This window comes from Rathayibacter sp. VKM Ac-2926, assembly GCF_022815565.1.
In the GTDB taxonomy this organism is placed as follows: Bacteria; Actinomycetota; Actinomycetes; order Actinomycetales; family Microbacteriaceae; genus Rathayibacter; species Rathayibacter festucae.
On record NZ_JALGRS010000016.1, the window covers coordinates 1 to 56043 of the forward strand.

The window sequence follows — 56043 nt, forward strand, 5'->3', positions numbered from 1 at the left end:
CTCCTCAAACGAGCTCTCTGCCGCGAACTCTTCCCCCTCCTCTGCCGACCTTGACAAATAGAAGCTTCGAGATCCACGCGACCGGCAGGGACGGGTCTCGATACGCCGCCTGCGGCGGCTACTCGACCAGCATGAATGCCGCCACCTTCTTCTGATCGTCCCCGCATGCTGATCGAGTAGCCCGCGGAGCGGGCGTATCGAGATCCACCGGCGTCAGAAGGACGAGTCTGCAGACCCGCCCTGCTGAGGACGGCGGGTCTCGATACGCCCCTGCGAGGCCACTCGACCAGCATGGAGGGCCGCCGCCGCGTCCTCTGCCTCATCATCGAGACGCGAAGCGGTTCAACCGCTTCAACGACCGCCGCGGCGGCGCCGACACGACCGCACGCGGGAGGCATCGACGTAGAGAGCCAGTTCCGCTGCATCGACGTGACCGAAACCCGCGTCGTTCGCGACCAATCCGTTCGCGCCGACGTAGGCGGCAGTGGCGGCATGAGCGGCGTCGTACGACGCCAAGCCGTAGGCGGTCATGGTCGTCAGGACGAGGTCGGCGACCTCGTCGAGCTCGACCCGGAGATGGGGCACCGTCGTCAGCAGGTCACCCCAGGCGTCGAAGAGCTCCTTGCAGAGCCGACCGGCACGACGGCGGACTCGGCCGTCGGCGCGAAGTCGAGGCCACGCCTTCGCTCCGTGCTGCTCCTTGACGGCGATCTTGAACGCGATCTCGGCCAGCTCCAGCTCCAGCAGCCGGTTGTAGAAGACCGTGGAGTTGTTCTCCACCAGATCCAGCATGAAGCCGAGACTCGCGGCATGAAGGGGCTCGGTGGTCACCAGGACGTTCACCACGAAGGACGTGTCCAGCGCGACCTCAGCGGGAAGAACGAGCGCGGGATCCTCGTACGAGTACACGTTGCGAGGGAGCGCCGGTCGACCTGCAGGCACCTACTCGGCCCTGCGGCCGCGAGCCGCGTCCGTCGCCGCGTTCCTGCCCTCGGAAACAGCGAGTCGCCCCGACGCCGCCGCTCGCGCGACGATGCGCCCGCTCGCAGCGGATGCGGCGGCGCGACGCTGGGACGACGTCCCAGACGGTCTCACGATGCGCGACGCCTTGGCGCTCTCGCTCAACCGGTGGAGGGACATGGCGAAATCGTACGCCAAAGGCCTCGTCCGGCACCGAAGTGTTCGAGGATGCAGGGAGCGGTGTCGTGCGACGACGTGAGCCCGGGCCCGGCGGCCCGGCGCGCCCCCTACAGCTCCGCGCGGGTCGGGGGGTTCGCGCCGGAGCGGGAGGTGGTGATGCCGGCGACGCGGGCGGCCCAGTGGCCGATCGCGCGCAGTGACGGCTCGTCGAGGAGCAGGCCGTTCGGGGCGCCGAGGCCCTGGCGGAAGGCCTCGTCGAGGATCGCGCCCATGGCGGAGTCGCCCGCGCCGATGGTGTCGGCGACGACGATGCGGGCGGCGGGGACCGTGGCCCGGGCGACGGAGGAGGCGAGGAGCAGGCCCTCGCCGCCGCGGGTCACGACGGCGAGCTGCGCGCCCAGCTCGAGCAGGCGGGTCAGCACCTCGTCGAGCTGCATCGTCGGGTAGAGCCACTCCGCGTCCTCGTCGCTGAGCTTGACGATCTCGCAGGCCGCGGCGACCCGCTCGAAGCGGGCCAGCGCGTCGCTGTGCTCGCCGACGAGCGCGGGGCGGATGTTCGCGTCCACGCTCGCGGTGACACCGGCCGGCAGTGCCTCGAGCAGTTCGACGATCGCGGAGCCTCCCGGCTCGAGGTAGACCGCGATCGAGCCGGTGTGCACGTGGGTCGCGCTCGAGGGATCGGCGGCCGGCGGGTTCCAGGAGAGGTCGAAGTCGTACTCGGCGGAGCCGTCCTCCTGCAGGCGGGCCCGGGCGGTCGAGGTGCGCTCGGCGTCGCCGTGCAGCACGGTCACGCCGGAGGCGCCCAGGTGCTCGGCGATGCGCCGGCCGCGCTCGTCGTCGGCGATGTCGGTGACGAGGGTCGCCTCGCGGCCGAGGCGAGCGAGGGTGAGCGCGACGTTCGCGGGCGAGCCGCCCACGTGCTCGGTGCTCTCGCCGTCGCGCTCGACGATGTCGATCAGGGCTTCGCCGATGACCAGGATGCGGGGCGCCGCGCTGTCGCGGACGTCGGTGGAGGACATCCCGCCATCATGCCGGTCCGCATGCCGTCGTCGCGAGACCTGCCGCGCGCCCTCAGGCTCCGGCACGGACGTCGGCCAGCACCTCGTCGACGGTGGTGAGGGTGATCAGCGGGGCGTAGAGCGCCATCGCCTCGAGCGCGCGGGCGTGATCGGCCTCGGAGGCGCCCGCGCAGGCATCCGTCACCACGCGCACCGCGACGCCCGCGTCGGCCGCGGCGAGCGCCGTCGACAGCACGCAGCAGTCGGTCGAGACGCCGGTCAGCACCATCGAGCGGGAGTCGTCGAGGAGCGCCTCGAGCTCGGCGCCCCACTTGCCGAAGGTCGGCGCCGTGATCGTGCGGTGCCCCTCGAAGCCGGGGACCAGCGCGTAGAGCGGATCCTCGTCCGGGACGAGCGCGAACGGCCAGTCCCGGTAGTAGGGGATCCAGGCGCCGCGGGGCTCGGCCGGGGCGACGAAGCGGGTGGTGACCACCCGCTCGCCGAAGTACGGGAGCAGCCGGGTCGTCCCCTCCGCCGCACGGTCGAACTCCTTCGACGCCCACGGCGAGGCCGCGTCGGCGAAGACGTGCTGCAGGTCGATCGCGACGAGCAGGCTCACGCGTCGGCCTCCTGGCGCCGCACCGCGGACCGCGAGAAGACCAGCGTGCCGGCGAAGCCGATCACGAGGGCGACCAGCACGCCGAGGTTCGCCCCGGCCCACTCGCCGTCGCGCCCGCCGATCGGGCCGAGCAGGTAGCCCTCCCACTCGAAGCCGGGGGAGTAGTTGACCACGAGGCCCCAGCCGATCACGGCGCCGATCACCACGAGCAGCACCGGCGCGATCGAGACGCTGCCGTAGCGGCCCCGCGAGGTGTAGAGCGCGTCCTGGTCGTAGTCGCGGCGGCGGAGGAGCAGGTCGGCCAGGAAGACACCCAGCCAGCCCGCGATCGGCACGCCGAGGGTGATGAGGAAGCCCTGGAACGGGCCGAGGAAGTCGCCCGCGACGAAGACGACGTAGATCGCGCCGAGCACCATCAGCACGCCGTCGATGCCGGCGGCCACCGGCCGGGACACCTTGAGGCCGGTGCTGAGCAGCGCGAGGCCCGAGGAGTAGATGTCCATCACCGCACCGCCGATCAGCCCCAGCAGGGCCACGACGATGAAGGGGAGCAGGAACCAGGTCGGCAGGATGCTCGCGAGCGCGCCGATCGGGTCGAGGCCGATCGCGTCGGAGAGCTCCTGCGAGGAGGCGGCGAGCAGCAGGCCGACCACCACGAGCACGACGGGCGCGACGGCGCCGCCGATCGTGGTCCAGCCGATGACCCCGGCGGTGCCGGCGGTGCGCGGGAGGTAGCGCGAGTAGTCGGCCGCCGCGTTCACCCAGCCCAACCCGAAGCCGGTCATCATGAAGACGAGTCCGCCGATCACGGCCCCCGCCGATCCCGCGGGCAGGCTGCCGACGGCGGCGAGGTCGATGCGGTCGAGCACGAGCACGACGTAGACCACGGTCAGCACGGCGGTCGCGATCGTGATCGCGAGCTGGAGCCGCATGATCAGCCGGAAGCCGGCGATCCCGGCGATGACGATCAGCGCCGCGACGACGATCAGCGCGACGACCTTGGTCAGCACGCCGCCGTCCCAGCCGAACTCCTCGAAGACGGTCGCCGTCGCGAGCACGGCGAGCGAGGCGAGCACCGTCTCCCAGCCCACCGTGAGCAGCCAGGAGATCACCGCGATCAGCCGGTTGCCGTCGACGCCGAAGGAGGCGCGGCTGAGCACCATCGTCGGAGCCGAGCCGCGCTTGCCGGCGACCGCGACGAAGCCGCAGAAGAGGAAGGAGACGACGATCCCGATCACGGCGACCGCGGTCGCCTGCCAGAAGGACAGGCCGAAGCCGAGCAGGAACGAGCCGTAGCTCAGCCCCAGCACCGAGACGTTGGCCGCGAACCACGGCCAGAACAGGTCGCGGGGGCGGCCGTGCCGCTCCGACTCCTGGATGGTGTCGAGACCGTTGAGCTCGATGCCGCCGGCGGGGCGGGTGGTCGGTTCGGGAGAGGTCATGACATCCCTCGTTGTCGCGCGGAAGGCCCGGGCGAACGCCGGATCCTGTCGAATGTAGTGCAGGATCGGCGCCCGATCGCGGCGGGCCGGAAGACCGGTGGACGACTCCGCGAGGTCCGCTCCTGGGGAGGAGACCCGCGGCCGCGCCCGCTCAGTCCTCCGCGCGCTCCAGCAGCCCCCGCAGCGTCTCGAGGTCCGCCGCGACCCGGTCGCAGTCCTCGTCCCACTGCTCGAGCGTCATCCCGTCGTACCGGCGGACGGTGAAGGCAACCTCCGCGCCGTCGCCGTTGGCGAGGATCCGGAGCGGGTTGTCGAAGACCCGGCCGCCCTCGGTGATCACCCGGTGATCCGCCACGCCGTAGGGGTTCCGCGGCGCGAAGACGATCTCGACCCGGCCCATCGGCGAGTCGGCGAACCAGTGGCCGTCCACCTCCTCGACGGAGGCCTGCGCCAGCCCCGCCGCCCAGAGCGACAGGTTCGAGGGATCGACCACGAAGGAGTACACCTCGTCCGCCGGCGCATCGATCACGACGCCGACCGGGCGCGACTCGTACAGGACCATCTCAGTCTCCCTCCGCGGCGAAGCTCGCCACCAGCAGCGCCGCGAGCGCGGTCCGCTCGAGCATCCCCTCGATGCTCACCGATTCTCCCCGGGCGTGCGCGCCCTTGCCAGGGGCGCCGAGTCCGTCGAGCACGGGGATCCCGAGCGCGGCGATCAGATTGCCGTCGCTGGCGCCGCCCACCGCCGTCTCGGTCAGCGGCAGGTCCATCGTCTTCGCCACCCGCTCGGCCCGGCGGTAAAGCGCGCCGACGGCGGCCGTCCGCTCGAAGACGGGCCGCTGCCACGAGCCGCGGACCTCGATCCGGATCCGCGGGTCCGACGCCTCGAGCGCGTTCATCTCGGCCTCCACGCGTGCCGCCTCGGCCGCGCCGCGGATCCGCACCTCGAGCTCGAGCCGCACCTTCGCGGTCGTGACGTTCACCCGGCTGCCGCCCTTGACCACGCCGATGTTGACGGTCGTCCCCGCCTCGGGCCGGGCGATGCCGAGCACGCGCGGGATCAGCGCGCCGAGCTCGTGGATCGCGCTGGCCCCCTTCTCCGGCTCGACGCCCGCGTGCGCCTCGACTCCGACGATGTCCACCACGAAGTTGCCGATGCCCTTGCGCGCCGTCTTCACCGCGGTGCCGATCGCCCCCTCGAAGACGAGCGCCGCCTCCGCCCCGCGGCTCTGGTGCTCGAGGAAGCTCCGCGAGGTGAGGCTGCCGACCTCCTCGTCGCCGTTCATCACCAGCCGCACGGCCGGGTGCGCGAGTCGGGCGTGCCGCAGCGCCAGCACCAGCCAGACCATCTGCACGAGGCCGACCTTCATGTCGTAGCTGCCCGGGCCGCTGAGGCGGTCGCCGTCGATCGCGAACGGCCAGCCGCGGGTGGTGCCCAGCGGCCAGACGGTGTCGTAGTGCCCCACCAGCGCCACGAACGGGCGGGACCCGCGCGGTCCGCGCCCCGGGGCGCTGCCCGGGAAGGTCCAGCTCGACGCGCTCGGGCAGTCCTGCTCGCGGAGGTGCTCGAGCTCGCCCGCGTGCCCGAGCCGCTCGCCGACCCAGTGCACGAGGAACGCGTGCAGCTCGTCGAGCGCATCGAGGGAGTCGCTCGGGCTCTCCATCATCACGAGGTGGCGGACGTCGTCGAGGATGCGCGCGCGCTGGTCGCGGAGGAAGGTGCGGACGCGGGCGGCGTCGGCGGCATCGGGGAAGGTCACCGCTCCGGAGTACCAGAGTGCGGCGCCCGGCGCGAACCGGGGCCGCGGGTGAACCGGACGCCGCCCCTCTACGTTGAAGGAGGAGAGGTGGAGATGTCCGAGGATCAGGCCGAGATGCTGCGTGCCCTGCACGACGAGCACTCGGCGGCGCTGTGGCGCTTCGTCCTCCGGCTCACGGGCGACCGCCAGCTGGCGGAGGACGTGGTGCAGGAGGCACTGCTGCGCGCCTGGAAGCACCCGGAGATCCTGGCCCAGGGCGAGGCCGCGGCCCGCTCCTGGCTCTACACCGTCGCCCGCAACATCGTCATCGACGACCGCCGCAGCGCGCGGCACAACCGCGAGTTCGGCACCGACGAGGTGCCGGAGCGCGCGCACGGCGACCGCACCGACCAGGTGCTCGACGCCTGGCTGCTCTCGGAGGCGCTGAGCACCCTCAGCCACGACCACCGCGCGGTGATCGTGCACGCCTACTACGGCGGGCGCACGGTCGGCGAGATCGCCGAGCTGCTGGGCATCGCGCCCGGAACGGTGAAGTCGCGGATGCACTACGGGATGCGGGCGCTGAAGCTCGCCCTCCAGGAGAAAGGCGTGACCGAACCGTGAGCACCGAGCAGCAGAGCGACGACGCCTCCCGCGACGACGCCTTCCGCGACTGGGACGCGGCGTACCTCCTCGGCGCGCTCTCGCCCGCCGACCGCCGCGCCTACGAGCAGCACCTGCGGGTCTGCCCCGGCTGCCGCGAGGCGCTGGGCGAGTTCGTCGCGATCCCCGGCCTGCTCGCGCATCTGCCGCAGGAGGACGCGCTCGCGCTGCTCGAGACGGAGCAGCGCGTCGAGGAGACCGCCCCGCCCGCCCTGCTCGCGCACCTCGCCCGGGCGACCGATGCGCTCCGCCGCCGCACCCGCTTCCGCATCGCCGGCCTCGTGCTCGCCGCCGCCGGGGTCTCCGCGGCCGCCGCGATCGCCCTCCCGCTCGTGGTCGGCACCCCGCCCACGGTGGTCGAGAACACGGTGGCTCTCGCCGCGGCGCCCGGCGTCCCGGTCGAGGCGTCGGTCCGCTTCGTTCCGGAGGCGTGGGGCACGCGGATCGACATGGACTGCAGCTGGGAGGAGAGCGGCGCGGCGACCGGGGGTGCGGCGTCCGTCGGCTACGTGATGTACGTGACCGACACGGCCGGCTCCACGGAGCCGATCGGCTCGTGGACGAGCACGCCCGGCTCGACGGTGGAGCCGAGCCTCTCGACCGGTCTGCCGCTGGCCGAGATCGCCTCGGTCGAGGTGCGCCTGCAGGGCTCCGAGCAGGTCGTCCTCACCGGCAGCCCCTGACGCGGGTCTCGCCCCGGCACGGGCAGCCCCTGACACGGGGTCCGGCGCCGACCCCGATCTCCCAGGTGCGGAGCCCCGGGACTGAGTAGCTTCTCAGTCATGACGATCGCGACCCTCGCCCTCGCCCCTGCCTCCGTGACGGCGGCCTCCTCCACCGACAGCATCGACGAGCTCTCCGGTCTCGTCGGCGTCGCCGCCCGCGTGATCGCGGCACTGGGCGAGGCCGGGGTCGGTCTGCTGACGCTGATCGAGACGGTCTTCCCGCCGATCCCGAGCGAGCTGGTGCTGCCGCTGGCGGGCTTCCTGGCCCAGCAGGGGCGGATGAACCTGGTGCTCGTCGTGATCACCGCGACCCTCGGCGCCTACCTCGGCGGCCTGATCCTCTACTGGCTCGGCTACCGCATCGGCACCGAGCGCTCGATCCGCCTGCTGTCCAAGCTGCCCCTGGTCGACCGCGAGGACTTCGAGAAGGCCGTCGGCTGGTTCCGCCGCCACGGCACCTGGGCGGTCCTCTTCGGCCGGCTCATCCCCGGAGTCCGGAGTCTGATCTCGCTGCCCGCGGGTGCCGAGCGGATGAACCTGCTGCTGTTCTCGGGGCTGACGATCCTCGGCTCCGGCGTCTGGAACGGCCTGCTGATCGGCCTCGGCGCGGCGCTCGGCACCCAGTACGAGCTGGTCGACCAGTACGCGGGCGTGCTCGACGCGATCATCTACGGCGCGATCGGCGTGGTCGTGCTGCTGCTGGTGGTCCGCAGCATCCGCCGGCACCGCGCCGCCCGCCGCACCGGGGCCGGCCGCCGGCACTGACCCGGGCCGCCGGCACCGCAGGGTAGCGGGCGCACGGGCTGAGCGCGACCGCCCCCGTGTCCCGCTCGCCGCGGGGCGGAAGTGCCCTAGCGTTCGAGGGGTCAGCCCCCGACGAGAGGACCCTCATGCCCGAGAACACGGCCGAGAACGCCGCCGCCGCGACTCCCTCTCCCGCCCTCTCCCGCACCGCCGTCGAGCGCAGCTGGATCATCGGCGTCTCGCTGATCGCCATCGCCCTCGGCGTGATCGCGGTGCTGATCCCCGGCCCGACCCTGCTCACCGTCGCGATCGTCTTCGGCATCCACCTGATCGCCGCCGGCGTCTTCCGGCTCCTGCTGGCCTTCACCGCCACGCGCCTGCAGAACCGGGTGCGCTGGCTCGCGGGCCTCCTCGGCGCGCTGATCCTGGTCGCCGGCATCCTCTGCCTGTCCAACCCGTTCGAGTCGCTCAGCATCCTCGGCCTCGTGATCGGCCTCGGCTGGATCCTCGACGGCGTCTCGAGCATCACCAGCGGCCGCACCGTCGCCGGCCCGGTCTGGCTGCCGATCGCCGCGGGCATCGCCTCGGTGATCGCGGGCCTGCTCACGGTCATCATGCCGGTGCTCGCGCTGTCCGCCTTCGTCACCGTCGCGGCGATCCTGCTGATCGTCGTCGGCGTCTCCGGGCTGCTTCTGCTGCCGGGCCGCACGAGGACCGCGCCGGAGACCGCCGAGGCGCGCTAGGCGCTCCAGAGCCCGAGCGCCTGCACCGGGATCGCGTAGGCGAACCAGGAGAGCGGCGCGAGGATCCAGTTCGCGAGGATCCGCCGCCGCCCGTCCGCGTGCGCGAGCACCACGGCGACCTCCGAGCGGGCGATCCGCGGGGAGTAGAGCAGGGGCGCGTTCGCGACGATCGACAGCAGCGCGCCGATGATGACCGGCCCGCCGGCGAGGACGAGGAGACCCGGCTCGGTCTGCAGCGCGAACGCCGTGGCGACGATCAGCCAGATCGCGAGCAGGGTCGCAGCGGTGGCCCGGGTCGCCCGCTGGGCGAGGCTGCGGCCGGAGGCGATCACCGCGTCGAGCGGCTCGGCCCGGTCCGCCCGCACGGCTCGCACCGCGCGGAGGCGGAGCACTAAGGCGACGATCAGCGCGAGCACGGCGTAGGGCAGTCCCGCCCGCGTCAGCGCCATCGGCAGCCACGGAGTGCTCAGGGCGAGGGCGCTCCCGAAGAGGCCGCCGAGCACCAGCATCCCGACCGGGACGACGACCACCAGGCTGAGCGGGAAGCGCGGGGGCCCGTCGTATACCGGAGCGGTCGCGGCTCCGGACCTGTCGCCGTCCGCACTGTCCGGGATTCTCGACTCGCCGTCCTCGAGGTTCCCGTCGTCCCTGATCCCCGTGCTCCCGGCGCCCATGCCGTCGACCCTAGCCCGGCCCTCGATCCGCTGCGGGTCCATGGCAGCATGGCGCCGTGACCGCCGCCGACCCCGCCGCCGAGCCCGGCGCCGCCTCCGAGCCAGACCTGGTCCCCGAGCTCCTCGTCGAGGACCTCGAGCGCAGCCTCGCCTTCTGGTGCGGCCCCTGCGGCTTCGCGGTCCGCTACGCGCGGCCGGAGGAGGGCTTCGCGTACCTCGTCCGCGGCAGCGCCCACGTCATGCTCGACCGGATCGGCAGCACCCGCGACTGGATCACCGCGCCGCTGGAGCGCCCGCTCGGTCGCGGCGCGAACCTCCAGATCCGCGTCGACGACGCCGACGCCGTCGCGGCGGCCCTCGACGTGGCGGGGGTGCCCCTGTTCGCCCCTGCCGAGGCTCGCTGGTACCGGGTGGGGGAGGAGGAGGCGGGCGTCCGCCAGGTCCTCGTCACCGATCCCGACGGCTACCTCCTGCGCTTCCAGTCCTCGCTCGGGCGGCGCCGCGCGACGTGAGCCGAACGGCGCGCGCCATCATGCCAGCGGAGGACGCAGGAGACGGCCGCCGACTGGTTCCATCGGTTCCATGTCCACTCCGTCCACCAGCACCCTCGCGCTGCCGACCACCGACCCGGCCGCCGACAAATCGGCCATCGCCGCGCCGCCCGCGCCTCCCGCTCTCGCAGCACTCTCCGAGGACGACGAGGTCCTCCGCCCGGCCGATCTCGTCACCGCGCTGACCGGCGTCGCCCTCGGCTTCTTCGCCCTGTTCGTCCACGGCCTCACGCAGTGGTCGTACGTCGGGCCCACCGTCGAGCGGGCGGGCGTGCTCGGCTGGCTCGCCCCCGCGCTGGTCGGGCTGATCTGCGTCCTCACGGCCGTGACGTCGGTGGCGGTCCGCGCCGCCCGCCGGGCGAGCCGCCGCGGGCCGTCCGCGCCGACCGGGGCCGCCTCGTGACCGCCGCGCCCGCCGTCCCGTCCACCGCGACCCCCGCCGTCGCCCTCGCGCAGGAGCTGCTCCTGCGCACCGGCTGCGCCCGCCCGGGACTGCCGTGGGTCCGTGAGAGCGCAGCGGGATCGGCGGTCGACCTGGCGGTCCTCGAGCGCGGCGCGCACCTGCTCGACCTCTCCGAGGAGGCGGTCGCCCGGATCGCGCTGTCGCTCGCCACCGGCCGCCCGGTCGACCTGCGCGCGGCGTTCGGGCACCTGACCCGCGACCACGCCGAGGCCGTCATGATCGCCGTGGCCGTCGCCGGCGGGCACGACCGCGTCGAGAGCCGCGTCGTCGTCGCGGACGGCGAGCGCCGGGTCGAGAGCGTGCCCCCGCTCGGCGTGTGGCCCGATCGCGGAGGGCGATCCGGCGAGGAGGGACTCGCCCGCGCCGCGGCCTGACCGACCCGCACGACCCCCAGACGCGGGTGACGCCTCGGTCGTCCGGCCGATCCGAGTCGCTACGGCCTTTCGCAGATCCCCGGCTTAGGGTGTCCGTGTGCAACGTGTCGACGATTTCCCAGGAGCCGGACCGGTGGCGACCTCCCCCGAGTCCGGTGACCCGCGCGAGGCGTCCGCCCTCCAGCTCCCCTCCAACGCCACCACGCCCGTCCAGGTGACGAGCGGCGAGGCCGGCTACCAGGGCGGCAACGCGGCCGACCCGGTCTGGCAGTCCTGGCGGGAGGAGCTCGCCAAGGTCGGCGGCCCCTCGCCGCTCCTGCACTTCGTCGACTCCCCGCGCACCCGCATCGAGCTGTCCACCACGCACCCGGGCGGGCTGCCGCCGTTCATCTCGGGCAAGACGACCCTGCTCTCCTCCCTCATCCGCGACGAGCTGGCGCTGCGCACCGCGAAGAACGCCGCCGCCGCCATCACCGACAAGGGGATCGAGCTGCGCTCGGTCCGCGGCATCGAGGGCGTGCACCTCGCGATCGGCCTCGCCCAGTGGCGCGCCGGCGAGACGGAGTTCACCGCCCCCGTCCTGCTGCGCCCGCTCGCGATCCGCCGCTACGGCCGCGACTTCGAGCTCAAGCTCAAGGGCCAGCCCTACTTCAACCCGCAGCTCGCCCGCGCGCTCAAGCAGCAGTTCGGCATCACGATCGACCCCGAGCAGTTCGTCGAGCTCGCGGTGCAGAGCGGTGTCTTCAAGCCGCAGCCGGTCATCGACCAGCTCCGCGGTCTCACCTCGCACCTGCCCTGGTTCGCCGTGCACCCGCGCCTGGTGGTGTCGAGCTTCGCCGACGTCGCCGGCGACATGCTCCGCGACGCCCGGATGCTCGAGCACCCCGTCCTGGACGCGGTCGCCGGCAACCCGGCCGCCAAGCGCGCGCTGCAGCAGTCGCAGAAGGTGGCGTCGATCATCCCGCAGGACGAGCGTCCGCCGGCGACCGACAACCTCCTCCTGGACGCCGACGCCGAGCAGGAGCAGGTCATCGCGAACATCGCGGCCGGCAACTCGCTCGTCGTGAAGACCCTCCCCGGCACCGGCGGCACGCAGACGATCGTCAATGCGATCGGCGCGCTCGCCGCGCAGCACAAGCGCGTCCTCGTGGTCGGCGCCCGCCGCTCGAGCCTCGACAGCATCCACCAGCGGCTGCTCTCCGCCGGCCTCGGCGGCATCGCCGTCAGCCCGCGCACGCTCCGCCGCGACCTGATCCAGTCGATCGGCCGCAACGAGAAGGCGGCGCGCCCCTCCGTCAGCGAGATCGACGACGCGCTGCTGCGCCTGCGCAAGGTGCTGCTCGACTACCGCGGCGCGCTCTCGCGTCGCGACCCCAGCTTCGGCGTGTCCGCGCTGCAGGCCCTCGAGGAGCTGGCGCGCCTCTCGCAGCTGCGCACGCCCCCCTCGACCGCCGCCCGCCTCGACCGCCGCGCCGTCACCGCCCTCGCGCACAGCCGCCCCGAGGCGACCCGGATGCTGATCGAGTCGGCTCGTCTCGGCGAGTTCCGCTACGGACCGGGCGACTCGCCCTGGTACGGCGCGCAGTTCGACTCGACCGCCGACGCGGAGGCCGCGCACGAGCTGGCGAAGCGCCTGCACCTGCGCGACCTGCCGCGCCTGCTCGACCGCGCCCAGGACGTCATCGCGCAGACGCGCATGCGCCCGTTCGAGTCGGTCGCCGAGCTCGGCATCTACCTGCGCCTGCTGCAGGACGTCCGCGAGACGCTCGACAAGTTCCAGCCGGCCGTCTTCGACCGCTCGATCCTGGACCTCATCGTCGCCACCTCGCCCCGCCGCGAGGCCGCCGAGATGTCCTCGACCAACCGCCGCCGCCTGAAGAAGCTCGCCCGCGAGTACATGCGGCCCGGCGCGCACGTCACCGACCTCAACGCGTCGCTGCGCCGCGTGCAGCAGCAGCGCACGCTCTGGCAGCGCTACGCCGTCGCGGGCACCGTCCCCGAGGTGCCGGTCGGCGTCGCCGATGTGCAGGTCGCCTTCCAGCAGGTGTCCGACCAGCTCGGCCGGCTCGACGAGCCGCTCGGCCGTCGCGGCGGCAGCACGCCGCTCGCCTCCCTGCCGCTCGCCGAGCTCGTCTCGATGGTCTCCGGGCTCGCCGAGGACAGCGAGGTGCTCGCCAACCTGCAGGAGCGCACGACGCTGCTCTCGACGCTGCGCGAGTGGGGCCTGGACCCGCTGCTGACCGACCTCTCGCGCCGCCACGTGCCGGCCGAGCTGGTCGCGATCGAGCTCGACCTCGCCTGGTGGCGCTCGGCGCTCGAGATCATGCTGACCGACGAGCGCGCCCTGCTCGGCGGCAACACCAGCGTGCTCGACCGGCTCGAGGCGGACTTCAAGCTCGTCGACGAGGCGCACGCCGCCTCCAGCGCCGAGCTGCTGGCCTGGAAGCTCTCGGAGACCTGGAAGATCGGGCTCGTCGACTGGCAGCTCGAGCGCGACGCCCTGCGCGCGCTGCTGCGCTCGGAGGCCTCGACCACGCCGCAGGAGCTGCAGAAGGCGGCGCCGCACCTATCGCGGGTGCTCGCTCCGGCCTGGCTCGCCTCGCCCTACGAGGTGCACCGCATCGGCACCGAGACCACCTTCGACGCGGTCTTCCTCGTCGACGCCGGCGCCACGACCCTCGCCGAGAACGTCGGAGCGATCCGCCGCGCCAAGCAGGTCGTCGCGTTCGGCGACCCGGTGACGCAGACGCCGACGCCGTTCTCGCTCCGGGTCGACGAGACCGTCGAGTTCGGCAGCGCCGCCTCGCGCACCGACGTCGAGGCCCTGCACGCGCAGTCCGCGCTGGCCCGCCTCGGCGAGCTGCTCAACGCCGTCACGCTCACCCGCAGCTACCGCGCGGGCGGCGAGGACCTCGCCGAGCTGGTGAACCGCCGCTTCTACGGCGGCCGGATCGACTCGCTGCCGTGGGCCGGCTCGTTCCTCGGGCACGACTCGCTCCGCTTCCACTACATCGCGAGCGGACACGGCATGCCGGAGAACGACTCCGGAGCGGTCGAGTCCGTCGACGCCGAGGTCGCGAAGGTGGTCGAGCTGGTGCTCGAGCACGCGGTCATCCGGCCGCGCGAGTCGCTGATGGTGATCACCGCGAGCCCGCGGCACGCCGTCCGGGTGCAGCAGGCCGTGCTCACCGCGTTCGCGAAGCGCGCGGACCTCAACGACTTCATCCTCGGCGACCGGCCCGAGCCGTTCGCGGTGGTGACGCTCGAGCAGTCGGTGGCGCAGAGCCGCGACCGGGTGATCTTCTCGATCGGCTACGGCCGGACCCCGCACGGCCGCCTGCTCTCCAACTTCGGTGCGCTGGCCGAGCCGGGCGGAGAGCGCCTGCTCGCCGTCGGCATGACCCGGGCCCGCCGGTCGATGGACATCGTCTCCTGCTTCCGCCCCGGCGACATCGACGAGTCGCGGATGCGCTACGGCATGGTCGCGCTCGCCCAGGTGCTCCAGGAGGCGGAGGACCGCGTCCAGCCGAGCGACCGCGACGACTACTCCGAGCCGATGCTGGTCGACCTTGCCGCGCGCCTCGAGCGCCGCGGACTGCGCGTGAACATCGGGCACAAGGGCAAGCTCGCGCTGGTCGCGGCGCACGGCACCCGCGCCGTCGTCGTCGAGACCGACCGCGACGTCAGCACGCAGAGCCTCCGGGTCTCGCTGCGGCTGCGGCCGGAGTTGCTGCGCCGCCTCGGCTGGCACTACCTCCGCGTGCACAACTTCGAGCTGTTCGCCGACCCCGAGGCCGTGGCCGCGCGGGTCGCCGGGCTGATCGGCGCCCCGCAGGACGAGACGTCGACCGGTCCGATCGAGGTGCCGGTGGGCGCCGGCGCGCCGATCGTCGAGGACGCCGCCCCGGCGTCGAACGAGACGCAGCCGATCACGCCCCTGCCCGCCGACTGAGCGTGCCCGAGGACTCCCGGGCCGCCGCGCCCGCCGGCGCTGACCGACCGCTCCGGCGCTCGCGCGGCGGCCGGCGGGCGACCCTGCCCGCGAAGCCGGGCACCGACCCGTCCCCGCACGACGCCGTCGTCCCCGACCCCGAGGCGCCCGCTGTGCGCCCCGACACGGGCCCGAACGACGCCCGCCTCCGCCAGGACGTCCCCCCGCACTACTGACCCCTCCCGCGAGATGCCACTTGTGCACGCTTTCCACGGCGTGTCGCGTGCACAAGTGGCATCTCGCGGGCCGCGGACGACGACGGCCCACTGTGCCGGAGCACGATGGGCCGTCGTCGTCGCGGGAGCGGGTCAGCCGCAGGTGCGGGCCGCGTAGGGGGCCTTGACCGTCGAGGTGACGGACTTGCCACCGACCGTGGCGGTCGCCGTCACCGTCGCCTCGCCGGCCGCGAGCTGGGCGGCCCGGACGGTGAAGGCGGCGGAGGCGTTCGAGCCCGCCTTGACGCCGGCGAAGGACTTCGTGCCCGCCGTCGAGGTGACGGTGACGTCCATCGGGACGGTGTCGCCGTTGGTCGCGACGACCGTCAGCACCACCTTGCCGGCGACGCAGCGGGTGCTCGCCGCGGCCGTCAGCTTCAGCGACGACTGCACGGTGACCGTGGCGGTCACCGGCATCCGCGAGTCGTCCTGCGCCACTCCCCGCACCGTGAAGGTGCCGGCGGCGGCGTAGGAGGCGGGGGCGACGGCGTCCCAGGTCACGGCGACGGTGCGCTTGGCGCCGTCGGCCGTCGTGAGCTCCGCGCTCGGCAGCACCGGGGCGACGCCGGCCGCGGTCGAGACCGCGATCGGAGCGACCGAGGTGACGGCGATGGCTGGGGCGTACGCCTCGAGCATCCGCTGGTACTCGGCGCGGGTCACCGGGATGACCGTGCCGTGGCGGGGCTTGCCGCCGTCGGAGTTCTGCGGCAGGTTCTCCCGCAGCTTCGCTCCGAGCGGCTGCCAGGTGTCGGCGGCCAGGTCGTCGGTGCCGAACGGGATGTAGTGGTTCGGTCCCGCGTGGTAGTCCGGCTGGTCGATGAAGAGGAACCAGTCGAGGCCGTTCACGTCGCCCTCGTTCGCGGGGAAGACGTTCGGGCCCTCACCGCTGGTGAAGGTGCCGTTCGGCTCGCCGTTGGGCAGGCCGGAGGCGACGCGCTCCTTGACCAGGGTCCACTCGTCCGCGGGTCCGGAGGTGCCGGGCAGTGAGCCGCTGACCGTGGCGAGCAGGTCGGTGCTCTTCTCCTCGCGGAGCGTCATCGACGCCTCGTCCTTCGTGAAGCGGTAGTAGGTGTCGCCGTCCTTCGCGATGGTCGAGTCGATCGTGCCGCGGCCGGTGCCGCGCTGAACGTCGATCCACGGCTTCGCCTCCGAGAAGGTGACGAAGTCGTCGGTGGTCGCGTACATCATCTGGTTGTAGGTGACGGCGGTGCGGTCGGCCGCGTTCGTCGTCGGGTACATGTTCGAGGCCCAGAACACGACGTAGGTGTCGAGGTCGTCGTCCCAGTACGCCTCGGGCGCCCAGGTGTTGCCGGCGAAGTCGGTCGAGACCTTCACGTGGCGCTGCGCCGACCAGTTCACCAGGTCGGTCGACTCCCAGACCTCGATGTACTTCGAGCCCGACTTCTGCGCGGTGTCGAAGCCGCCGGCCAGGCCGTCGATCTTGAGGTCCGTCGCGAGCATGAAGAACGTGTCGCCCTCGTGCGAGCGGAGGATGAACGGGTCGCGCAGGCCCTTGGTGCCCTGGTCGGAGGTGAAGACGGGCTGTCCGCCGTTCAGGGTGTTCCAGTCGAGGGCGTCGTTCCCCTTGGAGGCGGCGAGGCTGACGCGCTCGGCGCCGGCGCCCTCACCGGTGAAGAAGGCCCAGACGTAGGCCTCGGTGTCGTCCGTGCCCGTGGGCAGCGGCTGGAGGCGGAGGGTGAAGTCGCGGGTGCGCGTCACCGATCCGCTGGTCGCGGTCGCGCGGACCGTCACGTCGACGGCCGGGCTGCCCGCGGCGGGGCGCTCGACGACGATGGTGCGGCTGTCGGCGGTGCTGCCGTCGCGGATCGTCGCGGCGCTCGAGCCGATGACGCTCCAGGCGATGCTCGAGCCGAGGGCGCCCCGCGCCGGGACCGAGATGTTGGTGCGGACGTCGCCGGCCCGGGCGACGGTCACGGCGTCGAGGTCGCGCTGGACCTTGTCGGCGTCGGCGAGCTGCGCGGTGACGAGCACCGGGTAGTCGACGGTGCGCGTGTCGCTGCCGGAGGTGAAGGTGGCGGTGAGCGTCACGGCGGCGTCGGGGGAGCCGGCGGCCGGTCGCGTGACGACGGCGCTGCCTCCGGAGACCGCGATGGCGGCGCTGCTCGAGCGCCAGGTCACGGCGACGCCGGCGCTGCTGGTGGGCAGCGCGAAGTCGGCGGTCGCGGTCGTCGGGATGCTGACGGAGGCGACGGCGCGGTCGATCGCCTGCGACGAGTACAGCGCGGTGACGGCGTCGGCGGTGAGCGCGCTGTCGTAGACCGCGAAGTCGTCGACGAGGCCGCTCCAGCCGGCGTCGTTGTAGGTCGAGCGGCCGAGGTAGCCGACCAGCGAGGCACCGAAGGACGAGACGTTGCGGGTGATCGCGTTCTGGCCGATCCGGGTGCCGTTGACGTAGACGGAGAGCGTCCCGTTCGTGCCGTCGATGACGGTCGTGTAGAGCGAGTAGCCGGCGGGGGTGCGCAGGCCGGTGCTGGCGGCGTTCGTCGAGCCGGGGCCGACTTCGGTGCCCCACGGGGCGCCGGCGTTGGTCGCGTTCGTGACGACCGACTTGACGAAGCCGGCCGGGTTCGTCGGGTTGAGCAGGTAGTAGCCGGAGGAGTAGGACGCGCCGGCCGCGACCGGGGCGCCGAGGAACGCGGCCGCGGTGTTCGCGGGTCCGGTCCGGTTCGACAGCCAGGTGGAGACCGTGAGGTCCTTCTTGCCGACGAGGCCCGCCGTCGGGATGTCGACGTAGGGGGCCGCGGCGGCCGAGCCGCCCGGCAGGCTCAGCGCGCCCGCGGCGACGGTGGCGCCGCTGCCGCGCAGGGTGCCGTTGTAGCCGTTGCCGCTGGTGTCGGCGACGGTCGTGCCGGTCGGCGCGGTGTCGAAGCTGTAGTGGAGCAGCGGCTGGGCCGTCGCTCCGGAGGCGGAGACCGGGAGGGCGGCTCCGAGCAGCGCGGTGGCTGCGATCGTCGTGGTCGCCAGAGCGGTCCGCAACGTCGATCGTGATCGTCTCATGCAGGATTCCTCGTCGTCGAGAGGGCGACGAGGCCGCGGGCCCTCGAGGGTGAGGGTGCCGGTGCTCCGTCGCACGGGTGGTGAGGAACCACACACTAAAGGCTCGCGAGGGCGACACGCGAGAACTTTGTTACCGTTAACAAGAACTGACACGACGGACGCCGCGGGAGTGCGCTCCGCGGACACCGCCGGACGCGGCGAGAGGGGCGGCGACCTCGCTATCGCCGCCCCTCTCCGCCCGTCAGCGGGCGTCAGTCGACGTGCTTGCCGGAGTTCGCGGTGGTCGCGGTGCCGCCGTTGGCGAGCAGGTCGCGGATGTCGGCGAGGAGCTCGAGCTCGGTGGGCGCCTTGTCCTCGGTGGCCGGGGCGTCGTCCATCTTCTTCTTGAACGCGGCGTTCTTGAGGTGGTTGATCGGCAGCACGAACGCGAAGTAGAGCACGAACGCGACGATCACGAACTGGATCAGGGCGGAAAGGACGCTGCCCCAGGCGATGACCGACGCCTCCTGGCCGTTGCCCTCGGGGCGGATCGTCCAGACGAGCGTCTCGAGGGAGGAGGCGTCGAAGATGACGCCGATGATCGGATTGAAGATGCCCGTCACGATCGCGTTGACGATCGTGGTGAACGCGGCGCCGATGACCACGGCGACCGCCAGGTCGATGACGTTGCCGCGGAGGATGAACTCTTTGAAGCCGTTGATCATGATCTGTTCCGTTTCTGCCGGCGGGCGGAGTGAGGTGCGCGGAGGCGGGCTCGCTCCCGGGGGAGCGGCGGCCCTAGGAGGAGGAGGAGGAGGACCCCGACCCGGAGGACGAGGGCTTGGAGGAAGAGGAGGAGCCCGAGGAGCCGGAGCCGGAGCCGGAGCCCGATCCCGAGGACGAGGAGCCGGAGCCGGAGGATCCCGACCCGGAGGAGCCCGACGAGGCGCCGGAGCCGCCCGAGGACGACCCGCCGGAACCCGAGCCGGTCGACGCGGGAGCGGACGACCCTCCGCCCGACTCGCCCTTCGACTCCTTCGAGCCGGAACCGGACCCCGAGGCGCGCGAGTCGGTCCGGTAGAAGCCCGAGCCGTTGAAGGTCACGCCGACCGCGCTGAAGACCTTGCGCAGCGCGCCCTGGCAGCTCGGGCACTCGGTGAGCGAGTCGTCGGTGAACTTCTGCTGGATGTCGAAGGCGTTGCCGCACTGGGTGCAGCGGTAGGAGTAGGTGGGCACTGGTGCTCCTGAAGCGGTGGCGGCGGCGGGGGAGAGAGGAGGAAGAGGGGGAGTGGATCAGCGGCGGATGTCGACGATGCCCGAGGGAGTGACGACGCCGTCGACCGCCTGGTCGTGCACCTCGCTGGGCACGTGCTCGACGAACTCGCTGTCGAAGACCACGGCGTAGACGGGCGGGCACTTCTCCATCGAGCCGAGCGTCTTGTCGAAGTAGCCGCGGCCCCAGCCCATCCGCATGCCCGAGCGGTCGACGGTGGCGGCGGGGACGATGATCAGGTCGACGTCGTTGATCGCGATCGGGCCGAGCAGCTGACCGACCGGCTCCGGCATCCCGAACAGGCCCTGGGTCTCGGTGTGGCCGTCGCCGACCGCCCAGTCGAGCAGGCCGTCCTGGCGGGAGATGGGGAAGAGGACCCGGATCCCGCGACTCTCGGCCCAGCCGAGGAACGGGCGGGTGCTCGGCTCGTCCGGCGCCGAGAGGTAGCAGGCGATCGACCGTGCGCCGACCCGGGTCGCCAGCTCCTCGAGGTGCTCGGTGAGGTGCAGGGTGGCCTGCTCGCGGGCGGTCGCGGTCTGCGTGCGTCGGCGCTCACGGAGCTCGGCGCGCAGCGCCCGCTTCTCGTGGGTGATGTCGGCTGGCATGCGGCCCAGTCTAGATCCGGGGTGTCGGACGGCTTTCGCGGCCGGAACGGCGATCCTGAAGAGGGACGGATGACGATCGCGAGGAGTGCAGCATCGCGATCGTGAGGAGTCCTGCGGTGGCTCTGTCCACGAGCGGGGTACACGGCGGTCAAGCCCCTCTCCGGGCCGAAACGTGCCCGACCACGGCCGCCGCTAGTATGGCGCCCCATGGGCACTCGAATCCGCAAAGCCGTCATCCCCGCCGCCGGTCTCGGCACCCGCTTCCTGCCGGCGACCAAGGCCATCCCCAAGGAGATGCTGCCCGTCGTCGACAAGCCGGCGATCCAGTACGTGGTCGAGGAGGCCGCGGACGCCGGACTCCAGGACGTCCTCGTCATCATCGGGCGCAACAAGAACGCGCTCGCCAACCACTTCGACTCGGTCCCCGAGCTCGAGCAGAACCTCGCCAAGAAGCTGGACGACGCCAAGCTGGCGCACGTGCAGTACGCGAGCGACCTCGCCGACGTGCACTTCGTCCGCCAGGGTGAGCCGAAGGGCCTCGGCCACGCCGTCTCGCGCGCGCAGCGCCACGTCGGCGACGAGCCGTTCGCCGTCCTCCTCGGCGACGACCTGATCGACGCGCGCGACCCGCTCCTCACCCGCATGATCGACGTGGCGGAGCAGCGCGACACCACGGTCGTCGCCCTCCTCGAGGTCGACCCCGACCAGATCCACCTCTACGGCTGCGCCGCGGTCGAGGCCACCGACGAGGACGACGTGGTGCGCATCACCGGTCTGGTCGAGAAGCCCTCCAAGGAGGACGCGCCCTCGAACCTGGCGATCATCGGCCGCTACGTCCTCAAGCCCGACGTCTTCGGCGTGCTCGAGCACACCGCGCCCGGCAAGGGCGGCGAGATCCAGCTGACCGACGCCCTCGAGCGCATGGCGCAGGACCCGGCCGAGTTCGGCGGCGTCTACGGCGTCGTCTTCCGCGGCCGTCGCTACGACACCGGCGACAAGCTCGACTACATCAAGGCGATCGTGCAGCTCGCCTCCGACCGCGAGGACCTCGGCGTCGACCTCAAGCCCTGGCTGAAGGACTTCGTCGCGGGCCTCTGACCGAGGATCCCGCGGGGCGGGGCCCGCCCTTGAGCGGGGCCCGCTGCGCGGGCGCTGCTCTTCGCACGGCCCGCTGCGCGGCCCGCGCATGCTGATCGTGCAGCCCGCACAGCATGCGTCCGTTCCATGCTGATCGAGTAGGCCGCGCAGCGGGCGTATCGAGATCCGCCGTCGCCTGCAGTCGGGTCTGCAGACTCGCCCTTCTGGTGGCCGTGGGTCTCGATACGCCCCTCCGGGGCTACTCGACCAGCATGAAGTCCGACGGGTTCGCCTCTTCATGAGCGGGCGGGCCTCTGCATGCTGATCGAGTAGCCCGCGCAGCGGGCGTATCGAGATCCACCGTCGTCTGCAGCTGAGCCTGCAGACCCGCCCTTCTGGCGGACGTGGGTCTCGATACGCCCCTCCGGGGCTACTCGACCATCATGGAGTGGCGGCCCCCCGCTGCTCCGGCCCCTGCCGCGTTCCGGCGCTCCGGTCCACCCCCTTCGACCGCCGCGACCGCGCAGTAGGGTCAGCACATGCCGCTGCCGATACCGACGCTCACCGAGGGTCGTGTCACCATCCGCCCGATCCGGGTCCGGGACGCCCGCCCCCTCGAGCGCGAGCTGATCGCGAACCGCGCCTGGCTGCGGCAGTGGGAGGCGTCCGACCCGCGTGGCGGCGCGGCCTTCGACGTCCGGGCCAGCATCCGCTCGCTGCAGCAGAACGCGCGCGCCGGCGGCGGCGTGCCGTTCCTGATCGACTGGGACGGCGAGCTGGCCGGCCAGCTCAACATCTCCAACATCGGCTACGGCTCCCTCTCCTCCGGCTCGATCGGCTACTGGGTCTCCGAGCGCTACGCCGGCCGCGGCATCACCCCCGTCTCGGTGGCGCTGGCCACCGATCACGCCTTCTTCGACCTCGGCCTGCACCGGATCGAGATCTGCATCCGCCCCGAGAACCGGCCGAGCCTGCGCGTGGTCGAGAAGCTCGGCTTCCGCTACGAGGGCCTGCGCCGCCGGTTCATCCACATCAACGGCGACTGGCGCGACCACTTCTGCTTCGCGCTGGTGGCGGAGGAGGTGCCGCGCGGTGTCCTGCGCCGCTACCTCGAGGGCCAGGTGCCGTCCGATGTCGGCGTGCCGACCGACGCCGACCAGCGCGCCTCCCGCCGATCGGGCCTCTCCGGGCCGCCCGACGGCGCCGGTGTCCCCCCGACGGGGAGCCGATTGATCCGCGATCCGCACGGACACACCTACCCGTAATGACGGACGGGAGCGCCCCGTGCTCCTAGCGTTGGTCGCATGAGTAGCGACTGGCTGGGCGGGGGCGTCGTCTGGGCGCTCGCCGCCGTTCTGTGGGTCGCCTACCTCATCCCCGCGTGGATGCGCCGGCGGTCGTTCTACGCGACCGAGCGCAACGCGGTGAGGCTCCAGCAGACCCTGCGGATCCTCGCCGAGACCGCGGAGGTGCCCGAGCACGTGCGTGCGGAGGCGACGGCCCGCGAGGTCGCGCTGCAGCAGCGCACCCTCCGGGCGACCGAGACCAAACAACGAGCCGAAGAGAAGGCACAGGCGATGGAGCTGGCACAGGCGGAGAAGGCGGCGCGCGAAGCGCTGCGGCGGGCGGCCGTGAGCACGCGGCAGAGCACGCGGACGGCTCCCGGCGCGATGCGCTGGCGTCAGGGCGCGGCGCTGACCGTGCTGATCGGCCTCGTCGTCGCCCTCGTCGGGCTGGTCATGCTGCCCTTCGGCGGCGCGGGAGTGGTGCCGCTGGTCGGCGTGCTGGTGCTCGCCGCCGGGCTGGGCACCCTGATCCTGCTCGCTCCGGGACGGCAGCGCAGCGCCGCGCCCGCCGCGGTCTCGACCAGCACCGCCGAGGTGGCCCGCCGCCGCGCCGAGGTCTTCGAGGCCGAGCTCGCCGAGGAGGCGGCCGCCCCCGAGGAGGAGGCCGCCGCCGCCGAGGAGACGCGCTGGACGCCGCAGCCGCTGCCCAAGCCCCTCTACCTCTCCCGCGGCACCGTCGCGGCCAGCGCGATGGCCTCGATCGACGCGGTGGAGCGGCTCCGCGCCGCCGCCGCGGACGCCGAGATCGCCCAGCGCGCCGCCGCGTCGGCCCCCGAGGTCGCGCCGATCCGCTCGCCGCGCGCGACCGGCCCGGTCCCCGTCCCCGAGGCGCCGCGCCCGTCCTCGCGCTTCGCCTCGATGGGCGTCGTCGAGGGCGTCGACGCGATCGACCTCGACCAGGCCCTGCAGCGCCGCCGCGGAGCCTGAGCGGTCCTCCGCCCCTCGGCCACGTGCTAATGTAGACGAGTTGTTCGGGCCGGTGACGGCTCGGAAGGCACGGGTCCGTGGCGCAGTTGGTAGCGCGCTTCGTTCGCAATGAAGAGGTCAGGGGTTCGAATCCCCTCGGATCCACCACCACACGGAAGGCCCGCTCGAGAGAGCGGGCCTTTTGTCGTTTCGGGGGCGGGTTCGCTCGAGCGAGCGGCCCTCCCCGACTCTCGGGTGAGGCCGGCCGAGGATGCGGTGATCGACATGTCCGGGGAGTCGTGCGGGGGTGCGCGGCCGGGCTGCGTCTCGCGCCAGCGGCTCCACCAAGGGCAATACTCGTATTGACTCAGGGGAGTCGTTCGCGGGAGCGACGTGAACACTCCGGAGGTTGCGGGCATGGGTGGAGACGAGCCGACGGCGCAGGTGCGCTGGTGTGACGGTGACGGATCCGAGGCGACGACGCGTTGGCCTCGCTCGTCCCCGACTCCTTCCGTGGAGGTGCGTCATCGGGGCCCAGGCGACCGAGCGGATCGGACGACCGGGCCGTGACCGTCGTCGCTCTCGTCGGAGGTCTCCTCGCGGGCCTGCTGATCGGAGGAGGGCGCGCACCGCGACGGCGGCAGGGCGTGCTCGCTGCAGGTGTCCTCGTCCTGGCCGTTCTCCTCGCGATGCTCGGTGCGAACTCCGTCGCCCTCGGGAACGCGCTGCTCGCGGGCACCGCCACCACCCTCGCCGCGACGGCGTACGCCGCCTCCGTCTGGAAGCGGCGGATCCCGGATCCGGAGGTCTCATGGGCCGGCTGGGCCTGGCGCGAGCTCGTCCACCCTCGGTGGGTCCGGGAGCGGTTCGAGCGGGTCGGTGGACGGTGACGCGTCGGACAGCGAGTCCCGCCCACCCCGTGCAGAGCCGGCCCGGCGGGCCGATCGGGAGGACGCTCGTCGCGCTGAGTGCCGCGCTTGTCCTCGGTCTGACCGCGTGCACGAGTGCCGCGGGTCCGGACGGGCAGTCCGAACCGGCTCTCGGCACGCCTGCTTTCAGTGGTCCTTGGGCATCGGAGTTCGCCACCGCCTACGACCGGGCGACGGACGACTTCACCCGGTCCGTCATCGAGGACGGCGTGGTCTCGGAGCAGGAGCGCGCGGAGATGATCGACCGCTTCACCAGGTGCGTCGCGGATCTCGGCTACGGCATCGACGAGTACGCGCTCGACGGGTCGTTCCACCTGACGTTCGCTCCGGATACCGACGCCGACGCCGCCTACGAAGAGGTGAAGGGCTGCTCGCGCAGCTCGGGCGAGACCGAGATCGGCGCCCTCTCCAGCTGGACGCACCGCAACCCCGAGCGCGCCGACGAGACCACGCTGGTCGTGGAGTGCCTCGCCCGCTCCGGCGTCGTGCCGACGTCGTACTCGACGTCCGACTACGCGAATGACGTCCCGCGTGACGACTACCCCTTCGCCGAGGAGGACGCGGGTCGGGAGGCGCTGCAGCGGTGCCGCGTCGATCCCCTCGGTGTGGGCTCGTGACGCTGGTGCGGAGGGTCGCGGAGCCTTCTCCAGCGAAACGATAGGTCCTCGACCACTGCTGAGAGGAGCTTCGTAGCCCTCTCGGTGGTCGTGCTCACCACAGCCGCCGTCGCGATCGGTCGCTCCGTCGCCGGGATCGTGCTGTTGCTCAGTGGGCCGCCGCGTCCGGGTCGCGCCAGTTCTCGACGGTCTGCAGGATCCAGAAGGCGGTGAAGAGGGCGAGGGCGATCGCCTCGACGATCAGCAGCCACTGCTCGCCGAGGAGCTCTGAGGCCCGGCCGGTCAGCAGGAGGACGATCGCGGCGGCGTCGACCGCGGCCAGGAGGACGGCGAGCGCGGAGTAGGCGAGCGCGTAGGCGCGGAGCGAGCCCGGTCCGCAGACGCCCTGCGAGCGAACGGCATGGGCGTGGATCCCGGCGACGGCCGCGATGAGCAGGAAGAAGAGTGCGGCGGCGGCGTAGTGGCCGAAGTCGGCGAAGGCCGGGGTGGTGGAGAACACGGCGAGGGCGGTGAGCAGCACGGCGGCACCGCCGGCGCGCAGCCAGGCGCCGCGGTCGAGCGCGCGGTCGACGGCGAGGAAGGCGAGCGAGGCGACCAGGGCCGCCGCGACGACGGCGAGGTAGGCGAGCATCCCGACGGCGATCGCGTCCTCCGAGCCGGGGGCGACGCAGCGCGCGACGCCCGCGGGGCAGCCGGTGCCCGTCAGCAGCTCCAGCTCGTCGGAGGGGATCGGCGCGGGCACCAGGGCGATGACGGGGGCGGTGAAGCCGGCGATCACGAGCAGCGTGCGGCGGACGCTGCGCCCGGCGAGGACCACCAGTCCGACGGCGACGGCGAAGAGGGAGCCGACGAAGACCGAGCGGACCGGCGTGTAGTACGCGGCGCTGATGGAGCGCAGGGGGCCGAGCGTGACCAGGTGCCACGTCACTCCGACGCCGAGGAACAGCACCGCGGCGACGAGCGACACCCGGACGTAGCGGTAGGTCCGCAGCGACGAGACGGTGCCGTCGGCCCTCAGCGCGTCGGGGGAGTGCACGGGGTTACTCCGCGCGCAGGCCCGAGGAGGCGAGGGCGAAGTCGACGTCGATGCGGATCGCGACGCGGAGCGGGTTCTCGCGGGGCGTCCGGTAGCGCTGCGAGTACAGCTCGACGGCGTGCGCGACGGCATCCGGGTCCTCCTCGATCGAGGCGGGGCCGCCGAGGCTGAGCCAGCGGATCCCGTCGACCTGGCTGACGGTCGCGGTGCCGCCGCGGCGGACGTTCAGCACCTTCTGGCTCTCGCGCGAGGTGATGACGCGGACGACGCCGTCCTCGTAGGTGAAGCCGACGGCGACGACGTGCAGGCGTCCCTGCTGCCACGGGGTCGACAGGGTGGCCAGGTGCCGCTGGGTCACGAACTCGAGGCCGTCCGCGCTGAGGATGCTCATCCCGCGAGCGTAGCCGGGCGGGCTGACCCTCCCCGCGAGATGCCACTTGTGCGCGCGACACGCCGCGAAAGGCGTGCACAAGTGGCATCTCGCGAGAGCCCGCCTGGCGTCGGGATCGACCAGGAGCGCAAACTGGGTATTGCCAGGCCTTGTGATGCAAGGCATTATGGCGGGCATGGCGACCGACACCGAGAAGATCCTCGCGAACCTCCGGAAGGGGGTTCTCGAGTTCTGCGTCCTGGCGGCCATCGCCGGGGGGCCGAAGTACGGGCGCGAGCTCGCGCTCACTCTCAGCCGCGCCGGCCTGATCGCCGGCGAGGGCACGCTCTACCCGCTCCTCTCCCGCCTGCGCGACAACGGACTGGTGTCGACCGAGCTCACCGACCCGAGGGAGGGACGCCAGCGGCGCTACTACTCGCTCGCCCCGGCGGGTCGGGCACGGCTCGACGATTTCCGCTCGGAATGGGCGCCGTTCCGCAGCACCGTTGACGACCTCCTGGAGACGAACCGATGACGACGACGCACACCACCGAGACCGGTCGGCGCGCTTACGACGCGCAGCTGCGACGCGAGCTCGCCGTCCTGCCGCGACGGTCGCAGCGGGGGCTCCTGCAGGACGCCGCCGAGCACGCGGCGGGGGCGGGAGACGAGGAGGGGTTCGTCGAGTCCTTCGGCGATCCCGCCGTCATCGCCCGCACCGCGATCGAAGAGCACGACCTCGATGCCCGCCGTCCGCTCCGTCCGAGCCTGCTTCTGCAGTCGAAACTCCTGCAGCTGGTCGCCGCCGTCGTGGCAAGCCCGTTCGTCGCGATCGCGCTGATCGCGGTCCTCGTCGACGGTTCCGTGTTCGGCCTGCCGAGCGTCGCGCTGTGGGCGCTCGTCACGCTCCCGCCGCTGCTGGCCCGCTGGACGGCGTGGTGGCGGACGTCCGTCGTCTGCACGATCCTGCACGCCTGTTTCCTCGCCGTGGGCCTCGTCATCCTCGTCGGCGGGATGTCCGTGCCGGCGGCCGGAGTCGTCTTCCTGATGAGCGGCCTGCTTCTCGCCGCTCACTGCCTCTCGCTCGCGCTGTCGGTCCTGGCCCTCCTCCGGGCACCGAGGGTCCTGCGCACCCGCTGACGTCGCACCCGCGCGCGGCGCCTTCCGCGAGATGCCACTTGTGCACGCGACACGCCGCGAAAGGCGTGCACAAGTGGCATCTCGCGGAGGGGCGTCAGGCGCGGAGGAGGAGGGCCTCGCCCTGGCCGCCGCCACCGCAGAGGGCCGCGGCGCCGAGGCCGCCGCCGCGGCGGCGGAGGGCGAGGGCCAGGTGCAGGGCGAGGCGGGCGCCCGAGGCGCCGACGGGGTGGCCGAGGGCGATGGCGCCGCCGTCGAGGTTGACGGACTCGGGCGGCACGCCGAGGTCGTCGGCGGACTGCAGGACGACCGAGGCGAAGGCCTCGTTGATCTCGATCAGGTCGAGGTCGGCGACGGTTCCGCCGCGGCGGGCGAGGGCGCGGCGGATCGCGGCGGACGGCTGCGAGTGCAGCGAGTTGTCCGGGCCGGCGACCTGGCCGTGCTCGGCGATCTCGGCGAGCCAGGGCAGGCCGCGCGACAGGGCCCAGCCCTTGCTCGCGACGACGAGGGCGGCGGCGCCGTCGGTGATCGGGGAGGAGCTGCCGGCGGTGATCGTCCCCTCGGGGCTGAAGGCGGGGCGGAGGCCCGCGAGGATCTCGACGGTGGTCTCGGGGCGGATGCCGTCGTCCTCGGACACCAGGAGGTCCGGGCCGCGGCGCTGCGCGACCTCGACCGGCACGATCTCCTCGGCGAGGACTCCGGAGTCGCGGGCCGCCGCCGCGCGCTGGTGCGAGAGGGCGGCGTAGGCGTCCTGGCGCTCGCGGCGGATCCCGCGCTCGGCGTTGCCGTCGTCGGTGACGCGGCCCATCATCCGGTCGTCGAAGGGGTCGAGGAGGCCGTCGTGCAGGAGCGCGTCCTCGAGGGGCCGCGCGCCGACGCCGAGGCCGGAGCGGGCGCCGAGCAGGAGGTGCGGCGTGTTCGTCATCGACTCCTGGCCGCCGGCGACGACGACGGAGGCCTCGCCGGTGCGGATGAGGCGGGCGGCGTCGATCACGGCGGTGAGGCCGGAGAGGCAGAGCTTGTTGATCGTGGTGGCGGGGACGTCCCAGCCGAGGCCCGCGCGGATCGCGGTCTGACGGGCGGGGCCCTGGCCGGCGCCGGCCTGGATGACCTGGCCGAGGATCACGGCGTCGATGTCGGACGGCTGCGCGCCGGAGCGCTCGAGGGCCGCGCGGACGGCGGCGGCGCCGAGCTCGACCGCGGAGAGCGGGGCGAAGGCGCCCTGGAAGCGGGCGAACGGGGTGCGGGCGCCGCCGAGGATGACGGGGGTGGTGTCGTCGGTGGTCATGGCGGGACTCCTTCGTCGGCGGGTGGATCTCGATACGCCCGCTGCGCGGGCTACTCGATCAGCATGGTGTGCGCGGGTCGCTCGATCAGCATGAGGTGCGCGGGGTGCTCGTGGCGGGTCAGGGGACGAGGAGGATCTTGCCGCGGGTGTGGCCGTCCTCGCTGAGGCGGTGGGCGTCGGCGACGTCGTCGAGGGCGAAGCGCGGGCCGAGCTCGAGCGAGAAGCGGCCGTCGGCGGCGAGCTGCGCGGCGTGGGGGATGCCCTCGCGGCGCAGTGCCTTCTCCTCGTCGGTCAGCGGGACGGGGCTGCCGCCCATCCAGGCGCGGATGCCCAGCTCGGCCGCCCGCGCGCCGACGACGACGGTGCCGACGTGCTGCGGGTCGCTCACGAGGGCGAGGGACGCGGCGAGCGCCTCGTCGGTGCCCGCGGCATCGAGCACGCGGTCCACTCCGCCGGGAGCCGCCGCGCGGAGGCGCTCCTCGAGACCGGGTCCGTAGGCGACGGGCTCGGCGCCGAGCTCGCGCAGCCGGTCGTGGTTGGCCGGGCTCGCCGTCGCGATCACGCGCGCACCCCGCTCCACCGCGAACTGCACCGCGGCCTGGCCGACGGCGCCGGCACCCGCGTGCACGAGGAAGACGGAGCCCTCGGCGACGCCGAGCGAGACGACCGCCTGATAGGCGGTGCTGATCGGGACGCCGAGCGCGGCGGCCTCTTCGAAGCCGAGGCCCGCGGGCTTGCGGTCGAGGCTCTCGGGCGCGACGACGACGGACTCGCCGTAGGTGCCGACCGCGCTGCTCACGATCACCTCGTCACCGACGCTCCAGCCGGAGACGCCCGCGCCGACGGCGGTGATCACGCCGGCGCCGTCCGAGCCGAGGCGGCGGGGGAAGGGCGGCCCGGGGCGGATGCCGGAGCGCATCTTCCACTCGATCGGGTTCACGCCGGCCGCGCGGATCGCGACGACGACGCCTCCCTCGGGCGCCTCGACCTCGGGCGCCTCGACGACCTCGAGCACCTCGGGGCCGCCGTTCTCGGTGTACTGCACGAATCGCGTCATGTCGTTCTCCTTCATCGGGCTGTGACCAGTCGAGCTGTGACCAGTCGAGCTGGGACCCATCGAGCTGTGACCGGGAAGAGGGCGGAGCCGGCCGGCTCAGCCCAGCAGCGTCTCGCGCACCTCGCGGCGCAGCACCTTGCCGATCAGCGAGGTCGGCAGCGCGTCGACCGTCACCACCCGCTTCGGCACCTTGTAGGCCGTCAGGTGCAGTCGGCAGAAGTCGCGCAGCGCCTCGGCCTCGACGACCGTCCCGGCGCGCAGCACGACCGCGGCCGCGACGCTCTCGCCGCCCTCCGCGCGGGGCAGGCCGACGACCGCGGCGCGCACCACGTCCGGGTGCGACTCGAGCACGCCCTCCACCTCGGACGGCGAGACGTTGAAGCCGCCCGTGATGATCAGCTCCTTCGCCCGGTCGACGATCGTGACGAAGCCGTCCGCCGAGACCGTGGCGATGTCGCCGGTGCGGAGCCAGCCGTCGGGCAGCAGCGTCGCCGCGGTGTCCTCGGGGCGCTTCCAGTAGCCCTGGAACACCTGCGGTCCCTGCAGCAGCAGCTCGCCGGACTCGCCGGGTCCGCGGTCGACGGAGGGGTCGGCCGGGTCGACCAGGCGGATCCGGGTGCTGGGGAACGGCACGCCGACGGTGCCCGGCCGGCGACTCGGGCCGACCGGGTTGCCGAGCGCGACGGGCGAGCTCTCGGTCATCCCGTAGCCCTCGACGAGGAGTCCGCGGCTCGCGCGCTCCCAGCGGTCGACGGTCGCGACGGGCAGGCTCATCGCTCCCGAGATCGCGAAGCGGATGCCGCGGAGGCCGAGCTCGCCGCGCTCGGAGGCGCGGGCCAGCGCGTCGTAGACCGGCGGCACGGCGGGCAGGAAGGTGGGCGGCGACTTCTTCGCGGCGGCCTTCACCAGGCCGACGTCGAAGGTGGGGAAGAGCACGACCTTGGCGCCGATGCTGATCGCGAACGTCAGGCAGAGCGTGAGGCCGTAGGCGTGGAAGAGGGGGAGGACCGCGTAGAAGGTCTCGTCGCCCTCGCGGAGCCCGGGCACCCAGGCCTGACCCTGCAGCGCGTTCGCGCGGAGGTTGGCGTGCGAGAGGATCGCGCCCTTCGGCGTGCCGGTGGTGCCGCTCGTGTACTGGAGCAGCGCGGTGTCGGCGAGCGCCGGTCGCGGGTGCGAGCGGGCGATCCGGCGGCCGCCCATTAGTCGGTCGAAGGGGATCAGCGAGCGGGTGCGCGGGCTCGTGGTCAGCTTGGCGCGCGCCTCCCGGGCCTTCTCCAGCGGGAGCCTCAGGGCGAGCCGCTTGCCGAGCGGGAAGGACGCGGTGAGGTCGACCGAGACGACGCGCTCGACGCCGAGGTCGGCGGGCAGCGCGGCGATGACGTCGGCGGTCCTGTTCCAGACCACCGCGACGCGGGCACCGTGGTCCTCGAACTGCCGGCGCAGCTCGCGCGGGGTGTAGAGCGGGTTGTGCTCGACGACGATCGCGCCGAGCCGCAGCACCGCGTAGAACGCGATCACGTGCTCGGGGCAGTTCGGCAGCACCAGGGCGACGCGGTCGCCGGCGCGCACGCCCAGGCGGCGCAGCCCCTCCGCGGCGCGGGCGACCTTCTCGCCGAGCTCGGCGTAGCTCGTCTCGGCGCCGAAGAACTCGAGCGCGATGCCGCGCTTGTAGCGGGCCACCGAGTCCTCGAGCAGATCGACGAGGGTCTGCGTGGGCGGGTCGATCTCGGCCGGGACGCCCTCCGCGTAGGAGGTCAGCCACGGCTTCATCGCCAGGTTCGAGGTTCCGGAGGTCACGGAGCGAGTATCCGGCACCCGCCTCCGGGGATCCTCCGAGCACTCGGCAGGGGGTGACGTGGCACGGGCGCGCCGAGCAGACTGGCGGGATGACTGCAGCCATCGACCTCCTCCGCGACGCCTTCGACCGGGTGCACGGGACCGTGCACGCTGTCCTCGACGACAGCACCCCCGAGCGGCTCGGCTTCCGGGCCGACGCGCAGGCCAACTCCGCCGCCTGGCTCGTCTGGCACCTGACCCGGGTGCAGGACGATCACCTCGCCCCGCTCGCCGGCCGCGAGCAGCTCTGGATCTCCGGCGGCTTCCACGAGCGCTCCGGACTGCCGTTCCCGGCCGAGACGAACGGCTACGGGATGGAGCCTTCCGAGGTCGCGGCGCTCGCCGCGGTGCCGGCCGAGCTGCTCGCGGAGTACTACGACGCCGTGCACGAGCAGACGCTCGCCTACCTCGACACGCTGGAGGACGCCGACCTCGCCCGCGTGGTCGACGAGGACTGGGACCCGCCGGTGACCCTCGCGGTGCGGCTCGTCTCGGTGATCGACGACGACACGCAGCACGCGGGGCAGGCCGCGTTCTCGGCCGGCCTCGCGGAGCGCGCCGGGCTCTGAGCGACGCCGGCCGCCCCTACGGTGGGACGGTGCGGTGGGGGATCAGGGCTCGAGGGGTCGGGGCGGAGTCCATCCCGGCGAGCGCCGTCCTCCTCGTCGCAACCCTCCTGACCCTCCTCGGCTCCTGGATCCCCTCCTACTGGAACGACGAGGCCGCGACCCTCCGCCTCGCGCGGCTCCCGCTGCCCGAGCTGCTCGCCTTCGCGCAGCAGAAGGACGCCGTGCACGTCGTCTACGCGCTGCTGATGCACGGCTGGATCGCGATCGCGGGGGAGTCGGAGCTGGCCGTCCGCGCGCCGTCCGCCCTCGCGGCGGGGGCGGGAGCGGCGGGCGTGCTGGTGCTGCTGCGCTCGCTGGGCCGGCCGCGGGCCGCGCTGCTCGCCGCCATCGTGTTCGTGCTGCTGCCCCGGACGTCGTTCAACGGGACGGAGGCGCGCTCCTCCGCGCTCGCCACGGCGCTCGTCGTGTGGGCGGCGGTGCTGGCGGTCCGCGCGGCGCGGGACGGCGGGGTGCTGCGCTGGGCCGGCTTCGTCGCTGTGGCGGGGCTCGCGAACGCCGTCTTCCTCTACTGCGTGCTCGTGCTGCCGGCCTTCGTGCTGCTCGCGGCGGTCGTCGGGCCCCGGCGCGGCCGCGCCTTCGGTGCCGGCGTGCTCGGCGCGGTGCTGTCGGTCGGCGTCGCGAGCCCGGTGATCGTCACGGCGGCGGGCCAGAGCGGGCAGATCGGCTGGCTCCGCTCGCAGCCGGTCAACGCCTACACGGTGGTCGTCGAGTCGTTCTTCGGCTCGGCGTGGTGGCTGGCGGCGCTCGCCGTGGGGCTGCTGGTCGTCGCGGCGGTCGGGACGCGGGCGGTGCGGTCGCGCGCGACCGTGGCGGGGGCGGTCCACCCGCCGCTCGTCCTCGTGCTGGCCGTCTGGCTGCTCCTGCCGGCCGCGGTCCTGCTCCTCGGCACCGCGCTGATCGAGCCGATGTTCACCCCGCGCTATCTCAGCCTCAGCTCGCCCGCGCTGGCGACGGTGCTGGGGCTGGCCCTCGCCTCCTGGCGCCCGGTGACGGCGGGCGTCCTCGTCGGTGCCCTCGCCGTCGCGGCGCTGCCCGCCCTCGTCCTGATGCGGACGGAGACCGGGAAGCCGGCCGGACAGGACCTCCGCGCCCTCGCGCAGACGATCCAGGCCGGCGCGCGCCCGGGTGACGCGTTCCTCCTCGGCGACAGCGGGACCGTGTCGCTGCGGCCGCGGATCGCCCTCGCCGCCTACCCCTCGGCCTTCGCCGGGCTCGACGACGTCGCCCTCGAGCGCTCGTACGCGACGACCGGCACCTACTCCGACGTCCTGCTCGAGGACGACGCGCTGCGGGCCGCCCTCGGGGGCGAGCAGCGCGTCTGGACCGCCGCTCCCGCCTCCGACCCGGCGGCCTTCGACTGGCTCGCGGCGGGGGGCTTCGAGGCCGGCCCCGCCTCGACCGTGCCGACCGCGACGATCACGCTGTGGGAGCGGCGCTGACGCGTCCGCTCCGCCCCGAGCCGTTACCCTGGACCCCGGCACCGTCGCTGCGCGGCGGGGCTCGCGGTGCGAAGACCGCGCCACCGGAAGGACCTGCTCACGTGACGCTGCCCACCACCTCCACCCCCTCCGGCGAGACCGGCCTGAAGCGCAAGGGGCGCGACGTCGCCCCCGAGATCGCCCGCTCCTGGCTGCTCGTCAACGCGACCCGCACCGACACCTTCGACGCCGCGCACGCCTCGCGTGCCGACCAGGTCGTCCTCGACATCGAGGACGCGGTCGACCCGAAGGCCAAGCCCGAGGCCCGCGCCGACGTCGCCGCCTGGCTCAGCGGCGAGAAGCGCGCCTGGGTGCGCATCAACGACCACTCCACCCCGTTCTGGTCGGACGACGTCGACGCGCTGAAGGGCCTGCCCGGCTTGGCCGGCGTCATGCTCGCGAAGACCGAGGCCGGCGAGCACGTCACCGAGACCTTCGACCGCCTCGGCGGCGCGACCCCGGTGCTCGCGCTGGTCGAGTCGGCCCTCGGCATCGAGGAGGCGGTCTCGATCGCCCGCGCCCGCGGGACCTTCCGCCTCGCCTTCGGCAGCGGCGACTACCGCCGCGACACCGGCACCAGCGCCGACGACCTGGCGATGGCCTACCCGCGCTCGCGCCTCGTCGTCGCCTCGCGCATCGGCGACCTGCCCGGCCCGATCGACGGCCCGACCGTCTCCAACAGCCACCCGGTGCTGCGCGAGCAGTCGGCGCTCACCGTCTCGCTCGGCCTCACCGGCAAGCTCTGCCTCGACACCGAGCAGCTCGCGGTCATCAACGAGGTCATCAGCCCGACCCCGTCCGACGTGGCCTGGGCGCGCGACTTCCTCGACGACTTCGAGGCCCGCGGCCGCGTCATCCGCGACGGCAGCGACCTGCCGCGACTGGGCCGCGCGAAGAAGATCGACAAGCTCGCGACCGCGTTCGGGGTCAACCCGCTCTGACGCTCGGGCCGCTGACACGTCGGCGGCTCCGACCGCTCCGGCCCGCGACGGGGCACACTGGGGATCGACGAGGAGGCCGGCATGGGTGCAGTCAGCACGTTCCTGTGGTTCGACGACCAGGCGAGGGAGGCGGCCGAGTTCTACACCGAGCTCGTGCCGAACTCGCGGATCCTGAGCACCGAGGTGCTGCCCGAGGGCTCGCCCTCGCCGGGCACCGTCACCGTCGTCACCTTCGAGCTCGACGGGCAGCTCTTCCAGGCCATGAACGGCGGCCCCGGCTTCCCGTTCTCCGAAGCGGTCTCGATCTCGGTCTCGGTCGAGTCGCAGGCCGAGGTCGACCGGCTCTGGGACGCGCTGATCGCCGACGGCGGCGAGGAGAGCCGCTGCGGCTGGCTCCGCGACCGGTGGGGGCTGTCCTGGCAGATCGTGCCGACGGCCCTCGGCGCGGTGCTCGGCGGCGCCGACGCGGAGGGAGCGGCGCGCGCCCTGCAGGCGATGCTCGGCATGACCAAGCTCGACGTCGCCGCCCTCGCAGCGGCCTATGCCGGCGCCTGAGCGGGGGCGCCCGCGGCGCTCGTCCGCGTCGCTTCGCGCGGCCTATCTGCGCGACTACCGCTACGCGTACGGCTCGCGGTTCACGCACCTGCGCGAGGGCTGGGACGTCTCGCGCTACGCCTCGGGTAACGGCGCGCCCGTCCTGCTGATCCCCGGGATCTACGAGACCTGGCAGTTCCTGCGGCCGATCGCCGATCGGCTGCACGCGGCCGGGCACCCGATCCACGTGCTGCCCGCGCTCGGCTACAACACCCGGCCGATCGTCGCGTCGGCCGCGCTCGGGCAGGAGTACCTGCGCGAGCACGACCTGCGCGGGGTCGTCGTCGTCGCGCACAGCAAGGGCGGCCTGATCGGCAAGCACATGATGGTCGTCGACGACCGCGACGAGGGCCGGATCGACCGGATGATCGCCGTCTCGACGCCGTTCAACGGCTCACCGCTCGCCCGCATCGCGCCGGCCCGGGCGCTGCGCGAGTTCGGCCCGCACCGCCCCGTGATCCGGACGCTGCTGGCCGAGCGCGACGCCGACCGTCGCATCGTCTCGATCTACGGGATGCGCGACCAGTACATCCCGGGCGGGAGCCGCCTCGCCGGCGCACGCGAGAACATCGCGGTATCGGTGGTGGGGCACTTCGTGCTGCTGTCGCACCCGCGGGTGCTGGCGCTCATCGCGGCCCGGGTGGAGCCGGCGAGCGACGCGCCGGGGACGGACGACGTCACTCCGGAGACGACGGTCGTCGCTCCGGAGTGACGGCCGGCCGGGTCAGGACCAGGGCGTGAGCAGCACCAGCGGGATCTGCCGGTCGGTCTTGGTCTGGTACTCCGCGTAGTCGGGCCAGGCCGCGACCGCGCGCTCCCACCAGGCGGCGCGCTCGTCGCCCTCGAGGACGCTCGCGGTGTAGTCCTTCTTCACCGGGCCGTCCTGCAGCTCGACGTGCGGCTCCTTGACCATGTTCAGGTACCAGACCGGGTGCTCGGGTGCACCGCCCTTCGAGGCGACGACGACGTAGGAGCCGTCGTGCTCGACGCGCATCAGCGCGGTCTTGCGCAGCTTGCCGCTGCGGGCGCCGACCGTGGTCAGGACGATGATCGGCTTGCCGCGGAGGAGGTTCCCCTCCGCGCCGCCGGTGGCCTCGTAGAGCTCCGCCTGCTCGCGGGCCCAGGCGGACGTGCTCGGTTCGTATTCTCCGGTGAGGGGCATGAGTCGATCGTATTGCGCGCAGAACATCAGCCGAGGAGGTCCTTCATCGGCGATGAGCGACGAACTCGGCTCGCAGCTGATGTTCTGCACCGCAGCCGCACCGTCCGGGCTCCGGGCGTGCACGAGGATGGAGCGGTGCAGCCAGCAGACCAGCTCGACCGAGCCCGCATCGCGCTCCTCGGCGACGACCTCTCCCGTGCCCGCTACCGCGTCGACGCCGTCCGCGAGCTGTGGGGCGAGGCCGCGGGCGAGGCGCTGCACCGCGGCGACCGGGTCCCGGCGCGGCGGGCGCTCGAGCGCAGCGGCGATCGCGGGCCGCTGGCCGTGCTGGCCCGGCTGTTCCTCCTCGCCGATCCGGTGCCGACGGAGCAGGCGGAGGCGGCGTTCCCGTCGCTCGGCCTCGACGGCGCCCTGGAGCTGGAGCTCGTGCGCTCCGAGGCCGGAGCGGTGGTCACCGCCGCGCTCGACCTGCGGCCCTACGACCTCGTCGACCTGCACGGCGCCGCCTCCTGGTGGATCGCCTCCGATCTCGGCGAGCTCGCGCTCGGCCGGCCGCTCGACGAGGACCACGTGCTCGGCGTCGGCGGAGCGAGCCTCACCCTCGCCGGGCTGATGATCCAGCGGCCGGTCGGCAGCCTGCTCGACCTCGGCACCGGCTGCGGGATCCAGGCGCTGCACGCCTCCCGGCACGCGGACCGCGTGGTCGCGACCGACGTCTCGCACCGCGCGCTCGCCATCGCGGCCTTCAACGCGGCGCTGAACGGCATCGACTCGATCGAGTTCCGGCACGGCAGTCTCTACGAGCCGGTCGCGGGGGAGCGGTTCGAGCAGATCGTCACCAATCCGCCGTTCGTGATCACGCCGCGGACCGCGGGCGTCCCCGCCTACGAGTACCGCGACGGCGGCCTCGAGGGCGACGAGATCGTCCGCCGCGTGATCGTCGGCGCGGCCGAGCACCTGGTGCCGGGCGGTGTCGCGCAGCTGCTCGGCAACTGGGAGTACCGGGCCGAGGCGGACGCCTTCGACCGGGTCCGCGCCTGGCTGGCCGACGACCGCAGCCCGCTCGAGCAGGCGCTCGAACCTGGGCACGCCGGACTCGCCGCCTGGATGGACGGCACCGCCTCGCCGCTCGACGTCTGGATCGTGGAGCGCGAGCAGCAGGATCCGGCGATCTACGCCGAGACCTGGATCCGCGACGGCGGGACCACCCGCGGAGCGGAGTCGGACGCCCTCGTCGACGCCTGGCTCGAGGACTTCGAGCGGCGCGGCGTGACCGGCGTCGGCTTCGGCTACGTGACCCTGCGGCTCCCCGCGACGCCCCGGCCGCCGATCCGCCGCCTCGAGCGGCTCGATGCGGCGTTCGCGACCGCGGGGCTGGGCGGGCACCTCGCGCACTGCCTCGACGCGCTCGACGCGCTGTCCGCGGTCGACGACGCCGACCTCTCGCGGCTGGCGCTCGTCGTCGCCGGCGACGTGACCGAGGAGCGGCACTACTGGCCGGGCAACGACGACCCGACCGTGCTGCGGCTGCGCCAGGGCGGCGGCTTCGCCCGGGTGGAGGAGGCGGACACGGCCCTCGCCGCGGTCGTCGGGGCGTGCGACGGCGAGCTGTCCGTCGCCGCCATCACGGCCGCGGTGGCCTCGCTCCTGCACGTGGAGGAGGCCGCCGTGCTGGACTCCGTGCTGCCGCGGGTGCGCGAGCTCGTCGCGACCGGGATGCTGCGGCTGCCCTGAGCGCGGGGTGCGCCCCCTCGGGTCAGAACAGGGTCGCGGGGGCGTCCTCGGTGTCGACGGCGGGGGTCACGGCGGGGGAGGCTCCCGGCCAGCCCGGACCGGAGTCCACGGCCGTGCGGCGCTGGTAGGCGGTCGCGGCGGCGCGGGCGCGCACGTCCGCGGCCTCGTTCATCCGGTGATTGGCGTGCCCCTTGACCCACTCGAAGGTGACGGCGCGGCCCTGCAGCTCCTCGTCGAGCGCCTTGATGATCTCGACGTTCATCACCGGCTTGCCGTCGGCCTTCCGCCAGCCCTTCCGCTTCCAGCCCGGCAGCCACTCGGTGCAGGCCTTGATGGCGTACTGGCTGTCGCAGAGGATGTGCACGGGCTCGCTCTCCTGCGCGGTGGCGCGGAGCAGCTCGAGGACCGCGGTGAGCTCGCCGATGTTGTTGGTGCCGTGCGACCAGCCGCCGGCCGCCCAGCGCTCGTCGTCGACGTACCAGGCCCAGCCCGCGGGGCCGGGGTTGCCCAGCGCTGATCCGTCTGCGGCGGCGATGATGCTCACGTGCGGTCCTCCTCGAAGTCGGTGCGCCCTCGCGAGCGCCCTTCGAGGGTAGTCGCCCGCGCCGACGCCGGTCGTCGGGCGCAACCGGGTACCCGGTGTCGGGGGCCGCTGGCAGGGTGGAGGGATGACCAGCATCCCCACCCTCACCCTCGACGACGGCACGAGCATCCCGCAGCTCGGGTTCGGCGTCTTCCAGGTCGACCCCGCCGAGACGGAGCGCATCGTCTCCGAGGCGCTCGAGGCCGGCTACCGGCACATCGACACCGCCGCGGTCTACGGCAACGAGGAGGGCGTCGGGCGGGCGCTCGCCTCCTCCGGGATCGCGCGCGACGAGCTGTACGTGACCACGAAGCTGTGGAACGACGATCAGGGCCGCGACACGGCGGCCGGTGCGCTCGACGCCAGCCTCGAGAAGCTCGGTCTCGACGCGGTCGACCTGTACCTCATCCACTGGCCGAAGCCGAAGCAGGACCGCTATGTCGAGAGCTGGGAGGCGATGCAGGAGCTGCAGGCCGCCGGACGCACCCGCTCGATCGGCGTCTCGAACTTCCTCGTGCCGCACCTGGAGCGACTGCTCGCCGCGACCGAGGTCGTCCCCGCCGTCAACCAGATCGAGCTGCACCCGTACCACCAGCAGCCGACGGTCACCGCGTTCGGCGCGCAGCACGGCATCGCGACGGAGGCCTGGGGCCCGCTCGGGCAGAACAAGTACCCGCTGCTCGAGCTGCCGGTGATCACCGGCGCGGCCGAGGCGCACGGGGTCACGCCCGCGCAGGTCGTGCTGCGCTGGCACCTCGACCGCGGCCACATCGTCTTCCCGAAGTCGTCGACGAAGGCCCGCATCGTGGAGAACATCGACGTCTTCGGCTTCGAGCTGACCGACGACGAGCGCGACGCGATCACCGCGCTCGAGCGCGCCGGCCGCGTCGGCGGCGACCCGAACGAGGTCTGACGCTAGGGTCTCGATACGCCGCTGGCGCGGCTGCTCGACCAGCATGCTCCGCGCCTGCGTTGCGCGGCTCAGCAGGTTCCGCGCCCGCCGTGACGCCCGGCGGAGCAGGAGCGGCATCCCGCTAGGAGGCGCGGTGGGCGATCGTGACGCGGGTCGCGTACGGCATGGCGACGCGGTCGCCGGGCAGTGCGTCGACGACCTCGCCGACGGCCGCGAGGACCGCGGCGCGCTCCTCCTCGGGCATCGCGATGACGTAGCTGCGCGAGGCGAACATGTCGAGCAGCGCCGGACGGTCGAGCTCGTACTTCCAGTCGAACTCGGCGTAGGCGACGCGCTCCAGCGCCGAGCCCAGCGGCGGCTGCACCGTCTCGGAGCGCTCGGCGGCCGAGGAGCCGGCGACCTCGCCGAGGCGCCGCACCCACGGCACCGACTCGTCGCGGATGTTCCAGACCAGCGCGAGCACGCCGCCCGGGACCAGCACCCGCGCGACCTCGGCGCTCGCGCGCTCGGGGTCGACCCAGTGCCAGGACTGCGCCGCGGTGACCAGCTCGACGGACGCGTCCGGCAGCGGGATCGCCTCGGCGGTCCCCGCCAGCGCCCGGACAAACGGCAGCTGCGCGGTCAGCCGCTCCAGCATCGCCGCGTCCGGCTCCACGGCGGTCACATCGAGTCCGCGCGCCACCAGAGACGCGGTGAACTTCCCGGTGCCGGCCCCGAGGTCCGCGACGCGCACCCGGTCGGAGGCGTCCGCGCCGGCCGCCCGCGCGCGCTCGGGCACGAAGGCGCCGGCCACCCGGGCGGGCGCGTGCCCGATGAGCCAGTCCACGGCGTCGTCCGGGTAGCCCGGGCGCCCGCGGTCGTAGGCGTCGACGGCCGAGCCGAAGGAGCGGCCGAGCTCGGCGGGAGAGGCGGAGGGTGTCGCGTCGGAGGGCGTCATGCCCCCGACGCTACGCCCCGGCGACTCGCCCCGGAGTTACGCGTCCGGAGCCGTCGCCCCCAGGGTCCGCGCGAGGACGTCCACCGCGTAGCCGTAGCCCGCGATGCCGGCGCCGACGATCACGGCGACCGCGATGTCCGACAGGTAGGAGTGCCGCCGGAACTCCTCGCGCCGGTGCACGTTGCTCACGTGCACCTCGACCAGCGGCAGCTCGGTGGCGAGGACGGCGTCGCGGATCGCGATCGAGGTGTGGGTGTAGGCGCCGACGTTGAGCAGCAGGCCGGCGGCCGTGCCGCGCGCCTCGTGCAGGCGGTCGATGATCGCGCCCTCCGAGTTGCTCTGGAAGAACTCGATCTCGAGGCCGAGCCGCTCCGCCGCGCGAGTGGCGAGCGCCTCCGCATCCGCGAGCGTGTCGGAGCCGTAGACCGCGGGCTCGCGGGTGCCGAGGAGGTTCAGGTTCGGGCCGTTCACGACGAGGATCTTCACGCTCCGACCCTAGCGACCCGCGGGCGCGGACCGGTCAGGCGAGCGTCGCCGCGATGCCGACCGGCAGCGCCGGCAGCTCGGCGCGCAGCCGGATCAGCTCCCGCGCGTGCTCGTCCAGGCGGCGGTCCTCGTCGCTCCGCGGCTCGAGCGCCGGCACAGCCTCGGCCGCTCCGTCGTCGCCGCGCACCACGAAGACGCTCATGCACTGCGTCGTCAGCTCGAGCTCGCCGGTCCGCGGGTCGCCCGAGCGCACGTGGATCGCGAGGTGCATCGAGCGCGGCCCGGTGTGGATCAGCCGCGCCTCCACCTCGACGAGGTGCCCGATCCGCACCGGCCGGTAGAAGTGGATGCCGCCGGAGTAGACGGCGACCGCGTCCCGCCCGCTCCAGCTCTGCGCGACGGCGTTCGCGGCCTCGTCGATCCAGCGCATCACGATGCCGCCGTGCGCGTTGCCGCCCCAGTTGACGTCGCCGGGCGCGGCCAGGAATCGGAAGACGATCCGCGGGCCGGTCCCCGCCTCGGTGTACTCCTGCGCGCGCATCACCTCGTGCAGCGCGCGCCGGCCGTCGATGCGGGCGGCGGCGCCCTCGGCCAGGGCGAGGTCCTCGATCGTGCGGGGGCTCCACTCCGGCACCGGGCGCGGGCGCTTCTCCTCGTCGACGGCGACGAAGATCAGGAGGCAGTGCGTCGCCGCCTCGTAGCGCCCGGTGCGCGGGTCGGCCTGGGCGACGCGCACCAGCACGTGCATGCTCGTGCGGCCGGTGTGGATGACCTGCGCGGTCGCCTCGATCAGGTTGCCGACGGCGATCGGCCGGGTGAAGTGCACGTTGCCGACGTAGGCGGTGACGCAGTAGCCGCCGCTCCAGCCGACGGCGCAGGCGTAGCCGGCCTTGTCGATCCACTCGAGCACGCGGCCGGCCTGGGCGCTCCGGCCGTCGGCGGTCGCGTCCTGCGGCGCGGCGAGGAAGCGGAGGGTGATGCGGTCGTCCATGGTGCCCGTCTGGTCGTGCGGTGGGTGGGGGATCTCGACATGCTGGTCGAGTAGCCGCGGCAGCGGTCCTCACATGCTGGTCGAGTAGCTGCGGCAGCGGCGTATCGAGACCCACGTGCTCGGCGGTGGTGGATCTCGATACGCCCCTGCGGGGCTACTCGATCAGCATGGCCTTCCCTCCGGGCGGGGCTGCTCGATCAGCAGAGCGGGAGTGGACCCGCGGAGGGGGATGCGAAGAAGGGGATGGTTCCCCTCCGCGGGCCACAGGGGCGCCGGCGCGCGGCCGGCGGGATCCGGGTTCAGGCCGCGTGGGCGGCCGGCAGCTCCTCGGCGAGCAGCCGGAGCCGCAGCGCCCGCAGCTCGGCGGTCAGCTCGGGCGGCAGGCGGTCGCCGAAGCGGGCGAAGAACGCCTCCGTCAGGGCGCACTCGTCGAGCCACGCCTCCACCGGGACGGAGAACAGCTCCTCCTTCGCGGCGGCCGAGAGGTTCAGCCCGTGCGTGTCGATCGACAGCGGCAGGTCGCCGATCGCGCTGGGCCGCGACTCCGCGAGCCCCTCGATCCGCCGGACGAGCCACTGCAGGACTCGGGCGTTGTCGCCGAAGCCGGGCCAGAGGAAGGAGCCGTCGGCGCCCTTGCGGAACCAGTTGACCTGGAAGATCGCGGGCGCCTTCTCGCCGAGGTCCGCGCCGACGGCGAGCCAGTGCGCGAAGTAGTCGGCCATGTTGTAGCCGCAGAAGGGCAGCATCGCGAACGGGTCGCGCCGCAGCTCGCCGACCGTCCCCTCCGCCGCGGCCGTCTTCTCGGAGGCGATGGTCGCACCCAGGAACACGCCGTGCTGCCAGGAGGTCGCCTGGGTCACCAGCGGCACGTTGCTCGCCCGGCGCCCGCCGAAGACGATCGCGTCCAGCGGCACGCCCTCGAAGGCGTCCCACTCGGCCGAGAGAGTCGGGCACTGCTGGGCCGGTGCCGTGAAGCGCGCATTGGGATGCGCGGCCGGGGTCCCGGAGGCGGGCGTCCACGGCTCGCCCCGCCAGTCGGTGAGGTGCTCGGGCACCTCGTCGGTGAGGCCCTCCCACCAGACGTCGCCGTCCTCGCGGAGTGCGACGTTGGTGAAGATCGTGTTGCCCCAGAGGGTGTGCACGGCGTTCGGATTGCTGCTCTGCCCGGTGCCGGGTGCGACGCCGAAGAACCCGGTCTCGGGGTTCATCGCCCAGAGGCGGCCGTCCTCGCCCTTCTTCATCCAGGTGATGTCGTCGCCGAGCGTCTCCACGCGCCAGCCGGGGATCGTCGGCTGCAGCATCGCCAGGTTCGTCTTGCCGCAGGCGCTCGGGAAGGCCGCGGCCACGTGGTAGCTCCGGCCCTCGGGCGAGACGATGCGGATCAGGAGCATGTGCTCGGCCAGCCAGCCCTCCTCGCGGCCCATCGCGGAGGCGATCCGCAGGGCGAAGCACTTCTTGGCCAGCAGGGCGTTGCCGCCGTAACCGGAGCCGAACGACCAGATCTCGCGCGTCTCGGGGAACTGGGTGATGTACTTCGTCGCGTTGCACGGCCAGGCGACGTCGTCGCGGGTCGTGCCGTCGGCGTCGCGGAGCGGGAAGCCGACCGAGTGCACGCCGCGGACGAAGGCGGTCTCCTCGCCGAAGGCGGCGAGCGGCTCGGCGCCGACGCGGGCCATGATCCGCATGTTCAGCACGGCGTAGGCGGAGTCGGTCAGCTGCACGCCGAGCTGCGAGAGCGGCCCGCCGACCGGGCCCATCGAGAACGGGACGACGTACATCGTCCGGCCGCGCATCGAGCCGGCGAAGTAGGGGGCGAGCTCGGCCTTCATCGCGGAGGGCTCGCGCCAGTTGTTGGTCGGTCCGGCGTCGGCCTCGTCCGTGGTGCAGAGGAACGTGCGGTCCTCGACGCGGGCGACGTCGTCGGGGTCGGTGCGGGCGAGGAACGAGCCGGGCCGCCACTCCGGGTTCAGGGCGATCAGCTTCCCCTCCTCGACCATCCGGCCGGTGAGGCGGTACCACTCGGCGGGGGAGCCGTCGCACCACTCGATCGCGTCGGGCTGGAGGATCGCGGCCATCTCGCGCACCCAGCGGCGGAGGGCCAGCGGGGCGGGCGGCACGACCGGTGCGGCGACCGGGGTCGGCGCGGTCATGGTGGTCGTCTCGAGGAGGAGGGTGTTGCTGTAGATGCTCATGCTGGCTCCGCTTTCAGTGCAGTCGTCGTCGACGGGGTGGGGAGTCGGTCCTCGTGGCGGTCGTGATCCGACGGTGCGAGGGGCGCTCTCTGGCGCCTGAAGCCAGGATGGAGGAGGATCGAGGGGTATTTGCGAAGCCTTGACCGTCAAGAACCGCGGTTTTTGCGCCTCCGTCACAACCGATCGCTGGAGCTCGCCGTGACCGACACCACCGACCCCGCCACCGTTCCCACCGCCGGGACCGATGCCGCCCTGCTCGGGCAGCGCATCCGGCACTTCCGCACCCGCCGCGGGCTGACCCTCGGGCAGCTCGCCGAGCGCGTGGGTGTCTCGGGCAGCCAGCTCTCTCTGATCGAGACCGGACGCCGGGAGCCGCGGCTCTCGCTGATGCAGGCGCTCGCCACCGCGCTCGGCGTCGAGCTCGCCGCGCTGCTCTCGGACGAGCCGCCGAGCGAGCGCGCCGCCCTCGAGATCGAGCTGGCGCGGGTGCAGAAGGGGTCGCTCTACCGCTCGCTCGGGCTGCCGGAGTTCAAGGTCAACAAGGGCCTGACCACTCCCGTCCTCGAGGCGTTCCTCGGCGTCTACCGCGAGCTGGCGCGCCGCAAGAGCGAGGCCAGCGCGACACCGGAGGAGGCTCGGCGCGCCAATACCGCCCAGCGGCTGCAGCTGCGCGAGCGCAACGCGTACCTGCCCGAGATCGAGGCGGTCGCCGGCGAGATGCTCCGCACGGTCGGACACCGCGGAGGCGCGCTGACCCACAGCTCGGTCTCGAAGATGGCGCGGCACCTCGGCTTCGAGATCATCCACGTCGGCGATCTGCCGCACTCGGCCCGCTCGGTGATCGACCTCGCGAACGGACGGATCTACCTGCCGCCCGCCTCGATCCCCGGTGGCCACGGGCTCCGGGCGCTCGCGCTGCAGGCGATGGCGCACCGGCTGCTCGGCCACGAGCGCCCGGTCACCTACGCCGACTTCCTCCGGCAGCGGCTCGAGATCAACTACTTCGCAGCGGCCTGCCTGATGCCGCTGGAGCCCGCCGTGGCGTTCCTGGAGGAGGCGAAGCGCGATCGGGACATCTCCGTCGAGGACTTCCGCGACGGCTTCGGCGTCACGCATGAGGCGGCGGCGCTGCGCTTCACCAACCTGCTGACCTCGCACCTCGACATCCGGATGCACTTCCTCCGCGTGCTCGGCGACGGCTCGATCCAGAAGGCCTACGAGAACGACGGCCTGCCGCTGCCGACCGACGTGACCGGTGCGGTGGAGGGGCAGACCGTCTGCCGCTACTGGTCGGCGCGCTCCGCCTTCAGCCGCACCAACCGGACGACGGAGTACTACCAGTACGTGGACACGCCGGCCGGCACCTTCTGGTCGGCCTCGCAGACCGGCACCACCGCCACGGAGGAGTTCTCGATCACGGTCGGCGTCCCCTTCGCCGAGGCGCGCTTCTTCCGCGGCCGCGACACCGACCGCCGCGAGCAGTCGCGCTGCCCCGACGAGTCCTGCTGCCGCCGCGCCCCCGCCGAGCTCGCCCAGCGCTGGGACGGCAACGCCTGGCCGAGCGCCCGCCTGCATGCGCACGTCCTCGCCCCGCTGCCCTCCGGCACCTTCCCCGGCATCGACGACGCCGAGGTCTACGCCTTCCTCGACACCCACGCCCGCGAGTCCTGACCCTCCTCCCCAGCCCTGCCGCCCTCCGCGAGATGCCACTTATGAGGTGATTCCTCGGCGTGTCGTGCTTATAAGTGGCATCTCGCGGGAGGGGGCTGTGGAGAACGCGCGCGGGGGAGCGCGGGGTGCGGCAGGGTCCTCGCATGCAGGACGACACAGAGACCCGGATCGTGAACGCGTCGACGAGCGAGCTCGCGCGCCATCGGCTGGTGGCGGAGTACCCGGTCGGCGTCTTCCGGGGTGCTCGTGCCGCGATCGAGCCGGTGACATACGGCGAGAGGATCGCGGCGTTCGCCGCGGTGATGCGGCCGGGCGAGTTCTTCTCGCATGTCACCGCCGCTCATCTCCTCCAGCTGCCTGATCGGCGGGCGACGGAGACCACTCCGCTGCACGTCGCGGTCGCCCCGCCGATGCGAGCCGCGCGTCGGGTCGGCGTGAAGTCGCACCATCTCTGGGACGAGGCGGTGACCGTCGTCGACGCGGGCCATCCGGTGACGGATCCCGCCTCGACCTTCTGCCATCTCGCCGACTCGCGATCGCTCGACGAGCTGGTCGTCCTCGGCGATGCTCTCGTGCGGCCCGACGAGGAGCTCGGTCGCCGCGGCCTCCGCGTCGATCTCGAGATCCTCGCGGCGAGGGCGGCACGGTATCGCGGGCGGGGCGGCCGGCGCGCTCGGGAGGCGGTCGGGCTCGTCCGGGTCGGCTCCGAGTCGCCGAAGGAGACGCTCCTCCGGCTGCTGCTGATCCGCGCGGGGCTGCCCGAGCCGGAGCTCAACGTCGAGCTGTACGACGCGGACGGTGTCTTCGTCGCGCGGGTGGATCTGCTCTATCGAAATCAGTGGGTCGTCGTCGAATACGACGGCGATCAGCACCGGACGGACACGCGGCAGTACGAGCGGGACATCGCGCGCAGCGAGGCGATTCAGGCGCTCGGCTACCGCCACATCCGCGTGCGTCTCTCCGGCCTCGTCGACCACCCCGAGGCGACGGCCGCCCGCGTCCGTCGCGCTCTCGGCCTCTGACCTCCAGCGCGGCATGCCACTTATGACGAGATTCTGCGGCGTGTCGTGCTCATAAGTGGCATCTCGCGGGAGGGGGAGGGGTGGGGAGCCAGGGGTCAGCCGGAGATCAGGGCGCGGGCCGTGCCCTCGTCGAGGATGAGGTCGGTGAGGAGGCCGGCGGCGAGGGCGCCGCGCAGGCCCGGGAGCTTCGAGGCGCCCGAGACGACGCAGATGCGGCGGGAGGCGCGGCGCACGGTGGAGAGGTCCGGGCCGCTTGCACGTTCGTTCATGGGGATGTCGTCCCAGGTGCCGTCGGCCCGGTAGAACACGGTGGCGACGTCGCCGACCACGCCGGACGCACTGAGCGAGGTGAAGTCGCTCGGCTCCAGGTAGCCGCCGATGTAAACCTTCGAGGGCACCGCCGCGAACGGCGAGCCGAGGCCGAAGAGCGCGACGTCCATCCGCTGCTGCAGCTCCAGCACCCGCTTGGTCGAGCGCTCGCGCCAGACCGCCTTCTTGGTCATCGGGTCGTCGAAGAAGGCCGGCACCGGGAACTGCTGCACCTTCGCGGCGTACGCGTCGCCGAAGCGCCGCAGGATCTCGCTGGAGTAGTTGATGCCGGTGGTCTCGGTGTTGCCCGCGCCGTTGAGCTGCACGATCTGGGTGTTGTGCGTCTCCTTGGCGATCAGGTGCCGGCTCATCGCGCTCATCGTCGAGCCCCAGGCGATGCCGACGATCATGTTCGAGTCGATGAACGGCCCGAGGATCCGCGCGGCCGACAGCGCGACGCGCTCGAGCCGGTCGATCTCGCTGGTGTGGTCCGGCACCGGGACGATGTGCGCCGTGATGTCGAAGTGCGCGCGCACCTCCGCCGACAGGGCGCTCGCCCGGTCGAGGGGGGAGCGGATCTGGATGTCGACCAGTCCCGTCGCCCGGGCGTGCGAGAGCAGCCGCGACACCGAGGAGCGCGAGGTGTGCAGCTCGTGCGCGATGGCGTCCATCGTCAGGTCCTGCATGTAGTACAGCTGCGCGGCCCGGAGCGCGTCGCGCGTCTTGTCCGGGTGGGTCGCGTGCGTCGTCTCGTCCAGCTCGACGACCGGTCGGACAGGGGTCATTGCCACTCCTTGCACGTATTTCCACCCGTCTTGACCGGATGTGTTGTCGGGTCAAGGATGGCTGTATTCCCTCGCGATATCAACCGTCCATCTGGGGCGGCCACACTCGCACGAGGCATTCGACGCAACACCTACGACACGAAGGCGAGTACGAAGTGGCACAGTCTGTCGGAACTCCCGGAAGCTCCTCTCTCCGCGAGAGCGTCTCCGCACTGCGGGACACCCCCCGCGCGACCGTCCTCGTGATCGGCGGTGGCATCAACGGCATCGGGACGTTCCGCGAGCTCGCGCTCAACGGCGTCGACGTCGCCCTCGTCGAGCGCGGCGACTACGTCTCGGGTGCGTCCAGCGCCTCGAGCCACATGATCCACGGCGGCATCCGCTACCTCGAGAACGGCGAGTTCCGCCTCGTCAACGAGGGCGTGCACGAGCGCAACGGCCTGCTCAAGATCGCTCCGCATTACGTGAAGCCGCTGCAGACCACGATCCCGATCTACTCGACGTTCTCGGGCATCCTGGCCGCGCCGCTGCGCTTCCTCACGCACAAGTCGGGCAAGCCCCAGGAGCGCGGCGCGCTGCTGATCAAGGTCGGCCTGACCCTGTACGACTTCTTCTCCCGCGACGGCGGCGTCGTCCCGCGCCACCAGTTCCACGGCCGCAAGCGCTCGCTGAACGAGCTGCCCAAGCTCGACCCGAAGATCAAGTACACCGCCACCTACTTCGACGCCTCCGTGCACGAACCCGAGCGCCTGGCGCTCGACGTGCTGCGCGACGCGCTCGTCGGCGGCACGAAGGCCCGCGCGGCCAACTACGTCGAGGCCGTCGGCACCGCCGAGGGCGGCGTGCTGCTGCGCGACCGCGAGAGCGGCGAGGAGTTCGCCTTCCAGGCGGACGTCGTCGTCAACGTCTCCGGACCGTGGACCGACTTCACCAACACGGCGCTCGGCACGACCACGAAGTTCATGGGCGGCACCAAGGGCTCGCACATCGTCCTCGACAACCCCGAGCTGGTCGAGGCCTGCGAAGGCCGCGAGATGTTCTTCGAGCACAGCGACGGCCGCATCGTGCTGATCTACCCGCTCAAGGGCCGGGTCATGGTCGGCACCACCGACATCGAGGCCGACCCCAACGAGCCGGCCGTCTGCACCGAGGAGGAGATCGACTACTTCTTCGACCTGGTGAACCACGTGTTCCCCTCCATCCCGGTCACCCGCGAGCAGATCGTCTTCAAGTTCTCCGGCATCCGCCCGCTGCCCCGTCACGACGACGAGACCCCCGGCTTCGTCTCCCGCGACTACCGCATCGAGCCCTCCACCCTCCCCGGCGGGAAGACCCCCGTGCTGAGCCTGGTCGGCGGCAAGTGGACGACGTTCCGCGCCCTGTCCGAGCACCTCTCGAACGAGGTCTTCAAGCGGATCGGCGTCACCCGCCGCGTCTCCACCGTGAAGACCGCGATCGGCGGCGGCAAGGGCTTCCCGCGCACGGACGCCTCGCGCGCCCAGTGGATCAGCCAGCACCGCTCCGGCCTGTCCTCGGCCCGCACCGGCCAGCTGCTCGAGCGCTACGGCACCCGGGCGGAGGAGGTCATCGAGGCCCTGGCCGACGGTCACGACGAGGCGCTCGACTTCGACAAGGACTTCACCACCGGTGAGATCCGCTACCTCGCCCAGCGCGAGAGCGTCGTGCACCTGATCGACCTGGTCATGCGCCGAACCAACCACGCCTTCACCGGCGGCCTGAGCCGCGAGCTGCTCGAGGAGCTCGCCCAGCACACCGGCGAGGTCCTCGGCTGGGACGAGGCGGAGCGCGCCCAGGAGGTCGACGCGACGATCGAGCACCTGAAGAAGTACAACGGCGTCGATGTCGGCGGCACCTCGGTGCAGGCGCCGACGGCGGTCGCGGCCTCCTAGCGGGGCGACTGGCGCGGATCGACGGGAGTCCCGGTTCGAGGAGTGATCTCGAGCCGGGACTTCCGTCGTCACAACGCACAAACGTGCACGCGGCGTTCCTTGTCCCCGGTACGGGGCGCCGATAACTTCACACTCGTCGGGCATCGATGCCCGGCGCGGACGCGCTCGCGCGTTCCGACCGATGAAAAGGAAATGGTCAACGTGGACAATCTCGGAGTGGTGTTCCTCGCGGAAGTCGTGGGAACAGCGATGCTCGTGCTCCTCGGCTGCGGCGTGGTCGCCAACGTCGCGCTCGTGAAGAGCAAGGGCCTCAACGGCGGAACTCTGATGGTCAACATCGGCTGGGGCTTCGCCGTCTTCGCCGGTGTGATCGTCTCCTACAACTCGGGTGCGCACCTCAACCCGGCCGTCACGCTCGGCCTCGTGGCCAGCGGAGCGACGGAGTTCGGCTCGGGCGTCCCGGTCAACATCGTCTCGATCCTGATGTACATCCTCGCCCAGATGATCGGTGCGATCCTCGGCGCCGTCTTCTGCTGGCTCGCCTACAAGCAGCACTTCGACCAGGAGCCCGACCCGGCCAACAAGCTCGGCGTCTTCTCCACGGGTCCTGCGATCCGCAGCTACGGCTGGAACTTCGTCACCGAGGTCATCGGCACCTTCGTCCTCGTCTTCGTCGTCATCGGCTTCGGCGGCGGACGCCAGGGCGACGGCGGACTCGCGGCACTGGGCGCCCTGCCCGTCGCCATCCTGGTGATCGCGATCGGCGCCTCCCTCGGCGGCCCGACCGGCTACGCCATCAACCCGGCCCGTGACCTCGGCCCCCGCATCGCCCACGCGCTGCTGCCGATCAAGGGCAAGGGCTCGAGCGACTGGAGCTACGCCTGGGTGCCCGTCGCGGGCCCGATCGTCGGCGGTGTGCTCGCCGGCCTGCTGTCGACCGCGCTGCTGCCGATCCTCTGAGCGTCGACCCTCCGAACTCTGCGACTCACGAGTCGCACTCCACTTCACCCCGTTACGAAGGAGTAATCATTCATGGCTGACTACGTCATCGCTATCGACCAGGGGACCACGTCGTCCCGCGCGATCATCTTCGACAAGAAGGGCTCGATCGTCTCGACCGGGCAGAAGGAGCACGAGCAGATCTTCCCGCGCGCGGGCTGGGTCGAGCACGACCCGATCGAGATCTGGAACAACGTCCGCGAGGTCATCGGCCAGGCGCTCTCCCGCGCCGACCTGACCCGCCACGACATCGCCTCCGTCGGCATCACCAACCAGCGCGAGACCGCGGTGGTCTGGGACAAGACCACCGGCAAGCCCGTCTACAACGCCATCGTCTGGCAGGACACCCGCACGCAGTCGATCGTCGACCGGCTCGCCGGCGACGAGGGCGCGGACCGCTTCAAGTCGATCGTCGGGCTCCCGCTCGCGACCTACTTCTCCGGCACCAAGATCGTCTGGATCCTCGAGAACGTCGAGGGCGCCCGCGAGAAGGCGGAGGCCGGCGACCTGATCTTCGGCACCACCGACACCTGGGTCCTCTGGAACCTCACCGGCGGAGTCGACGGCGGCGTGCACAAGACCGACGTCACCAACGCCTCGCGCACCCTCTTCCTCGACCTCGAGACGCTCGAGTGGCGCGACGACATCCTCGAGGCCTTCGGCGTGCCGAAGTCGATGCTCCCCGAGGTGTGCTCGTCCTCCGAGGTCTACGGGCAGGTCGAGTCCTCCTCGCTGCTGCGCGAGGTCCCGATCGCCGGCATCCTGGGCGACCAGCAGGCCGCGACCTTCGGCCAGGCGGCGTTCGATCCGGGCGAGGCGAAGAACACCTACGGCACCGGCAACTTCCTGATCTTCAACACCGGCACCGAGATCGTGCACTCCAAGAACGGGCTGCTCACGACGATCGGCTACAAGCTCGGCGACGGCGAGGTGCACTACGCGCTCGAGGGCTCGATCGCGGTCTCCGGCTCGCTGATCCAGTGGCTGCGCGACAACCTGGGCCTCATCGGCTCGGCCCCCGAGGTCGAGGCGCTGGCCGCGACGGTCGAGGACAACGGCGGCGCGTACTTCGTGCCCGCGTTCTCCGGCCTCTTCGCGCCGTACTGGCGAGCGGACGCGCGCGGTGCGCTCGTCGGCCTCACCCGCTACGTCAACAAGGGCCACATCGCCCGCGCCGCTCTCGAGGCGACGGCGTTCCAGACCCGCGAGGTCCTGGACGCGGTCAACGCCGACTCCGGCGTCCCGCTGCAGGAGCTCAAGGTCGACGGCGGCATGATCGCCAACAACCTGCTGATGCAGTTCCAGGCCGACATCCTCGGCGTCCCGGTCGTCCGGCCGGTCGTCGCCGAGACCACCGCGCTCGGCGCCGCGTACGCCGCGGGCCTCGCCGTCGGCTTCTGGGAGAACCTGGACGACCTGCGCCAGAACTGGCAGGAGGACTCGCGCTGGACCCCGCAGATGGACCAGGACGAGGCCGCCCGCCAGTACCGCCTCTGGAAGAAGGCCGTCACGAAGACCTTCGACTGGGTCGACGAGGACGTGCAGTAGGCACTGCACCACTGAACGACGAGGGCCCGCGCACGCAGAGTGCGCGGGCCCTCGTGCGTGGATCCACGGGGAAGAGACGCCCGCAGACATGCTGGTCGAGTAGCGCGCAGCGCGTATCGAGACCCGCCCCCGGCGGAGCTCCGTCAGAGCAGCGGGCGGCGACGCCCCGTCGCGACCGCGACGAGCGCGAGTGCCAGCAGCCAGGCCGGGCCCGCCAGCACGGCCGCGACCGTGGGCGGCGCGGACGCCGACAGGGCAGCGAGGGGCACGACGTCCTCGAAGGCGGTGCCGCTCGTGAAGGTCCCGGCGCTGAGCGGCACCAGGGCCGCGAAGAGCACGAACAGCGGTGCCCGGACGATCGTGCCGACCAGCGCGCCCCAGATCGCACCACCGACACCGGCCACAGGCACGAGGGCCACGACGCCGAGGTCCGGAGTGACCCTTCCCGCCGAGACGACCGCGACGCCGGCGACTCCGATCGCGACCACCGCCGTCGCGACCACCGCACCGGCACCCGCCGCCACCAGGAACCGAGCCGCGAGCGCCGGCCGGAGCCCCGACGAGAGCACATCGCGCGCGAGGATCCCCTTCTCGAAGGCGCTCGCCGTCCGCAGTGCCGCGAAGGCGGCCGCCCCGACCGCGCCGCCCTGCAGCAGCGCCGCCGAGATCGCGTGCTCGAGCGAGGCCGCTTCTCCGGGCGGGAGCGCGCTGAGATCGACCTGCGTCACGGCGAGGAGGAGGGGGAGCACGGGCAGCAGTCCGAAGACCAGTCCCCAGAGCGGTGTCCGGCTCGCGACCACGCGCCGGAACTCGGCGGCGACGGCGCGGGTGAACGGTCCCTCCGCGGCCGCGGCCGCGTCCGTCACCGGGCCCGCCGCTGCTCGAGGATCCGCGCGCCGCCGATCGCCAGGAGCGCCCAGACGGCCAGGACGGCCAGGGCGAGCAGCGTGGGGAGCATCCCCTCGACCGGCGCACCGGTCGCTCCCGCGACGGCTCCGATCGGGAGCAGTCGCCCGACGTCACGGGCGACGGTGAGCAGCGGCGCGGCGAGGGCGGCGGGGAGGACCAGGACGATCGGGATGCAGGCGTAGTAGTTCCGCACCGCGTAGCCGATGCCGACGCCCAGCACGCCGCTCAGGGCACAGGAGAGGACGACGCCGACCGAGGCGGACAGCAGAGTGATGTCCGGCGTCAGGTGGCGGCCGGCCGTCGCCAGGACCACCGCGGTGATCGGCCACCAGCCCACGACCGCCACCACCCCGAAGACCGCGCCCGAGACCGCGCCGGCCAGCGCCTTCGCCGACAGGATCGCGTCCCGGCTGCCGAGCAGCAGGGTCCGGTCGAGCGAGTGGTAGTACGTCTCCCGGGTGTAGGCGTAGGACCCGTAGAAGCAGGCGCCCAGGGCGGCGCAGGCCGCGAAGCCGAAGACGAAGCGGCTCGCCGGAGCGTCGTCGAGGCCGGTGAGCCGATCCGTCGTGCCGGGCATGTTCAGGGCGAAGACGGGGATCAGGATCGCGTAGGCGAGGAGGACCGGGAACGACGAGCCGCTGCGGGAGCGCAGGATCTCGGCCCGCGCGAGCGCGCCGGCCCCGCTCATCGGCCGGCCTCGCCGTCGACGAGGTCGAAGTAGCCGTCCTCGAGACTCCGCCCGCCCGAGCGGGTGAGGTCCTCGAGCGGGCCGTGGAAGAGCATCCGGCGCCGCAGGACGACCACCTCGTCGACGGTGTGCTCGAGCTCGGCGAGCTGGTGGCTGGAGACGAGGACCGTCCGTCCGCGCTCGGCCTCGGCGCGGATCAGGCGCCGCAGCCACCGGATCCCCTCGGGGTCGAGCCCGTTCGCCGGTTCGTCGAGGACGAGGATCTCCGGATCTCCGGCGAGGGCGGTGGCCAGGCCGAGGCGCTGGCGCATCCCGGTCGAGTAGCCGCGGACCGGCCGACGCGCCGCCTCGGCGAGGCCGACCGTCTCCAGCAGCTCGTCGACGCGGGAGAGCGGTGCGCCGACCGCGCGGCCGACGATCGCGAGGTGCCGACGGCCGGTGATGCCGTTCTCGAAGCCGAGGCCGTCGAGGTGCACGCCGACGACCCGGGCGGGAGCGCGCAGCTCCGCGAATCGGTGGCCGCCGATCCGCGCCTCACCGGAATCCGGGCGCAGCAGTCCGACCAGCCCGCGGAGCGCAGTGCTCTTGCCGGCGCCGTTCGGGCCGAGGAGCCCGACGACCGTCCCCTGCCGCACGGAGAAGCTGAGGTCGTCCACGACGCGGCGGCCGCGGAAGGTCTTGGTGAAGTGCTGGAAGTCGAGCGCAGAGCTCATGGGCGGACCTTTCGAGGGAGGGGGGTCATCGTCGTCGAGCGGTCGTCCCGCCGGCGCCGAGCGGTCGCGCGGTCAGGTCGTCGAGGAGCCGGTGCACGGGGTCGACCAGCGTCGGGTAGTCGCCGGAGACCGATCGCGCGAGCACCTTCGCGGCGGCGAAGGCGAGCGCGGGCCGGGCGTCGTCCGAGTGCAGCCGCTCGCCGAGCACCTCGACGAGCGAGCGCCGGGCGTCGGGAGCGGCGAGGGTGTGCACGTAGAGGGTCGCGACGTCGAGGTGCTCGGGGCCGCGCCCCCAGGCCTCCCAGTCGGCGAGGCCGAGCGGTGCGACGAGCAGGTTGCCGGGGTGCAGGTCGCCGTGCGCCGTCGTCCAGCACGGGGTGCCGCGCGGGAACCGGTCGCCGAAGAAGCTGTGCAGCAGCCGGTCCACGGTGGCGGGGACGGTCGACTCCCGCTGCGTCCACACGGCGCCGAGCGCGTCGAGGATGCGGCCGAGCTCGACCCAGACCGCCGGATCGACCTCGGTCTCCGGCGCGAGTTCCGCCGTCGGGGACAGGGCACGACCGGGCAGGCGGGTCATCAGCTCAGCGCGGAGCCGGAACCCCTCGACGGAGGGCGGGTCCCACTCCTCGACGGCGAGCACGACCGGCTTGGGCAGGGCCGGGAGCACGGCGCTCTCCGCCGTGCCGGTCCACCACGTCCCCTGGGCGAGCGCGGAGGGGGAGCTGACGAGGCGGAGCCAGAGCCGCTCGCGGTCGCGCCGGACGGGATCGGAGAGGGTCCTGCCTCGCCAGCCGAGGATCGTGTCACCGTCCCTCGCGGCGGCGAGCACGCGGAGGGCGTACTCGAAGGCGCTCTCGAGCACACTCCCGCCGGTCACCGGCCGACCCCCAGGCGGCGGAGTGCGTCCCCGGCGACGAGATCGAGCACCGCGCCGCCGATCGTGCCGACGCCGAGGGAGACCGAGGCGCCCCCCACCGGGGGAGTGCTCGCGGAGTCGGGCAGGGCGAGGGGATAGCCCACGGCCGGTACGTCGTCGAGCCCGGTGAGGGGCGCGAGCGCCGCGATCGGGGCGAGCAGCGACTCCGCAGGCCCGCTGACGACGGCCGTCGACCGCGGGGACCGCACCGCGATCCCGTTGCTGGTCAGCCGCACCGGGGTGCCCGGCACGATCCTCGGGTCGGCCGAAGTCCGCACGAGGAAGGCCTCGCCGTTGCGGACGACGTAGCCGCCCTCGATGCGCTCCTCGAGGGGGAGGGCTGCGACGCCGGCGAGAGCGGCGGCGAGGACGGCGGAC

The 56043-nt window shown here is 72.8% G+C and carries 56 protein-coding genes and 1 tRNA gene (1 of these 57 only partly in view); 29 read left to right on the plus strand and 28 right to left on the minus strand.

Annotated elements, in window-relative coordinates; all coding sequences use genetic code 11:
- Window positions 1-351: 351 nt before the first annotated feature.
- The 6 genes from MT351_RS17975 to MT351_RS18000 form a co-directional block, all read right to left on the minus strand.
- Window positions 352-909 (minus strand): PIN domain-containing protein, encoded by a 558-nt coding sequence (locus tag MT351_RS17975; protein ID WP_185022452.1) that lies wholly within the window; start codon window positions 907-909, stop codon window positions 352-354.
- Between the two features lie 338 nt (window positions 910-1247).
- Window positions 1248-2159 carry a carbohydrate kinase gene (locus MT351_RS17980; RefSeq protein ID WP_243582872.1) on the minus strand — a complete coding sequence of 304 codons (912 nt, stop codon included), beginning with the start codon at window positions 2157-2159 and terminating at the stop codon, window positions 1248-1250.
- A gap of 52 nt (window positions 2160-2211) precedes the next feature.
- On the minus strand, window positions 2212-2757 hold the full coding sequence (locus tag MT351_RS17985) for a cysteine hydrolase family protein (RefSeq protein WP_243582873.1): 546 nt from the start codon (window positions 2755-2757) through the stop codon (window positions 2212-2214).
- Complete coding sequence (locus MT351_RS17990; RefSeq protein ID WP_243582874.1) at window positions 2754-4199, minus strand: cytosine permease; 1446 nt, start codon at window positions 4197-4199, stop codon at window positions 2754-2756. The genes MT351_RS17985 and MT351_RS17990 overlap by 4 nt, the downstream gene beginning before the upstream one ends.
- Window positions 4200-4350: 151 nt before the next feature.
- The gene (locus tag MT351_RS17995) at window positions 4351-4761 is read right to left on the minus strand and encodes an SRPBCC family protein (RefSeq protein ID WP_123445222.1); all 411 of its coding nucleotides are present in this window, start codon (window positions 4759-4761) and stop codon (window positions 4351-4353) included.
- A gap of 1 nt (window position 4762) precedes the next feature.
- Entirely contained in the window at window positions 4763-5959 is a 1197-nt protein-coding gene (locus MT351_RS18000; RefSeq protein WP_243582875.1) for a M20/M25/M40 family metallo-hydrolase, read from the minus strand.
- Window positions 5960-6052: 93 nt separating this feature from the next.
- On the opposite strand from MT351_RS18000, the gene MT351_RS18005 reads away from it, so the two are divergent.
- From MT351_RS18005 to MT351_RS18020, 4 genes are all read left to right on the plus strand, one after another.
- Window positions 6053-6562 (plus strand): sigma-70 family RNA polymerase sigma factor, encoded by a 510-nt coding sequence (locus tag MT351_RS18005; RefSeq protein ID WP_123702456.1) that lies wholly within the window; start codon window positions 6053-6055, stop codon window positions 6560-6562.
- Entirely contained in the window at window positions 6559-7284 is a 726-nt protein-coding gene (locus tag MT351_RS18010; protein ID WP_243582876.1) for an anti-sigma factor, read from the plus strand. Before MT351_RS18005 ends, MT351_RS18010 begins: the two co-directional genes overlap by 4 nt.
- A gap of 99 nt (window positions 7285-7383) precedes the next feature.
- A complete protein-coding gene (locus MT351_RS18015) occupies window positions 7384-8091 on the plus strand; it encodes a DedA family protein (protein ID WP_243582877.1) in 708 nt (235 codons plus the stop codon).
- 125 nt (window positions 8092-8216) lie between these two features.
- Window positions 8217-8813 (plus strand): HdeD family acid-resistance protein, encoded by a 597-nt coding sequence (locus MT351_RS18020; protein WP_123735153.1) that lies wholly within the window; start codon window positions 8217-8219, stop codon window positions 8811-8813.
- On the opposite strand, the gene MT351_RS18025 is transcribed toward MT351_RS18020, so the two are convergent.
- Window positions 8810-9487 (minus strand): hypothetical protein, encoded by a 678-nt coding sequence (locus MT351_RS18025; protein ID WP_243582878.1) that lies wholly within the window; start codon window positions 9485-9487, stop codon window positions 8810-8812. The two genes, MT351_RS18020 and MT351_RS18025, sit on opposite strands and share 4 nt — an antisense overlap.
- A 56-nt stretch (window positions 9488-9543) precedes the next feature.
- Here MT351_RS18025 and MT351_RS18030 point away from each other — a divergent pair, with 56 nt between their 5' ends.
- From MT351_RS18030 to MT351_RS18050, 5 genes are all read left to right on the plus strand, one after another.
- Window positions 9544-9999 (plus strand): VOC family protein, encoded by a 456-nt coding sequence (locus MT351_RS18030; RefSeq protein WP_243582879.1) that lies wholly within the window; start codon window positions 9544-9546, stop codon window positions 9997-9999.
- A gap of 70 nt (window positions 10000-10069) precedes the next feature.
- Entirely contained in the window at window positions 10070-10441 is a 372-nt protein-coding gene (locus tag MT351_RS18035; protein ID WP_243582880.1) for a hypothetical protein, read from the plus strand.
- On the plus strand, window positions 10438-10875 hold the full coding sequence (locus MT351_RS18040; RefSeq protein WP_243582881.1) for a hypothetical protein: 438 nt from the start codon (window positions 10438-10440) through the stop codon (window positions 10873-10875). The genes MT351_RS18035 and MT351_RS18040 overlap by 4 nt, the downstream gene beginning before the upstream one ends.
- Before the next feature lie 133 nt (window positions 10876-11008).
- Window positions 11009-14827, plus strand: a complete 3819-nt coding sequence (locus MT351_RS18045) for a DEAD/DEAH box helicase (protein WP_374204789.1) — start codon at window positions 11009-11011, stop codon at window positions 14825-14827.
- 2 nt (window positions 14828-14829) lie between these two features.
- Window positions 14830-15042, plus strand: coding sequence for a hypothetical protein (locus tag MT351_RS18050; protein ID WP_165909023.1), 213 nt, complete (start codon window positions 14830-14832; stop codon window positions 15040-15042).
- A gap of 132 nt (window positions 15043-15174) precedes the next feature.
- On the opposite strand, the gene MT351_RS18055 is transcribed toward MT351_RS18050, so the two are convergent.
- From MT351_RS18055 to MT351_RS18070, 4 genes are all read right to left on the minus strand, one after another.
- Window positions 15175-18099 (minus strand): immunoglobulin-like domain-containing protein, encoded by a 2925-nt coding sequence (locus MT351_RS18055; RefSeq protein WP_132435916.1) that lies wholly within the window; start codon window positions 18097-18099, stop codon window positions 15175-15177.
- Between the two features lie 251 nt (window positions 18100-18350).
- Window positions 18351-18803: a large conductance mechanosensitive channel protein MscL gene (gene mscL / locus MT351_RS18060; protein ID WP_207901633.1), complete on the minus strand. Its 453-nt coding sequence runs from the start codon at window positions 18801-18803 to the stop codon at window positions 18351-18353.
- A gap of 73 nt (window positions 18804-18876) precedes the next feature.
- On the minus strand, window positions 18877-19314 hold the full coding sequence (locus MT351_RS18065) for an FmdB family zinc ribbon protein (protein WP_132435915.1): 438 nt from the start codon (window positions 19312-19314) through the stop codon (window positions 18877-18879).
- A gap of 57 nt (window positions 19315-19371) precedes the next feature.
- Complete coding sequence (locus MT351_RS18070; RefSeq protein ID WP_123735160.1) at window positions 19372-19956, minus strand: 5-formyltetrahydrofolate cyclo-ligase; 585 nt, start codon at window positions 19954-19956, stop codon at window positions 19372-19374.
- 207 nt (window positions 19957-20163) lie between these two features.
- Between MT351_RS18070 and galU the strand changes: the two genes are divergently transcribed.
- The 6 genes from galU (at window position 20164) to MT351_RS18100 (ending at window position 24831) form a co-directional block, all read left to right on the plus strand.
- Window positions 20164-21054, plus strand: coding sequence for a UTP--glucose-1-phosphate uridylyltransferase GalU (gene galU / locus MT351_RS18075; protein ID WP_123702478.1), 891 nt, complete (start codon window positions 20164-20166; stop codon window positions 21052-21054).
- Window positions 21055-21572: 518 nt separating this feature from the next.
- Complete coding sequence (locus MT351_RS18080) at window positions 21573-22298, plus strand: GNAT family N-acetyltransferase (RefSeq protein ID WP_123445236.1); 726 nt, start codon at window positions 21573-21575, stop codon at window positions 22296-22298.
- 39 nt (window positions 22299-22337) lie between these two features.
- Complete coding sequence (locus MT351_RS18085) at window positions 22338-23306, plus strand: hypothetical protein (protein ID WP_243582882.1); 969 nt, start codon at window positions 22338-22340, stop codon at window positions 23304-23306.
- 71 nt (window positions 23307-23377) lie between these two features.
- A tRNA-Ala gene (locus MT351_RS18090) sits at window positions 23378-23453 on the plus strand.
- A gap of 398 nt (window positions 23454-23851) precedes the next feature.
- Window positions 23852-24175, plus strand: coding sequence for a hypothetical protein (locus MT351_RS18095; protein WP_132435913.1), 324 nt, complete (start codon window positions 23852-23854; stop codon window positions 24173-24175).
- A complete protein-coding gene (locus MT351_RS18100; RefSeq protein WP_132435912.1) occupies window positions 24172-24831 on the plus strand; it encodes a hypothetical protein in 660 nt (219 codons plus the stop codon). The genes MT351_RS18095 and MT351_RS18100 overlap by 4 nt, the downstream gene beginning before the upstream one ends.
- A 148-nt stretch (window positions 24832-24979) precedes the next feature.
- Here MT351_RS18100 and MT351_RS18105 read toward each other — a convergent pair whose 3' ends face one another.
- Together MT351_RS18105 and MT351_RS18110 are read right to left on the minus strand one after the other, a co-directional pair.
- Window positions 24980-25867, minus strand: a complete 888-nt coding sequence (locus tag MT351_RS18105; RefSeq protein ID WP_132435911.1) for a hypothetical protein — start codon at window positions 25865-25867, stop codon at window positions 24980-24982.
- A 4-nt stretch (window positions 25868-25871) separates the two neighbouring features.
- Complete coding sequence (locus MT351_RS18110) at window positions 25872-26258, minus strand: pyridoxamine 5'-phosphate oxidase family protein (protein WP_132435910.1); 387 nt, start codon at window positions 26256-26258, stop codon at window positions 25872-25874.
- A 175-nt stretch (window positions 26259-26433) separates the two neighbouring features.
- Between MT351_RS18110 and MT351_RS18115 the strand changes: the two genes are divergently transcribed.
- Both MT351_RS18115 and MT351_RS18120 read left to right on the plus strand, forming a co-directional pair.
- Window positions 26434-26772, plus strand: a complete 339-nt coding sequence (locus MT351_RS18115; protein WP_132435909.1) for a PadR family transcriptional regulator — start codon at window positions 26434-26436, stop codon at window positions 26770-26772.
- Window positions 26769-27377 carry a hypothetical protein gene (locus tag MT351_RS18120; protein WP_132435908.1) on the plus strand — a complete coding sequence of 203 codons (609 nt, stop codon included), beginning with the start codon at window positions 26769-26771 and terminating at the stop codon, window positions 27375-27377. The genes MT351_RS18115 and MT351_RS18120 overlap by 4 nt, the downstream gene beginning before the upstream one ends.
- A 94-nt stretch (window positions 27378-27471) precedes the next feature.
- On the opposite strand, the gene MT351_RS18125 is transcribed toward MT351_RS18120, so the two are convergent.
- The 3 genes from MT351_RS18125 to MT351_RS18135 form a co-directional block, all read right to left on the minus strand.
- Window positions 27472-28662 carry an acetyl-CoA C-acyltransferase gene (locus MT351_RS18125; protein ID WP_132435907.1) on the minus strand — a complete coding sequence of 397 codons (1191 nt, stop codon included), beginning with the start codon at window positions 28660-28662 and terminating at the stop codon, window positions 27472-27474.
- Between the two features lie 118 nt (window positions 28663-28780).
- On the minus strand, window positions 28781-29719 hold the full coding sequence (locus MT351_RS18130) for an NADP-dependent oxidoreductase (RefSeq protein WP_132435906.1): 939 nt from the start codon (window positions 29717-29719) through the stop codon (window positions 28781-28783).
- Window positions 29720-29815: 96 nt separating this feature from the next.
- Complete coding sequence (locus MT351_RS18135) at window positions 29816-31489, minus strand: long-chain-fatty-acid--CoA ligase (protein WP_132436082.1); 1674 nt, start codon at window positions 31487-31489, stop codon at window positions 29816-29818.
- Between the two features lie 116 nt (window positions 31490-31605).
- On the opposite strand from MT351_RS18135, the gene MT351_RS18140 reads away from it, so the two are divergent.
- The 5 genes from MT351_RS18140 to MT351_RS18160 all read left to right on the plus strand — a co-directional run bounded on the left by MT351_RS18140 (window position 31606) and on the right by MT351_RS18160 (window position 35909).
- On the plus strand, window positions 31606-32124 hold the full coding sequence (locus MT351_RS18140; protein WP_123735168.1) for a DUF664 domain-containing protein: 519 nt from the start codon (window positions 31606-31608) through the stop codon (window positions 32122-32124).
- 29 nt (window positions 32125-32153) lie between these two features.
- The gene (locus MT351_RS18145; RefSeq protein WP_132435905.1) at window positions 32154-33623 is read left to right on the plus strand and encodes a glycosyltransferase family 39 protein; all 1470 of its coding nucleotides are present in this window, start codon (window positions 32154-32156) and stop codon (window positions 33621-33623) included.
- 143 nt (window positions 33624-33766) lie between these two features.
- On the plus strand, window positions 33767-34603 hold the full coding sequence (locus MT351_RS18150; protein WP_123445387.1) for a CoA ester lyase: 837 nt from the start codon (window positions 33767-33769) through the stop codon (window positions 34601-34603).
- An 81-nt stretch (window positions 34604-34684) separates the two neighbouring features.
- Window positions 34685-35158, plus strand: a complete 474-nt coding sequence (locus MT351_RS18155; protein WP_132435904.1) for a VOC family protein — start codon at window positions 34685-34687, stop codon at window positions 35156-35158.
- Window positions 35145-35909, plus strand: a complete 765-nt coding sequence (locus MT351_RS18160) for a triacylglycerol lipase (protein WP_132435903.1) — start codon at window positions 35145-35147, stop codon at window positions 35907-35909. Before MT351_RS18155 ends, MT351_RS18160 begins: the two co-directional genes overlap by 14 nt.
- Before the next feature lie 12 nt (window positions 35910-35921).
- On the opposite strand, the gene MT351_RS18165 is transcribed toward MT351_RS18160, so the two are convergent.
- A complete protein-coding gene (locus MT351_RS18165) occupies window positions 35922-36359 on the minus strand; it encodes a nitroreductase family deazaflavin-dependent oxidoreductase (RefSeq protein ID WP_123445252.1) in 438 nt (145 codons plus the stop codon).
- Between the two features lie 135 nt (window positions 36360-36494).
- Here MT351_RS18165 and MT351_RS18170 point away from each other — a divergent pair, with 135 nt between their 5' ends.
- A complete protein-coding gene (locus MT351_RS18170; RefSeq protein WP_132435902.1) occupies window positions 36495-38093 on the plus strand; it encodes a methyltransferase in 1599 nt (532 codons plus the stop codon).
- Between the two features lie 22 nt (window positions 38094-38115).
- Here MT351_RS18170 and MT351_RS18175 read toward each other — a convergent pair whose 3' ends face one another.
- Complete coding sequence (locus MT351_RS18175; protein WP_132435901.1) at window positions 38116-38637, minus strand: ribonuclease H; 522 nt, start codon at window positions 38635-38637, stop codon at window positions 38116-38118.
- Between the two features lie 124 nt (window positions 38638-38761).
- Here MT351_RS18175 and MT351_RS18180 point away from each other — a divergent pair, with 124 nt between their 5' ends.
- Entirely contained in the window at window positions 38762-39589 is an 828-nt protein-coding gene (locus MT351_RS18180; RefSeq protein ID WP_132435900.1) for an aldo/keto reductase, read from the plus strand.
- Between the two features lie 121 nt (window positions 39590-39710).
- Here the strand turns inward: MT351_RS18180 and MT351_RS18185 are convergent, their stop codons facing one another.
- The 4 genes from MT351_RS18185 to MT351_RS18200 form a co-directional block, all read right to left on the minus strand.
- On the minus strand, window positions 39711-40526 hold the full coding sequence (locus MT351_RS18185) for a class I SAM-dependent methyltransferase (protein ID WP_132435899.1): 816 nt from the start codon (window positions 40524-40526) through the stop codon (window positions 39711-39713).
- 36 nt (window positions 40527-40562) lie between these two features.
- Entirely contained in the window at window positions 40563-41012 is a 450-nt protein-coding gene (aroQ, locus tag MT351_RS18190; protein ID WP_123735176.1) for a type II 3-dehydroquinate dehydratase, read from the minus strand.
- A gap of 34 nt (window positions 41013-41046) precedes the next feature.
- Window positions 41047-42003: an acyl-CoA thioesterase gene (locus tag MT351_RS18195; protein ID WP_132435898.1), complete on the minus strand. Its 957-nt coding sequence runs from the start codon at window positions 42001-42003 to the stop codon at window positions 41047-41049.
- A gap of 299 nt (window positions 42004-42302) precedes the next feature.
- Window positions 42303-44153 (minus strand): phosphoenolpyruvate carboxykinase (GTP), encoded by a 1851-nt coding sequence (locus tag MT351_RS18200; RefSeq protein ID WP_132436081.1) that lies wholly within the window; start codon window positions 44151-44153, stop codon window positions 42303-42305.
- A 240-nt stretch (window positions 44154-44393) separates the two neighbouring features.
- On the opposite strand from MT351_RS18200, the gene MT351_RS18205 reads away from it, so the two are divergent.
- Both MT351_RS18205 and MT351_RS18210 read left to right on the plus strand, forming a co-directional pair.
- On the plus strand, window positions 44394-45866 hold the full coding sequence (locus tag MT351_RS18205; RefSeq protein WP_132435897.1) for a helix-turn-helix domain-containing protein: 1473 nt from the start codon (window positions 44394-44396) through the stop codon (window positions 45864-45866).
- Between the two features lie 143 nt (window positions 45867-46009).
- The gene (locus tag MT351_RS18210; protein WP_132435896.1) at window positions 46010-46888 is read left to right on the plus strand and encodes an endonuclease domain-containing protein; all 879 of its coding nucleotides are present in this window, start codon (window positions 46010-46012) and stop codon (window positions 46886-46888) included.
- Window positions 46889-46983: 95 nt separating this feature from the next.
- On the opposite strand, the gene MT351_RS18215 is transcribed toward MT351_RS18210, so the two are convergent.
- A complete protein-coding gene (locus tag MT351_RS18215; protein WP_123445261.1) occupies window positions 46984-47982 on the minus strand; it encodes a sugar-binding transcriptional regulator in 999 nt (332 codons plus the stop codon).
- A 155-nt stretch (window positions 47983-48137) separates the two neighbouring features.
- Here MT351_RS18215 and MT351_RS18220 point away from each other — a divergent pair, with 155 nt between their 5' ends.
- The 3 genes from MT351_RS18220 (at window position 48138) to glpK (ending at window position 52439) form a co-directional block, all read left to right on the plus strand.
- The gene (locus MT351_RS18220; protein WP_243582883.1) at window positions 48138-49892 is read left to right on the plus strand and encodes a glycerol-3-phosphate dehydrogenase/oxidase; all 1755 of its coding nucleotides are present in this window, start codon (window positions 48138-48140) and stop codon (window positions 49890-49892) included.
- Window positions 49893-50084: 192 nt separating this feature from the next.
- On the plus strand, window positions 50085-50852 hold the full coding sequence (locus tag MT351_RS18225) for an MIP/aquaporin family protein (RefSeq protein WP_123735181.1): 768 nt from the start codon (window positions 50085-50087) through the stop codon (window positions 50850-50852).
- Between the two features lie 72 nt (window positions 50853-50924).
- Window positions 50925-52439, plus strand: coding sequence for a glycerol kinase GlpK (glpK, locus tag MT351_RS18230; RefSeq protein WP_123445264.1), 1515 nt, complete (start codon window positions 50925-50927; stop codon window positions 52437-52439).
- A gap of 143 nt (window positions 52440-52582) precedes the next feature.
- Here glpK and MT351_RS18235 read toward each other — a convergent pair whose 3' ends face one another.
- The 5 genes in view from MT351_RS18235 to mpaP are tightly spaced (at most 25 nt apart) and all read right to left on the minus strand, a layout consistent with a single transcriptional unit that may run on beyond the window.
- Window positions 52583-53305 (minus strand): hypothetical protein, encoded by a 723-nt coding sequence (locus MT351_RS18235; RefSeq protein ID WP_243582884.1) that lies wholly within the window; start codon window positions 53303-53305, stop codon window positions 52583-52585.
- Window positions 53302-54036 (minus strand): hypothetical protein, encoded by a 735-nt coding sequence (locus MT351_RS18240; RefSeq protein ID WP_243582885.1) that lies wholly within the window; start codon window positions 54034-54036, stop codon window positions 53302-53304. Before MT351_RS18240 ends, MT351_RS18235 begins: the two co-directional genes overlap by 4 nt.
- A complete protein-coding gene (locus MT351_RS18245) occupies window positions 54033-54749 on the minus strand; it encodes an ABC transporter ATP-binding protein (RefSeq protein WP_123702532.1) in 717 nt (238 codons plus the stop codon). The genes MT351_RS18240 and MT351_RS18245 overlap by 4 nt, the downstream gene beginning before the upstream one ends.
- 25 nt (window positions 54750-54774) lie before the next feature.
- Window positions 54775-55626: a phosphotransferase gene (locus tag MT351_RS18250; protein WP_243582886.1), complete on the minus strand. Its 852-nt coding sequence runs from the start codon at window positions 55624-55626 to the stop codon at window positions 54775-54777.
- On the minus strand, window positions 55623-56043 hold the 3' portion of the coding sequence (gene mpaP / locus MT351_RS18255; protein WP_243582887.1) for a daptide biosynthesis intramembrane metalloprotease. The gene runs 1190 nt beyond the window's last position; only the last 421 of its 1611 coding nucleotides appear in the window; its start codon lies beyond the right edge, outside the window; its stop codon occupies window positions 55623-55625. Before mpaP ends, MT351_RS18250 begins: the two co-directional genes overlap by 4 nt.

Coding starts and splice junctions, on each gene's coding strand:
- MT351_RS17980 (WP_243582872.1), bottom strand. CDS start 2,159: ATGTCCTCCACCGACGTCCGCGACAGCGCGGCGCCCCGCATCCTGGTC.
- MT351_RS17990 (WP_243582874.1), bottom strand. CDS start 4,199: ATGACCTCTCCCGAACCGACCACCCGCCCCGCCGGCGGCATCGAGCTC.
- MT351_RS17995 (WP_123445222.1), bottom strand. CDS start 4,761: ATGGTCCTGTACGAGTCGCGCCCGGTCGGCGTCGTGATCGATGCGCCG.
- MT351_RS18005 (WP_123702456.1), top strand. CDS start 6,053: ATGTCCGAGGATCAGGCCGAGATGCTGCGTGCCCTGCACGACGAGCAC.
- MT351_RS18015 (WP_243582877.1), top strand. CDS start 7,384: ATGACGATCGCGACCCTCGCCCTCGCCCCTGCCTCCGTGACGGCGGCC.
- MT351_RS18020 (WP_123735153.1), top strand. CDS start 8,217: ATGCCCGAGAACACGGCCGAGAACGCCGCCGCCGCGACTCCCTCTCCC.
- MT351_RS18025 (WP_243582878.1), bottom strand. CDS start 9,487: ATGGGCGCCGGGAGCACGGGGATCAGGGACGACGGGAACCTCGAGGAC.
- MT351_RS18035 (WP_243582880.1), top strand. CDS start 10,070: ATGTCCACTCCGTCCACCAGCACCCTCGCGCTGCCGACCACCGACCCG.
- MT351_RS18055 (WP_132435916.1), bottom strand. CDS start 18,099: ATGAGACGATCACGATCGACGTTGCGGACCGCTCTGGCGACCACGACG.
- mscL (WP_207901633.1), bottom strand. CDS start 18,803: ATGATCAACGGCTTCAAAGAGTTCATCCTCCGCGGCAACGTCATCGAC.
- MT351_RS18070 (WP_123735160.1), bottom strand. CDS start 19,956: ATGCCAGCCGACATCACCCACGAGAAGCGGGCGCTGCGCGCCGAGCTC.
- galU (WP_123702478.1), top strand. CDS start 20,164: ATGGGCACTCGAATCCGCAAAGCCGTCATCCCCGCCGCCGGTCTCGGC.
- MT351_RS18080 (WP_123445236.1), top strand. CDS start 21,573: ATGCCGCTGCCGATACCGACGCTCACCGAGGGTCGTGTCACCATCCGC.
- MT351_RS18085 (WP_243582882.1), top strand. CDS start 22,338: ATGAGTAGCGACTGGCTGGGCGGGGGCGTCGTCTGGGCGCTCGCCGCC.
- MT351_RS18110 (WP_132435910.1), bottom strand. CDS start 26,258: ATGAGCATCCTCAGCGCGGACGGCCTCGAGTTCGTGACCCAGCGGCAC.
- MT351_RS18115 (WP_132435909.1), top strand. CDS start 26,434: ATGGCGACCGACACCGAGAAGATCCTCGCGAACCTCCGGAAGGGGGTT.
- MT351_RS18120 (WP_132435908.1), top strand. CDS start 26,769: ATGACGACGACGCACACCACCGAGACCGGTCGGCGCGCTTACGACGCG.
- MT351_RS18125 (WP_132435907.1), bottom strand. CDS start 28,662: ATGACCACCGACGACACCACCCCCGTCATCCTCGGCGGCGCCCGCACC.
- MT351_RS18130 (WP_132435906.1), bottom strand. CDS start 29,719: ATGACGCGATTCGTGCAGTACACCGAGAACGGCGGCCCCGAGGTGCTC.
- MT351_RS18135 (WP_132436082.1), bottom strand. CDS start 31,489: ATGAAGCCGTGGCTGACCTCCTACGCGGAGGGCGTCCCGGCCGAGATC.
- MT351_RS18140 (WP_123735168.1), top strand. CDS start 31,606: ATGACTGCAGCCATCGACCTCCTCCGCGACGCCTTCGACCGGGTGCAC.
- MT351_RS18155 (WP_132435904.1), top strand. CDS start 34,685: ATGGGTGCAGTCAGCACGTTCCTGTGGTTCGACGACCAGGCGAGGGAG.
- MT351_RS18160 (WP_132435903.1), top strand. CDS start 35,145: ATGCCGGCGCCTGAGCGGGGGCGCCCGCGGCGCTCGTCCGCGTCGCTT.
- MT351_RS18165 (WP_123445252.1), bottom strand. CDS start 36,359: ATGCCCCTCACCGGAGAATACGAACCGAGCACGTCCGCCTGGGCCCGC.
- MT351_RS18180 (WP_132435900.1), top strand. CDS start 38,762: ATGACCAGCATCCCCACCCTCACCCTCGACGACGGCACGAGCATCCCG.
- MT351_RS18185 (WP_132435899.1), bottom strand. CDS start 40,526: ATGACGCCCTCCGACGCGACACCCTCCGCCTCTCCCGCCGAGCTCGGC.
- MT351_RS18195 (WP_132435898.1), bottom strand. CDS start 42,003: ATGGACGACCGCATCACCCTCCGCTTCCTCGCCGCGCCGCAGGACGCG.
- MT351_RS18200 (WP_132436081.1), bottom strand. CDS start 44,153: ATGACCGCGCCGACCCCGGTCGCCGCACCGGTCGTGCCGCCCGCCCCG.
- MT351_RS18210 (WP_132435896.1), top strand. CDS start 46,010: ATGCAGGACGACACAGAGACCCGGATCGTGAACGCGTCGACGAGCGAG.
- MT351_RS18215 (WP_123445261.1), bottom strand. CDS start 47,982: ATGACCCCTGTCCGACCGGTCGTCGAGCTGGACGAGACGACGCACGCG.
- MT351_RS18225 (WP_123735181.1), top strand. CDS start 50,085: ATGGTCAACGTGGACAATCTCGGAGTGGTGTTCCTCGCGGAAGTCGTG.
- glpK (WP_123445264.1), top strand. CDS start 50,925: ATGGCTGACTACGTCATCGCTATCGACCAGGGGACCACGTCGTCCCGC.
- MT351_RS18240 (WP_243582885.1), bottom strand. CDS start 54,036: ATGAGCGGGGCCGGCGCGCTCGCGCGGGCCGAGATCCTGCGCTCCCGC.
- MT351_RS18245 (WP_123702532.1), bottom strand. CDS start 54,749: ATGAGCTCTGCGCTCGACTTCCAGCACTTCACCAAGACCTTCCGCGGC.